At 46.9% G+C, this 57,671-nt stretch carries 54 protein-coding genes, 1 tRNA gene, 1 rRNA gene, 2 pseudogenes and 1 other annotated feature (1 of these 59 running past the window's edge); of the genes and pseudogenes, 8 read left to right on the top strand and 50 right to left on the bottom strand.

Annotation, left to right across the window (positions count from 1 at the left end; all coding sequences use genetic code 11):
* The 8 genes from Selli1_RS01540 to Selli1_RS01505 all read right to left on the bottom strand — a co-directional run.
* A protein-coding gene (locus Selli1_RS01540) for a tetratricopeptide repeat protein (RefSeq protein ID WP_281872146.1) crosses the window boundary here: on the bottom strand, positions 1 to 32 show its beginning. It extends 1,312 nt beyond the left edge of the window; only the first 32 of its 1,344 coding nucleotides appear in the window; its start codon is at positions 30 to 32; the stop codon falls past the left edge of the window.
* Positions 33 to 50: 18 nt separating this feature from the next.
* Positions 51 to 185, bottom strand: a complete 135-nt coding sequence (locus Selli1_RS01535) for a hypothetical protein (RefSeq protein WP_255396431.1) — start codon at positions 183 to 185, stop codon at positions 51 to 53.
* Positions 179 to 1,486, bottom strand: a complete 1,308-nt coding sequence (locus Selli1_RS01530; RefSeq protein WP_330677421.1) for a bifunctional folylpolyglutamate synthase/dihydrofolate synthase — start codon at positions 1,484 to 1,486, stop codon at positions 179 to 181. Before Selli1_RS01530 ends, Selli1_RS01535 begins: the two co-directional genes overlap by 7 nt.
* Position 1,487: 1 nt before the next feature.
* Positions 1,488 to 3,710 (bottom strand): LTA synthase family protein, encoded by a 2,223-nt coding sequence (locus tag Selli1_RS01525; RefSeq protein WP_281872145.1) that lies wholly within the window; start codon positions 3,708 to 3,710, stop codon positions 1,488 to 1,490.
* Positions 3,711 to 3,726: 16 nt separating this feature from the next.
* Complete coding sequence (locus Selli1_RS01520; protein ID WP_281872144.1) at positions 3,727 to 6,378, bottom strand: valine--tRNA ligase; 2,652 nt, start codon at positions 6,376 to 6,378, stop codon at positions 3,727 to 3,729.
* Positions 6,379 to 6,432: 54 nt separating this feature from the next.
* Positions 6,433 to 6,678 (bottom strand) — a binding site (T-box leader).
* Between the two features lie 79 nt (positions 6,679 to 6,757).
* The gene (locus tag Selli1_RS01515) at positions 6,758 to 7,423 is read right to left on the bottom strand and encodes an HAD hydrolase-like protein (RefSeq protein WP_138373322.1); all 666 of its coding nucleotides are present in this window, start codon (positions 7,421 to 7,423) and stop codon (positions 6,758 to 6,760) included.
* Complete coding sequence (locus Selli1_RS01510; protein WP_087253443.1) at positions 7,404 to 8,141, bottom strand: DNA alkylation repair protein; 738 nt, start codon at positions 8,139 to 8,141, stop codon at positions 7,404 to 7,406. Before Selli1_RS01510 ends, Selli1_RS01515 begins: the two co-directional genes overlap by 20 nt.
* A 6-nt stretch (positions 8,142 to 8,147) precedes the next feature.
* Positions 8,148 to 9,167, bottom strand: a complete 1,020-nt coding sequence (locus Selli1_RS01505; RefSeq protein ID WP_087167719.1) for an asparaginase — start codon at positions 9,165 to 9,167, stop codon at positions 8,148 to 8,150.
* 207 nt (positions 9,168 to 9,374) lie between these two features.
* Here Selli1_RS01505 and Selli1_RS01500 point away from each other — a divergent pair, with 207 nt between their 5' ends.
* Positions 9,375 to 10,721 (top strand): MATE family efflux transporter, encoded by a 1,347-nt coding sequence (locus Selli1_RS01500; protein ID WP_191433725.1) that lies wholly within the window; start codon positions 9,375 to 9,377, stop codon positions 10,719 to 10,721.
* 104 nt (positions 10,722 to 10,825) lie between these two features.
* Here Selli1_RS01500 and Selli1_RS01495 read toward each other — a convergent pair whose 3' ends face one another.
* Positions 10,826 to 11,368: an HD domain-containing protein gene (locus Selli1_RS01495; protein ID WP_191433774.1), complete on the bottom strand. Its 543-nt coding sequence runs from the start codon at positions 11,366 to 11,368 to the stop codon at positions 10,826 to 10,828.
* Positions 11,369 to 11,541: 173 nt separating this feature from the next.
* On the opposite strand from Selli1_RS01495, the gene Selli1_RS01490 reads away from it, so the two are divergent.
* Positions 11,542 to 12,288: an SDR family NAD(P)-dependent oxidoreductase gene (locus tag Selli1_RS01490; RefSeq protein ID WP_191433723.1), complete on the top strand. Its 747-nt coding sequence runs from the start codon at positions 11,542 to 11,544 to the stop codon at positions 12,286 to 12,288.
* A gap of 157 nt (positions 12,289 to 12,445) precedes the next feature.
* Here Selli1_RS01490 and Selli1_RS01485 read toward each other — a convergent pair whose 3' ends face one another.
* The 5 genes from Selli1_RS01485 to Selli1_RS01465 are packed head-to-tail and all read right to left on the bottom strand — an operon-like array spanning position 12,446 to position 19,541.
* Entirely contained in the window at positions 12,446 to 14,248 is a 1,803-nt protein-coding gene (locus Selli1_RS01485) for an alpha-amylase family protein (protein WP_281872170.1), read from the bottom strand.
* A gap of 47 nt (positions 14,249 to 14,295) precedes the next feature.
* On the bottom strand, positions 14,296 to 16,491 hold the full coding sequence (locus Selli1_RS01480; protein WP_281845717.1) for an alpha-galactosidase: 2,196 nt from the start codon (positions 16,489 to 16,491) through the stop codon (positions 14,296 to 14,298).
* A 25-nt stretch (positions 16,492 to 16,516) separates the two neighbouring features.
* The gene (locus Selli1_RS01475; RefSeq protein ID WP_048620434.1) at positions 16,517 to 17,359 is read right to left on the bottom strand and encodes a carbohydrate ABC transporter permease; all 843 of its coding nucleotides are present in this window, start codon (positions 17,357 to 17,359) and stop codon (positions 16,517 to 16,519) included.
* Entirely contained in the window at positions 17,359 to 18,231 is an 873-nt protein-coding gene (locus Selli1_RS01470; protein WP_281845716.1) for a carbohydrate ABC transporter permease, read from the bottom strand. The genes Selli1_RS01475 and Selli1_RS01470 overlap by 1 nt, the downstream gene beginning before the upstream one ends.
* Before the next feature lie 23 nt (positions 18,232 to 18,254).
* Positions 18,255 to 19,541 carry an ABC transporter substrate-binding protein gene (locus tag Selli1_RS01465; protein WP_281845715.1) on the bottom strand — a complete coding sequence of 429 codons (1,287 nt, stop codon included), beginning with the start codon at positions 19,539 to 19,541 and terminating at the stop codon, positions 18,255 to 18,257.
* Positions 19,542 to 19,716: 175 nt separating this feature from the next.
* On the opposite strand from Selli1_RS01465, the gene Selli1_RS01460 reads away from it, so the two are divergent.
* Positions 19,717 to 20,571 carry an AraC family transcriptional regulator gene (locus Selli1_RS01460; protein ID WP_087253457.1) on the top strand — a complete coding sequence of 285 codons (855 nt, stop codon included), beginning with the start codon at positions 19,717 to 19,719 and terminating at the stop codon, positions 20,569 to 20,571.
* A gap of 104 nt (positions 20,572 to 20,675) precedes the next feature.
* Here Selli1_RS01460 and glmM read toward each other — a convergent pair whose 3' ends face one another.
* Positions 20,676 to 22,022, bottom strand: coding sequence for a phosphoglucosamine mutase (glmM, locus tag Selli1_RS01455; RefSeq protein WP_281872143.1), 1,347 nt, complete (start codon positions 22,020 to 22,022; stop codon positions 20,676 to 20,678).
* A gap of 401 nt (positions 22,023 to 22,423) precedes the next feature.
* Between glmM and Selli1_RS01450 the strand changes: the two genes are divergently transcribed.
* Both Selli1_RS01450 and Selli1_RS01445 read left to right on the top strand, forming a co-directional pair.
* Positions 22,424 to 22,984, top strand: a complete 561-nt coding sequence (locus Selli1_RS01450; protein WP_087167728.1) for a DUF3793 family protein — start codon at positions 22,424 to 22,426, stop codon at positions 22,982 to 22,984.
* Between the two features lie 53 nt (positions 22,985 to 23,037).
* On the top strand, positions 23,038 to 23,460 hold the full coding sequence (locus Selli1_RS01445) for a flavodoxin (protein WP_048620440.1): 423 nt from the start codon (positions 23,038 to 23,040) through the stop codon (positions 23,458 to 23,460).
* Positions 23,461 to 23,584: 124 nt separating this feature from the next.
* On the opposite strand, the gene Selli1_RS01440 is transcribed toward Selli1_RS01445, so the two are convergent.
* From Selli1_RS01440 to Selli1_RS01405, 7 genes are all read right to left on the bottom strand, one after another.
* On the bottom strand, positions 23,585 to 25,273 hold the full coding sequence (locus tag Selli1_RS01440; protein ID WP_087167729.1) for a M3 family oligoendopeptidase: 1,689 nt from the start codon (positions 25,271 to 25,273) through the stop codon (positions 23,585 to 23,587).
* Positions 25,274 to 25,287: 14 nt separating this feature from the next.
* Positions 25,288 to 25,497: a hypothetical protein gene (locus Selli1_RS01435; protein ID WP_024733399.1), complete on the bottom strand. Its 210-nt coding sequence runs from the start codon at positions 25,495 to 25,497 to the stop codon at positions 25,288 to 25,290.
* A 24-nt stretch (positions 25,498 to 25,521) separates the two neighbouring features.
* Positions 25,522 to 26,994: an ABC transporter ATP-binding protein gene (locus Selli1_RS18230; RefSeq protein WP_024733400.1), complete on the bottom strand. Its 1,473-nt coding sequence runs from the start codon at positions 26,992 to 26,994 to the stop codon at positions 25,522 to 25,524.
* On the bottom strand, positions 26,981 to 27,979 hold the full coding sequence (locus Selli1_RS01420) for an ABC transporter ATP-binding protein (protein ID WP_024733401.1): 999 nt from the start codon (positions 27,977 to 27,979) through the stop codon (positions 26,981 to 26,983). Before Selli1_RS01420 ends, Selli1_RS18230 begins: the two co-directional genes overlap by 14 nt.
* An 8-nt stretch (positions 27,980 to 27,987) precedes the next feature.
* Entirely contained in the window at positions 27,988 to 29,745 is a 1,758-nt protein-coding gene (locus tag Selli1_RS01415; RefSeq protein ID WP_048620442.1) for an ABC transporter permease subunit, read from the bottom strand.
* Between the two features lie 12 nt (positions 29,746 to 29,757).
* On the bottom strand, positions 29,758 to 30,741 hold the full coding sequence (locus Selli1_RS01410) for an ABC transporter permease (protein ID WP_024733403.1): 984 nt from the start codon (positions 30,739 to 30,741) through the stop codon (positions 29,758 to 29,760).
* Between the two features lie 79 nt (positions 30,742 to 30,820).
* Entirely contained in the window at positions 30,821 to 32,743 is a 1,923-nt protein-coding gene (locus Selli1_RS01405; protein ID WP_087167730.1) for an ABC transporter substrate-binding protein, read from the bottom strand.
* Positions 32,744 to 33,206: 463 nt separating this feature from the next.
* Between Selli1_RS01405 and Selli1_RS01400 the strand changes: the two genes are divergently transcribed.
* Positions 33,207 to 33,674, top strand: a complete 468-nt coding sequence (locus tag Selli1_RS01400) for an HAD family hydrolase (protein ID WP_048620444.1) — start codon at positions 33,207 to 33,209, stop codon at positions 33,672 to 33,674.
* Positions 33,675 to 33,737: 63 nt separating this feature from the next.
* Here the strand turns inward: Selli1_RS01400 and Selli1_RS01395 are convergent, their stop codons facing one another.
* From Selli1_RS01395 to Selli1_RS01315, 17 genes are all read right to left on the bottom strand, one after another.
* Entirely contained in the window at positions 33,738 to 34,916 is a 1,179-nt protein-coding gene (locus Selli1_RS01395) for a phosphoribosylaminoimidazolecarboxamide formyltransferase (RefSeq protein WP_281872141.1), read from the bottom strand.
* A gap of 13 nt (positions 34,917 to 34,929) precedes the next feature.
* Positions 34,930 to 35,643: an IMP cyclohydrolase gene (locus tag Selli1_RS01390; RefSeq protein WP_087169611.1), complete on the bottom strand. Its 714-nt coding sequence runs from the start codon at positions 35,641 to 35,643 to the stop codon at positions 34,930 to 34,932.
* A gap of 197 nt (positions 35,644 to 35,840) precedes the next feature.
* Positions 35,841 to 36,269, bottom strand: coding sequence for a hypothetical protein (locus Selli1_RS01385; protein ID WP_087253522.1), 429 nt, complete (start codon positions 36,267 to 36,269; stop codon positions 35,841 to 35,843).
* 253 nt (positions 36,270 to 36,522) lie between these two features.
* Positions 36,523 to 37,026, bottom strand: coding sequence for a transcription elongation factor GreA (gene greA / locus Selli1_RS01380; protein ID WP_087253459.1), 504 nt, complete (start codon positions 37,024 to 37,026; stop codon positions 36,523 to 36,525).
* 17 nt (positions 37,027 to 37,043) lie between these two features.
* On the bottom strand, positions 37,044 to 37,394 hold the full coding sequence (locus Selli1_RS01375; protein ID WP_138373313.1) for an arsenate reductase family protein: 351 nt from the start codon (positions 37,392 to 37,394) through the stop codon (positions 37,044 to 37,046).
* 15 nt (positions 37,395 to 37,409) lie between these two features.
* Complete coding sequence (locus Selli1_RS01370) at positions 37,410 to 38,426, bottom strand: alpha-hydroxy-acid oxidizing protein (protein WP_138373312.1); 1,017 nt, start codon at positions 38,424 to 38,426, stop codon at positions 37,410 to 37,412.
* Positions 38,427 to 38,555: 129 nt separating this feature from the next.
* Entirely contained in the window at positions 38,556 to 40,418 is a 1,863-nt protein-coding gene (locus Selli1_RS01365) for a PTS mannitol transporter subunit IICBA (RefSeq protein ID WP_087169613.1), read from the bottom strand.
* A gap of 66 nt (positions 40,419 to 40,484) precedes the next feature.
* Positions 40,485 to 41,246 (bottom strand): DeoR/GlpR family DNA-binding transcription regulator, encoded by a 762-nt coding sequence (locus Selli1_RS01360; RefSeq protein ID WP_118636838.1) that lies wholly within the window; start codon positions 41,244 to 41,246, stop codon positions 40,485 to 40,487.
* Positions 41,247 to 41,297: 51 nt separating this feature from the next.
* On the bottom strand, positions 41,298 to 42,566 hold the full coding sequence (locus Selli1_RS01355; protein ID WP_087169606.1) for a zinc-binding dehydrogenase: 1,269 nt from the start codon (positions 42,564 to 42,566) through the stop codon (positions 41,298 to 41,300).
* Between the two features lie 73 nt (positions 42,567 to 42,639).
* Positions 42,640 to 43,572: a 1-phosphofructokinase gene (gene pfkB, locus Selli1_RS01350; RefSeq protein ID WP_087253467.1), complete on the bottom strand. Its 933-nt coding sequence runs from the start codon at positions 43,570 to 43,572 to the stop codon at positions 42,640 to 42,642.
* A gap of 413 nt (positions 43,573 to 43,985) precedes the next feature.
* Positions 43,986 to 44,336: a winged helix-turn-helix domain-containing protein gene (locus Selli1_RS01345; RefSeq protein WP_087253470.1), complete on the bottom strand. Its 351-nt coding sequence runs from the start codon at positions 44,334 to 44,336 to the stop codon at positions 43,986 to 43,988.
* A gap of 38 nt (positions 44,337 to 44,374) precedes the next feature.
* A complete protein-coding gene (gene modB / locus Selli1_RS01340; protein ID WP_118636839.1) occupies positions 44,375 to 45,046 on the bottom strand; it encodes a molybdate ABC transporter permease subunit in 672 nt (223 codons plus the stop codon).
* Between the two features lie 15 nt (positions 45,047 to 45,061).
* Entirely contained in the window at positions 45,062 to 45,916 is an 855-nt protein-coding gene (gene modA / locus Selli1_RS01335) for a molybdate ABC transporter substrate-binding protein (protein WP_281872140.1), read from the bottom strand.
* A gap of 28 nt (positions 45,917 to 45,944) precedes the next feature.
* Positions 45,945 to 46,895 (bottom strand): MOSC domain-containing protein, encoded by a 951-nt coding sequence (locus Selli1_RS01330; protein WP_118636841.1) that lies wholly within the window; start codon positions 46,893 to 46,895, stop codon positions 45,945 to 45,947.
* Between the two features lie 3 nt (positions 46,896 to 46,898).
* Complete coding sequence (gene moaA / locus Selli1_RS01325) at positions 46,899 to 47,876, bottom strand: GTP 3',8-cyclase MoaA (RefSeq protein WP_191436924.1); 978 nt, start codon at positions 47,874 to 47,876, stop codon at positions 46,899 to 46,901.
* The gene (moaC, locus tag Selli1_RS01320; RefSeq protein WP_087253479.1) at positions 47,857 to 48,357 is read right to left on the bottom strand and encodes a cyclic pyranopterin monophosphate synthase MoaC; all 501 of its coding nucleotides are present in this window, start codon (positions 48,355 to 48,357) and stop codon (positions 47,857 to 47,859) included. The genes moaA and moaC overlap by 20 nt, the downstream gene beginning before the upstream one ends.
* An 11-nt stretch (positions 48,358 to 48,368) precedes the next feature.
* Positions 48,369 to 49,445 (bottom strand): molybdopterin-binding protein, encoded by a 1,077-nt coding sequence (locus Selli1_RS01315; protein WP_191436928.1) that lies wholly within the window; start codon positions 49,443 to 49,445, stop codon positions 48,369 to 48,371.
* A 174-nt stretch (positions 49,446 to 49,619) separates the two neighbouring features.
* Here Selli1_RS01315 and Selli1_RS01310 point away from each other — a divergent pair, with 174 nt between their 5' ends.
* Complete coding sequence (locus Selli1_RS01310; RefSeq protein WP_087253485.1) at positions 49,620 to 49,928, top strand: rhodanese-like domain-containing protein; 309 nt, start codon at positions 49,620 to 49,622, stop codon at positions 49,926 to 49,928.
* 283 nt (positions 49,929 to 50,211) lie between these two features.
* Here Selli1_RS01310 and Selli1_RS18440 read toward each other — a convergent pair.
* Positions 50,212 to 50,443, bottom strand: a pseudogene (locus tag Selli1_RS18440) (transposase); the annotation flags it as partial.
* A 189-nt stretch (positions 50,444 to 50,632) separates the two neighbouring features.
* Between Selli1_RS18440 and Selli1_RS01300 the strand changes: the two are divergent.
* Positions 50,633 to 51,019, top strand: coding sequence for a hypothetical protein (locus Selli1_RS01300; RefSeq protein ID WP_087253488.1), 387 nt, complete (start codon positions 50,633 to 50,635; stop codon positions 51,017 to 51,019).
* A 40-nt stretch (positions 51,020 to 51,059) separates the two neighbouring features.
* Here Selli1_RS01300 and Selli1_RS01295 read toward each other — a convergent pair whose 3' ends face one another.
* From Selli1_RS01295 to Selli1_RS01240, 10 genes and pseudogenes are all read right to left on the bottom strand, one after another.
* A complete protein-coding gene (locus Selli1_RS01295) occupies positions 51,060 to 51,539 on the bottom strand; it encodes a type II toxin-antitoxin system death-on-curing family toxin (protein ID WP_281872139.1) in 480 nt (159 codons plus the stop codon).
* A gap of 35 nt (positions 51,540 to 51,574) precedes the next feature.
* Positions 51,575 to 51,904: a RhuM family protein gene (gene rhuM, locus Selli1_RS01290; protein WP_138373307.1), complete on the bottom strand. Its 330-nt coding sequence runs from the start codon at positions 51,902 to 51,904 to the stop codon at positions 51,575 to 51,577.
* 21 nt (positions 51,905 to 51,925) lie between these two features.
* A complete protein-coding gene (locus Selli1_RS01285; RefSeq protein WP_140398896.1) occupies positions 51,926 to 52,303 on the bottom strand; it encodes a helix-turn-helix domain-containing protein in 378 nt (125 codons plus the stop codon).
* Positions 52,304 to 52,398: 95 nt separating this feature from the next.
* Positions 52,399 to 52,749: a hypothetical protein gene (locus Selli1_RS01280; protein ID WP_281872138.1), complete on the bottom strand. Its 351-nt coding sequence runs from the start codon at positions 52,747 to 52,749 to the stop codon at positions 52,399 to 52,401.
* 19 nt (positions 52,750 to 52,768) lie between these two features.
* A complete protein-coding gene (locus Selli1_RS01275) occupies positions 52,769 to 53,677 on the bottom strand; it encodes a nucleotidyl transferase AbiEii/AbiGii toxin family protein (RefSeq protein ID WP_281872137.1) in 909 nt (302 codons plus the stop codon).
* A complete protein-coding gene (locus Selli1_RS01270) occupies positions 53,664 to 54,287 on the bottom strand; it encodes a DUF6088 family protein (protein WP_191427973.1) in 624 nt (207 codons plus the stop codon). The genes Selli1_RS01275 and Selli1_RS01270 overlap by 14 nt, the downstream gene beginning before the upstream one ends.
* A gap of 249 nt (positions 54,288 to 54,536) precedes the next feature.
* Positions 54,537 to 56,206 (bottom strand): annotated as a pseudogene (tnpC, locus tag Selli1_RS01265) (IS66 family transposase).
* A gap of 103 nt (positions 56,207 to 56,309) precedes the next feature.
* Positions 56,310 to 56,705 (bottom strand): IS66 family insertion sequence element accessory protein TnpB, encoded by a 396-nt coding sequence (gene tnpB / locus Selli1_RS01250; RefSeq protein ID WP_281872131.1) that lies wholly within the window; start codon positions 56,703 to 56,705, stop codon positions 56,310 to 56,312.
* 603 nt (positions 56,706 to 57,308) lie between these two features.
* Positions 57,309 to 57,379 (bottom strand) — tRNA-Trp (locus Selli1_RS01245).
* 116 nt (positions 57,380 to 57,495) lie between these two features.
* Positions 57,496 to 57,671: ribosomal RNA gene (locus Selli1_RS01240) — 23S ribosomal RNA — on the bottom strand; the annotation flags it as partial.

Below are 57,671 nucleotides of genomic sequence, written 5' to 3'. Positions count from 1 at the left end.
GACCGGTACCTCAGTTCTCCTCTGATATCCATTTATATCTCCCCGTTCTGTTATCTCGTTGTTTCCAAGATATCTTTTAAAAGATCCGACAGATCCGTCAGATCCTCACTCAAGGCCTCTTCTTCGATCTCATCTACTTCCAGGCTTGGCTGAAATTTCTTCAGTTCTTCTTCAAAATTTAACATCTGGCTGCCTCCCTTAGTAATGTTTCCATTTCTCCTACAAGGTACAGGGAACCAAAACAGTATACTTGATCCTGTTCCCGTTTGCAGGCAGTGACATAGCTGCACGCCTCTTTTACCGTATCTTTGACTACCACGCGGCTGTCCGTCCATTGAGCAAAATCCTTCTGAAGCTCTCCGGGATTTACTCCCCGCTCATCCGGAATCTTTGTTACAACAATCAAATCTGCCGGAATTTCACGGCAGACAAAACGGATCATTTCATGATAGTCCTTTTCCTTCACCGCGGAAAACAATACGATCAGCTTTCCATCCGGACTGCGAAATTTCTCCTGCATCCGGATACTTTTCGCAAGCGCTCTGACAGCCGGCATATTGTGTGCACCGTCCAGTACGATCCCCGGAAGCGCTTCCTCCATCCTTCCCTTCCAGGACGTCGTCTCCAGAATCTTCCTCCACGATGCCGTCGGCTCTTTGACCAGACGCTTCATTGCCTCCAGCGCGAGCACTGCATTCATCGGCTGATACGATGCTGTCGTCGGCAGTTTCCACATTGCAGTATCATCATACCGATTTGACGTTGAAAATTCAAGATCCTTTCCCGTAATTTTCATGATTTTGAACGCATTTTCCGAGATTTCTCTACATTCCGCGCCGGCATTTTCCGCCGTTTTTTTCAGGACACCAAGTGCCTTTTCATCTGTCGCGTCGCAGATCAGCGGCACACCCGGTTTGATGATTCCCGCTTTTTCCGCAGCAATCTTTTCGATCGTATCTCCCAGAATCTCCGTATGATCCATTCCGATGGACGTGATCACGGTCAGGTCCGGATGTTCAATGCTGTTTGTCGCATCCAGTCTTCCTCCGAGACCTGTCTCCAGAATGATATATTCCGCCTCTTCTTCGTCAAAGAATTTCATCGCCATTCCGAATAAAAACTCAAAATAAGTCGGGTGGCCAAGTCCTTCTTTTTCCATCTCTCCGGCGGCTTTTCGAACTTCCTCAAATATCCGGACAAATTGTTCTTCGGATATCATTTCTTCGCCGATACGGATCCGCTCCCGGATCGTAACAAGATGAGGGGAAGTAAACAGTCCCGTCTTCTTCCCCTCTCCGGTCAGAAGCGCCTGCAGATATCTGCACACGCTTCCTTTCCCGTTGGTCCCTGCCACATGGATGATCTTTTTCTCGCGCTGGGGCATACCCAGATACGATAAAAATACTCTCGTATGGTCCAGGGAATGTTTTTTTGCAAACATCTGAAGCCTGTCAATATAGTTTACCGCTTCTTCATAATTCATCATATTATTCCTCATCGCTTGTGCCTTCAAACGCTTCCACCCAGTTCTTTGCCGGCTCATCCTGCTCCTCTTCCGGAGCCAGGGTGAGCGTTCCGTTCTGGTAGACATATTTCTGAGAGGTGGCAAATACCGTACTGCTGGATCCCATCTGGATCACAGTGATGATATCTCCGTCCTCCAAAGCACAGTCATTTAACACCACATGAGTGTTATTGAGGAACTTGCTTTCCTGCTGTTCCCCATTGACAAAGATCTTACTGTTCCGCGTCATATTTTCTCCGTACAGACTGTAGGAATTTTCCTCTCCAGGCTGCGGCACAATATTATTCAGCGTCACATCCTTGACGCCCATTCTCATATGTCCTTCCGTGATCGGCGGGTTGCCGTCGTACACGTACTGCTCTCCGTAGAGAATGTCATACTGCAGAAGTTCCAGATCTTTCAGATAATCTTCTGTCTGCCTTCTCTGCTGATGATAGTTGAACACCGTTCCCGAATGGATTCCCAGACGTTCAAACACATCTGCCATAATCTGGTAGGACGGTATGTTTCTGTCCTCTTTCTCAAGTCCGATGTTGTCCCAGATCACGTAATTGGTATTGTAGAGATACCGGCTCTTCAGATCTTTCGCCTCCAGTCCCATGGTCGGAAGGTGGTCTCCGTAAAACACGATGACGCTTGGCTCATCTCTTTTTTCCACCTCTTCCACAAGGTGCCGGGCGAACTGATCCATTTCATAGATCTGGTTTACATAATATTCCCATGCATTCTGCTTTCCTTCATCTTCCATTCCGGAAACGGTAATCTCCGGATTCTCAATGACTTTCTCTGTCGGATAATCACCATGCCCCTGCACACTGATAGTAAAGACAAAATCCTGCTGTTCATCATAATCCAGTGCGTCCATGATGTGTTCCACAAGAATATCATCCTTTGACCAGTTATTCGGTGTAGTCTGAAGGATATTCATAAATTCCTTGCTCGTAAACGTATCAAATCCGGTATTATTGTACACCCGCGCACGGCTGTAGAAATTTCCGCCGTTATTGTGTATTCCGTGAGTTCCGTATCCGAGGGCAGAAAGCGCTGTTGCCGCACTTTCGCAGACTTCCGTCTTTAATTTTGTCTTAAATGGATACTCGCCCGGTCCGAAATACCGCATGTTCATTCCGGTCAATACCTCAAACTCTGTATTTGCAGTTCCCGCACCGACAGACGGTACCTTGAAGTATCCGGTCGAATACTCATTAAACAATGACCTCAGGAACGGAATCGGGTCCTTGGAGAGCTGGTAGAATTCCACCTCCGTCGGATCAAAGAAGGATTCCAGCTGCACAAAAATAATATTTGGCATCTCGCCTTCTTTCAGACTTGTTTCACTCTTTGTCAAAGTTCCGTCCTTGTTAATCTCATCGATCGTCTCTTCACTGTATCCGTTCGGTTTATCAATTCCCGTGTTGAACAGACTGGCAGAAAAGCAGTACGGAAGTCCATAATCTTCATATGCAAAAGCAATATTTCCAAAATAAGTCGATACCACACGATGGTCAACCGCAAGATTTGTCAAAACCACATATGCTCCGCAGCAGATCCCGACACCGGCCAGCGCGAGCCACCTGTGCATCTTCCCCTGATACTGTCCGCCCCGGCGCCACATGGCAATCACCCATATGATCACCGCAACAACACCGACTGCCATAATGATCAGCTCATAGACAGCAAAATAATTGGTAAACAGGGACAGTCCTTCGGTCAGTGCCTTCAGGTCCTGTGCATTAAACGGCGTGACCCTCTTTAAAAGCATCGCTCCGTTTACAACTCCAAGCATCAGCCAGAATACACTGATCAAAATCCGAACAAACACCCTCCGCCGGAACAGATAGACAATTGAAAATGTTACAAAAATCATAAACGCATTGTAAAGAAATACAAGCGGCGTTTCTACCATATAATTCCATGCCGCGAAAACAGAATGGCGTGAAATACTTTCAATGATCAGGTTGATGACCATTGCCCAAACCGCGTGAAGCGGAAGGGAAAAAATATTCATCCACTTGTACACCGGCGCCATCTTTCTGGAAAAAGCGCTGTTTTTGCGTTCTTCCAGAATCCGCTGCCGGCGTTCTTTTCTTTTTTTCAAATTGTTCTTAATATCCTCTCTGCTCAGGTGACGCAGTCTCTCTATTTTTCCTTTGATATCCGGTTTCTTAAAATGGATTTTCTTCATGATTTCCCCTTGTCTGCTATTTCATGATCGATGCAAGACGTTCCTGAACCTGTTCCATCATCTGTGTATATTTTTCCAGCTTGGCCCGCTCTTCATTGACCTTTGCCTCCGGCGCCTTACTCATGAATTTCTCATTGTTCAGCATGCCGTTTACACGGGCAAGTTCTTTTTTCAGCTTTTCTTCTTCTTTTAAGAGACGTTCCTTCTCCTGTTCAAAATCAATCAGATCCTCAAGCGGCATATACACTGCTCCATCCGGAACTACAATAGAAACCGCATCCTCAGAGATTCCCTCTTTCGTTCCCTGAATGATGAGATCGCTTGCATTCATCAATGGTTTCACTGATTCTTTTAATGTTTCAAACCCCTCACAAAGTGTCTCATTCTCACAAACAATAAATACTTTTGCCTTCCGGCTGTTTGGCACGTTCATCTCAGCACGTGCATTTCTTACACCCCTTACAATATCCTTGACATGATCAACGATATTTTCTTCCTCCGGGAAGTTCAGTGCTTCATCGTATTCCGGCCAGTCAGACATCATCAGAGATTCTTCTGACGGAACAAGGGCACTGTAGATTTCTTCTGTCACAAACGGCATGTACGGATGCAGAAGTTTAAGTGCGTCCGCAAGAACCGTTTTCAAGGTCCAAAGCGCTGCATTGGCTGCCTTATAATTTTCATCGGAATGGTAAATACGGTATTTTGCCATCTCGATGTACCAGTCACAGAATTCATCCCAGATAAAGTCGTATACTTTCTGTACTGCAATTCCCAGTTCAAATTTATCCATGTTTTCCGTCACATCTTTGATCAGACGGTTTGCTCTGGAAAGGATCCACCTGTCAGCTGCTGTCAGATCCTGGGCATCCGGACGGCTGATCACTTTATCTTCCATATTCATCAGGATAAACCTGGAAGCGTTCCATACTTTGTTTGCAAAGTTACGGTTTGCTTCTACTTTTTCTTTATAGAAACGCATATCGTTTCCAGGTGCGTTTCCTGTAACCACCGTAAGACGGAGTGCATCGGCGCCGTACTCGTCGATAATCTCCAGCGGGTCGATTCCGTTTCCAAGAGACTTACTCATCTTTCTTCCCTGGTCATCCCGGATCAGGCCGTGGAAGAATACCGTGTGGAACGGACATTTTCCGGTCTGCTCAAATCCTGAGAATACCATACGGATTACCCAGAAGAAGATGATGTCATATCCGGTTACAAGGACGTCGGTCGGATAGAAGTAATCCAGTTCCTCTGTCTGATCCGGCCATCCAAGTGTAGAGAACGGCCACAGCGCGGAGGAGAACCAGGTATCCAGTGTATCCTCATCCTGTGTAAAGTGCGTGCATCCGCATTTCGGACATACGGACGGAGCTCCGCCTCTTTGTACAATCATTTCGCCGCATTCGTCGCAGTAGTATGCCGGAATCCGGTGTCCCCACCAGATCTGTCTGGAAATACACCAGTCACGGATATTGTTCAGCCACTGCAGGTATATTTTGTTCATACGCTCCGGAATCAGCTTTAATTCTCCTGTTTCCAGCGCTTTGATGGCAGGCTTTGCAAGCTCTTCCATCTTGACAAACCACTGCTGCTTGATTAACGGCTCGACCGTCTGCTTACATCTCTCGTGTACACCTACATTATGTGCATAATCTTCCACTTTTACCAGATATCCCTGATCTTGCAGATCCTGCACGATGGCTTCTCTTGCTTCGTAGCGTCCCATACCTGCGTACTTGCCGCCGTTTTCATTGATCGTCGCATCATCATTCATGATGTTGATCTCTTCCAGACCGTGTCTCTTTCCGATCTCAAAGTCGTTCGGGTCATGTGCCGGAGTCACTTTCATGGCACCGGTTCCGAATTCCTTGTCTACATAGGCATCCGCAATGATCGGGATTTCCTTATTTACAAGCGGCAGAAGCGCTTTCTTTCCAATAATATCGGTATAACGTTCATCTTCCGGATTTACTACAATCGCAGTATCTCCAAGCATCGTCTCCGGACGTGTCGTCGCGATCACAAGGCTTCTGTCCGTGCCTACGATCGGATAACGGATGTGCCAGAAATGTCCTGCCTGTTCCTCATGCTCTACTTCCGCATCGGAAAGGGATGTCTGGCATACCGGACACCAGTTGATGATCCGGGAACCTTTGTAGATATATCCTTTTTCATAAAGGCGTACGAACACTTCCTCTACAGCCCTGCTGCATCCTTCGTCCATCGTGAACCGCTCTCTGTCCCAGTCACAGGATACGCCAAGTTTCTTTAACTGGGATTCAATCGTCCCTGCATACTCCTCTTTCCACTCCCAGACACGATCCAGAAAGCCTTCTCTTCCAAGCTCCCTCTTGTCGATGCCCTCTTCTTTTAACTGATTCGTCACCTTAACTTCGGTGGAGATCGCCGCATGGTCCGTACCCGGAATCCAGAGGGCATTGTATCCCTGCATTCTCTTATAACGGATCAGGATATCCTGAAGCGTATTGTCCAGGGCATGTCCCATGTGCAGCTTTCCTGTGATATTCGGCGGCGGCATCACCGTCGTAAACGGCTTTCTGCTCCTGTCTACTTCTGCGTGAAAATACTTATTCTCACACCATTTTTCATAAAGCTTCGGTTCAATCTCCTTCGGATTGTACGTTTTGTCCAACTGTCTGCTCATCATTACCTCCTCATTTCAAGCGTTCCTGTGAATAACAAAACGCCCTTTACATATGTAAAGGGCGTCAAAACGCGGTACCACCTTTTTTATACACCTGTCCTCTCTGACAGATGTATATCTCTTCGTTCTATAACGGGAACTACTCCGGGATCTCCTACTGTCCTTTCTCTCAATCGGACACATTCAGACATCCGGCTCCAAAGCTACCTTCCACAACTCCTTCTTGTAATCACCTTCCAGCCAGCGGGTAATTCTCTCTGTCAAGGGCAGGTGTGTACTCCTCTTTATCAACACCTTTAAATATGAAACTATGATAATCATAGTCATCAGCCCCCGATTTGTCAAGGAGTTCATGGAATTTTCATGGAATCTTAAGGTTCTAGGCCTCTCCCTTCAGAAACTCTTTCAATTCTTCGACCGAGTCAAAAATCATATCCGCTCCGGCCGCCTCCAGCTCCTTCCGGCTTCCGAATCCGTAGAGGACTCCGGCTGAGGCAAGTCCGAATGTCCTGGCGCCAAGGATGTCATGTTCCCTGTCTCCCACCATGATAACCGATGGATCTCCCGGTTTTTTTCCGCACGTTTCCAGCGCATAGGCAATGACATCTTCTTTTGTCAGCCTGCTCTCATCCATGGTCGCCCCGCAGATGTAAGTGAAGTATGACTCAATCCCGGCATCTCCGGCAATGATTCCGGCATAATGTTCCGGCTTGGAGGTGGCCATGACAATGCGGAGGCCTGCTTCTTTGAGCTCCCGCAGCATGGTTTCCACCCCGTCGTACAGACGGTACTCATACACACCTTTTGTTCCGAAATTTTCCCTGTAATATTCCACCGCTTTTCTTGCCTCTGTTTCACTCAGCCCGGTGTATTTCTGGAACGAAGTGAGAAGCGGAGGCCCGATAAACGGAAGCAGTTCCTTTCGTTCCTTTTCAATTCCAAATTTTTTCAGAGCGTAGACTACTGAATTGATTATTCCCGGCTCCGAATCGATGAGCGTTCCGTCCAGATCCAGAAAGACGGTGTCAAATCCTGGTATTCCCATGTTCTTCCTCCTGTTTTCGTTTCAGTGCATTAAGCATTTCCTTGTCCTGAGCGCTGACCCGTCTCGACTCTCTGCATTTCTGGATCGCCTTGTTGTGGGTCCAGATATCCAGCTTCTTTTCTTTCAGAAGTCCAAGTACTTTTTCCGGGTACTTCACATATGCGGTTGCCACGCCCCAGGCGATCCCCATCCGGACATAATAGTCTTCTGACCTGATATCCGCATACCGGCGCAGTACTTCATCTATATACCGGTCATTCAGGAAATGGTCCATCAGTGCGATTACACCAAACCGGAGCTCAAATTCCCGGCTGCTGTTCAGCCATTTTTCCAGATAGGAAAACCAGAATTCCGGATCCTTTTCCATCCATTTATACGTGGAAGTGCTGCAGTCACAGTCCGCCCAGGACAGAACTCCCGGTACCCAGATATCGAGCATGGCCGCATGTTCTTCTCTGGATGCTTTTCTGTATCCGGAAGCCATCCCAAAGAGCATGTGCTCTTCCTGATAGACGCAGCTCCCATGATCCCGGAGCATTTCATCAAGCCATCCGCCCTCCGGCTCTTTTGCCGCTTCTTTTGCAAGTTCCCGAAGCTTCGGTATCCGGATGCCAAGCGTCGGCATGGACGGTGCATTTAAAATCCGGTCGTTGAATTCCTTATAGGCTTCATCGGACAGCGTCTTCAATCTGTCCCGCATTAGTTCCCGTTTTCCCATACTCTTTTACTTATCCTCTCTGAATCCCGCGAACAGGATATCGTGATTAATCATTCTGTAGAATCGTTTTTTGATTTCCTCATAATCTTTTGCCGGCTGCGCCATCAGCCACATGAGTTTTGTAATCGTAGCCTCCAGTGTCATGTCATAGGCTTCCAGAAGATCAAAATCCTGCTTTACCTTTTTTCCGACCTCGTAGACTGTCATATTGCTTCCTTCACTTACAACCTGTGTCGTCATGACAATCAGTTTTCCTTCTTTTTTCCACTTCTTCATTCCCTCATAGACTTCCGCAGTAATGCTGTCCGGAAGTCCGCCTACGCCAAAGCTCTCGATCACGACACAGTCATACTGTTCCAGAATCTGAGTCAGCACGCCGCTTCGCATGCCCGGAACCAGTTTCAGCACATAAACACTATCTTTCATGTCATGGTAAAACCGTACTTCTCCCTTATGCCGTACCGGCGGGATGTACCGGATCACCTGACCGTCCTGAATCACAGCCGGGTACGGGAAATTAATGCTGGAAAATGCATTGTAGCTTTTCGCCCGCTCCTTTTTCGCCCTTGTTCCGATAATGACTTTGCCGTCAAACACGATGCTGACATCTTCGGAATCGTCATCCGCCGCGTAGATAAAGCTGTCCAGCAGATTGGTCTTTGCATCCGTCACGTCCATATTGATCGGCTTCTGTGCTCCGGTCACGACAATCGGCTTTGGGGAATTCTGAATCATATAGGAAAGCGCCGCCGCTGTGTAGGCAAGGGTGTCGGTTCCATGGCAGATCACAAACCCGTCATAGGCATCGTAGTGCTTCTCCACCGCTTCCACCATCAGCTTCCAGTGCTCCGGTGTTACATTGGTACTGTCGATATTGCACACCTGCAGCGTCTCCACCCCACATACATGTTTCACCTGAGGAATGCAGGCCAGAATGTCATTCGGCGTCAGGCCCGGGGCCAGTCCGTTTTCCGTCTGCTTTGAGGCAATCGTCCCTCCGGTTCCAATCATCAATATTTTCTTCATTTGGTTTTCCTCTCTTTACATAGTTCGTTCCATCAGTGAAAAGCCCCACCGGATGTCCGGATGGGGATTATTCTATGATTTTAGTATAAGGAAATTCCGGCCGGAAATCAACCGGCTTATAGGATTTTGCATCCTTTTATGATAAAATGTAGATATTCGGCCACAAGGCCTGATTGCAATAAAGCTTTTACAAATGGGGGATTACAAATGAGACAAAAGATTGATTTACTGAACGGACCGGTTTTCCCGTCACTGACCAGACTTGCTCTCCCGATTATGGCGACATCTCTTGTCCAGATGGCATACAATCTCACCGATATGATCTGGATCGGAAGAATCAGCAGTGACGCGGTCGCATCTGTCGGGGCTGCCGGCATGTACATGTGGTTTGCGAATGGAATCACTGTACTTGCAAAAATGGGCGGACAGGTCAAGGTCGGACATTCTCTTGGCGCCGGCGAACGGACCGAGGCATGCGGCTATGCCCGGAATGCGATCCAGCTTTCCCTGATTCTCGGACTTGCCTACGGCATCATCTGCCTTCTTTTTCAAAAGCCGCTGATCGGATTTTTCCGGCTGAATTCTCCGGCAGTCATTCAGAATGCAGAAATTTATCTTGCCATCACCTGCGGGCTTGTCGTTTTTTCCTTTTTAAATCAGGTTTTTACAGGAATTCTGACTGCCATGGGCAACAGCCGTACTTCCTTTCTCGCAACCGCTGCCGGTCTTATCATCAACATCGTTCTGGATCCGGTTCTGATCTTCGGCATCGGTCCGTTTCCGAAACTTGATGTGGCAGGTGCTGCAATTGCCACAGTATTTGCCCAGGCTGTGGTCACCGTCGTTTTCCTGCTTTCAGTCCGTAAAGAGCCGGATATTTTTATGAATCTTCACTTTTTTACAAAGCCTCAGCTTTCTGTGCTAAAAGAGCTGATCCGTATCGGACTGCCTTCTTCTGTCCAGAGCATGATTTTCACCGGCATTTCCATGGTAATCGCCCGGATTGTTGCCGGATTCGGAGATTCAGCCGTGGCTGTCCAGAAAGTCGGCTCTCAGATCGAGTCTATTTCCTGGATGACGTCGGATGGATTCGCCGCTGCGGTCAATTCTTTTATCGCCCAGAATTTCGGCGCAGGCAATGCTGCAAGGGCAAAGAAAGGCTACCGTTGCTCCATGGTGGTCGTCCTGCTGTGGGGTGTCTTCTGTACGATCGTCCTGATCGTCTTTCCGGCGCCGATTTTCCGGATTTTCATTCCGGAGGCGAACGTCCTCCCGATGGGAGTGGCTTACCTGCAGATCCTCGGGGTCTCACAGCTGTTCATGTGTATGGAAATCACGACCGCCGGAGCATTTTCCGGGCTTGGGCGGACACTTCCTCCGTCTGTCGTCAGCATCACGCTTACGACAGCAAGAATTCCTCTTGCCCTGCTTTTGATCTCTACGCCGCTCGGACTGAACGGAATCTGGTGGAGTATTACGATTTCCAGTATTTTCAAAGGGCTTGTCCTTACGGCAGCCTTTAAAAAGATGGCATTTCGGCCTGCAGCGCAGTAACATAACATATTCAGGGAAGAAAACAGCAGGTGCGGAAGTGAATGTCCTGCCTGGGCATCATACCACTTCTTCACCTGCTGTTTTTTGATCTATCACATTTTCTGTCAGTTCCCGCCAAAATGGCGGTCCACCAGATGGCAGTACTCTTCATACGCCGGCACTCTGGCAAATCTCTCCCGCAGTGCCTCCTGAATTCCCCTGTAATACCAGCCAATTGTTTTTTTATCCTTCATACGGAAACGGTTCCACAAGTCTTCGCCGACCACCGGATAGTCACGGTCAATATCCCGCATATTGGAAAGCTTGTCCGCAAGCCCGATCATCTGCACCTCAAAAGACGCCGTCCGGATCCGCTCGATGGTCGAACCTTTCCTCTCCATCCATGATTTGGATTTGTCCTCGCTCTCCTGGGCAACCAGCGATGCAACACGCTCCGAAAAATTCTCCGCAAGGACCTCCCGCGTCACCCCCTTGCAGTCCTCGATCGTATCGTGCAGAATCGCCGCGCTGATCACCTCTTCATCGGTTGTCATCGTCGAGACGATATCTCCCACTTCAATCGGATGAATGATATAAGGACGCCTGGTCCCTTTTCGAAACTGTCCTTCGTGTGCCTTTGTCGCAAATTCGATTGCCCGGTCTATCATCATATTTGATTTCCTTTCCAACTGTTTGCATTTACACTTTAAGGTTACCACTTTGAAAAATAAAATCAAGTTTTTTCTTTCATACATGTCACTTCTGACGTATACTGGATGATGTCAACATATATGTAATGTCAACATATATGCAAAAAATGTTCAAAAAGGGGATATCTAAGATGAATCAAAAATCAGGTGTACTGATTACCGGAGCTTCCAGAGGCATCGGACGGGCATGCGCCCTTCTCCTTGCCGGACACGGTTTTCATATTTTCTTAAACAGCGCACATCATATAGAAGCACTGGAGGAAGTCCGCCGGGAAATTCTCTCGATTCCAGGCGGCTCCTGCGAACTCTGCCCGGGGGATGTCGGCAACCCTGACCAGGTCCGTAAAATCTTCGCAACGATTGCCAGTTCCGAACATACAGACGGAGGACTCGACATCCTGATCAACAATGCAGGCATTTCCCACATCGGCCTTCTGAGCGACATGACCGATGAGGAGTGGAGCCGCCTGATCGCCACCAACCTCTCCTCCGCCTTTTACTGCTGCCGGGAAGCCATCCCTCATATGGTGTCCAAAAAATCCGGAAAAATACTCAACGTCTCCTCCATGTGGGGACGAAGCGGCGCATCCTGCGAAGCAGCCTACTCCGCATCCAAAGCCGGCATCCAGGGACTGACCCAGGCCCTCGCCAAAGAACTCGCTCCAAGCAATATCCAGGTCAACGCCATCGCTTTCGGCGTCATTGACACCGACATGAACCGGATGCTCGATGCCGAAGAACGACGCGCCCTCGCAGAGGAGATCCCGGCCGGCTACTTCGCCTCACCCGAAGAAGCAGCCCGGATGATCTGGAACACCCTCAACGCACCCGCCTACATGACCGGACAGATCATCGGGTTCGACGGCGGATTCCTGTAACCCGGACAACGGTGTGTAACACACAAACACTAAAAAAATTCCATTACGCCCAGACGTAACAGAATCTCAACATTTGCAATATTCACCTCATATTTGTCACACTTTTTCCATTGGGGACGTGTTCCGATGCATCGGAACACGTCCCCAAAAATAAAATCTATTGTTTTATGCACCATGTGAATCCGTATTCGGGCAGTGTAATTGTGCCGTTTTCCAGGATTTCGCCTGTGAAGAGTTCGTGGTAGATCCCTTCTTCCGGAAGTGTTAACTGTTTTTTACAATTGTTAAAGTTGAAAAGGCCTGTGAGACTTTTTCCGTTGTGTTTCCGGATGATTCCGAGGACTTCCTGGTCTCCGGTGTCCCAGGTGGTGACTGCTGCTTCCGGTCCGAGGATATCTTCCTGTGCTCTTATTTTTTCCATGTAGGAGAGGGTCTGGAAGATTTGTCCTTCTACGGTGTTCTGGTCATCCCTGTTTTTTGCGAGGTCCCATTTGAAGGTGCCTCTGTGGATGTACCGGGAGTCCGTTTTTTTCTCTTCGTCTTCTTTATAGGTGTAGTCGTTGACCTGCCCGATTTCGTCTCCGCTGTAGATCATCGGGATGCCGGCCTGCATGAACATGTAGGCGTGGAGCATGAGATCTTTGCGGACGGCTTTTTCCATTTTTTCTTTATCCTGTTCAAAACCGGCGCTTTCGATGCCGCACATTGATGCGGTTGTTCCGCAGAATCTGGCGTCTTTTGTCACGGGGTCATCGTTGTAGAGTTCTCCTCTGCTTTCGCTTCCCGGATACTTTCCGGTGAAGTAATCGTTCAGGTACTGTTTGTGTGGAATTTCCTCCATCTGCCATTGTTTCAGTGTGTCGTAGTCCAGGCCCCATCCGATGTCGTCGTGGCACCGGAGATAATTCAGGAAGGTATATTCCTTTGGAAGGCGGTTTACAATGTCAAGCTGCTTTTTCAGCAGTCTGATGTCGTGTACAGCCACGGTGTGCCAGGTGGTTGCCATGGTCGTCACGTTGTAAAGCATATGGCATTCCGGTTTGTCCACGGTTCCGAAGTATGGTACGACTTTTTCCGGTTCCATGACCACTTCTCCAAGCAGTGCCACCGCCGGGCAGACGATTTCTCCGATCATGCGCATCATCCGGACAATGGTATGTACCTGTTTTAAATTCCGGCAGGATGTGCCCATCTCTTTCCAGATATATGGAACCGCGTCAATCCGGATGATGTCCATTCCCTGGTTGGCAAAGAAGAGGAAATTATACATCATTTCGTTAAATACCCTTGGATTTCCGTAATTTAAATCCCACTGATATGGATAGAAGGTCGTCATCACATAGTGTCCGATCTCCGGAATCCAGGTAAAATTCCCCGGCGCCGTCGTCGGGAATACCTGCGGCACGGTCTTTTCAAACTGTTCCGGAATCCAGGCATTGTCGTAGAAGAAATACCGGCTCATATACTCGCCTTCGCCGTTTCTTGCGCGGACAGCCCATTCATGTTCCTCGGATGTATGGTTCATGACGAAATCCATGCACACATCGATTCCCATGTTATGGCATTTGGCGGCAAGTCTTGCCAGATCATCCATGGTTCCCAGATCCGGGCGGACCTTCCGGAAGTCTGCCACCGCATATCCGCCGTCTGATTTTCCTTTTACGGTATCGAGAAACGGCATCAGGTGAATAAAGGAGACATTGCTCTCTTTAATATAATCGAGCTTTTTCTGCACTCCCTTCAGATTACCGGCAAAATTATCGATGTAGAGCATCATGCCAAGCATACCCTTCCTGCGGTACCAGTCCGGATGTGCTTCTCTCTCACGATCCCGCTTTTTCAACGCGGCTTTTCTTTCTGTATAGTATTGATACATCTGGCTGCACAGTTCCGCATACATGTCTTCATTCTGATACAGCTCCATATAAAGCCATTTCAGCTCGTCCTGATGCTTCTCCATGCGTGCCTGAAATTCTTTATCACTTTTCTTTGCTCTTCCCAATGTTCTTAAGCCCCTTTATGTTCTACACGTCTTAAATATCTCTGGTAGGCAAGGTACTCTCCGCTCTCAATCGGCACCGGAAGCCCTGCCTGCATCAATGCAGCCCCGCTGTAGATCCGGTCATGTCCTTCAATCTGATAGAATGCATCCGGAATCAGGCCGCGCATTTTTACATAGTTTACGGTCATATTGCCATGCTGTTTTAACATTACGATACTGATGAGCGCCTCACTTTGATCCTCCGATACGAAAGCCCAGGCGCCAAACTCATCCTTCTGCGGACTGGACAGGCGGTAGTAATCTCCTCTCTGGATAAGCGGAGCATATTGTTTGAATTTCTTCACCTGTTCTTTGACTTCTTTCTTTTCTTCCTCGGTTAACAGTCCCAGATTCAGCTCATATCCAAAAGTTCCTGCCATGGCAACGACACCTCTTGTATTGAGAGAAGTGATCCGTCCGGTCTGATGATTTGGAACCGCGGATACATGAGAACCGACGCAGGATGCCGGATAGATAAAGGATGTTCCGTACTGGATTTCCAGCCGGTCGATCGCATCGGTATTATCACTGCACCAGATCTGCGGCGTGTAATAAAGCATTCCGGCGTCAAACCGTCCGCCACCGCCACTGCACCCCTCAATCAACATATCCGGGTACCGCTCGATCAGACGTTCCAGGAAGTCGTATACCCCGAGCATATAATCATAAAGCACCTTTCCCTGTTCCTTCGTCTCAGAGGAATAAATATCAGAAAGGCTTCGGTTCATATCCCATTTGATATATTCTACATTTCCCTGGTCCAGAACCGCGCAGATCTGGTCAAAGACATGATCCCGGATCTCTTTTCTGGAGAAGTCCAGCACCAGCTGATTTCTTCCCCGCACCGGATTTCTTTTTGGAATCTGAAGTGCCCAGTCCGGATGTGTCCGGTACAGATCGCTGTCTTCGGAAACCATCTCCGGCTCGATCCAGAGTCCGAACTTCAGTCCCAGATCATGAATCCGGTCGATCAGTTCTCCCATGGTACATCCCAGCTTCTTTTCATTGACCACCCAGTCTCCAAGGCTGGTATTATCATCATTTCTCTCGCCAAACCATCCGTCATCCAGAACAAGCATTTCGATTCCAAGTTCTGCCGCGTGTTTTCCAAGTCTCAGGAGGCTTTCCCCGGTAAAATTAAAGTAATCCGCTTCCCAGCTGTTTACAAGAACCGGGCGGACCTGATCTTTCCATCTGCCCCTGCACAGGTTGTTTCTAAAACAACGGTGCAGATTGTGTGACAGGACGGACAGTCCTTCTGCCGAATACGTCATTACCGTCTCCGGAATCACGAAACTATCTCCCGTTCCAAGCGGATAGGAAAACATCTCGGAAGCAAGTCCCATCAGCGCTCTCGTCTGGTTGAACTGGTCTTTCTCTGCCTCCGCCTTGAAGCAGCCGCTGTATACAAAAACCATGGCATAGCAGTCTCCTGCTTCCTCTGTCGTATCTTTTCCCGCCAGAATCATGGCCGGATTGTACTGATGGCTGGATGTTCCTCTCCGGCTTCGTAAAATCTGTTTTCCGTGGCTTACCGGTACTCTCTGGAAATTACGCTCCATGGCATGGCGTCCATAGAAGCTGATCAGATCATAGTCTCCTGAAACGAAATCCAGACAAGCGGAAGCCGCCTTACTGATATGAATCGTATCTTCCCCCTGATTGATGATTCTGACACTTCTCGTAATGATGTCGTATTTCGGAAACACTCCGTACAAAAGCACTGCCTGTACCTTTGTGACAGCATCCTCCATCAGAATTTCCAGCGTCTCCGCCTCGTTCTCAGCCGCATAGACCGCCGGGAGCCCCGGAAGTCCATATTTGCCTTTTGTGATCCGATGGCTTTGATAGCGCAGATCGCAGCTGTAAGTACCATCGCTGTTTTTGATCGTAAGAGCCGGACTCCGGAAATCCCCCGTCCCGCTTGTCGGGAACTCCTGCGGCAGAGCGTCCATGGAGTAGGTTCGATCCTGGTCGGCGTCATACGGATTGGCGGAAAATCCTCTGTCGTAGTAGGTCAGAAGATAGTCCATTCCGCCGTAAATCGTCTTTCCGTAATACAGGTGAAGCAGAAATCCGTATGCGTCTACCTGAAACTGATATGTTGTATGGTCTGTCTGTAATGTAAAAATTCTGTTCTCTTTCTCAAATCCAATACCCATTTTGCTCTCCTTGTACAGTTTATATTTATTTTACTGCACCGTTCACAACACCATTTAAGATCTGTTTCTGGCAGATCACATAGAAAATCACGATCGGGATCAATGCCAGAAGATAGGATGCAAATGCCAGGTTGTAGTTGGTTCCGAACTGAGTCTGGAAGTTCAGCTGTGCCAGCGGCAGTGTATTCTGCCCTGTACCTGCCATGATAACAAGCGGCGTCATCACGTCATTCCATACAGAAAGTGCTGTAATAACAGCTACCGTCGCATGCATCGGCTTCATAATCGGGAAAATGACTTTCCAGTACGTTCTCCATGTACTTGCGCCGTCCACCCGCGCCGCCTCTTCCAACGCAATCGGAATATTAGTGAGATATCCGGAATACAGTAAAACATTCATCGGCATATAGAATACCACATAAAGAATAATAACGCCAACCCAGTTTCCAAGTCCCATCTCAGCCGTCTGCTTTGCAAGCGGCATCATCAGGATCGCAAACGGCACAAACATACCGCTTACAATAAACAGATAAACAAAATTGTAAAACTTACTGTGTGCTTTATTTCTTCCCACCGCGTATCCCATCAGGGAATGGATCACAATGGAAAGTACCACAGTCAGCACGGAAATCAGCAAACTGTTTCTCAGGGAATTCCAGAAGTCCGTTACCTTCATTGCTTCTTTGAAATTGCTGAGACTGAAGCTTTCCGGTAAAGATAAGATACCGGAAATGCTGTTGGTCATCTCGCTTGGCTGTTTGAACGCAATCACGATCGTCATATAAAGAGGGAACGCAATCGTAATCAGTCCAAGGATCAAAAGGATCATTACGGTCCAATTTGTTTTGTGTTCTGCTTTTACTTTCATTATAACTGCTCCTCCTTCCGTGATGAAAAGCTCATCTGCGCTACGGAAATCGCCACGATCACAATAAAGAAGATCACCGCGTTCGCACTCTGGAATCCGAACTGTCCTCCAGCCATACCATTATTGTAGATCAGGTAGGAGATGGACTCGGTACTCTGTGCAGGTCCTCCTTTTGTCAGTGCCATGATCTGGTCGAATACCATGAGGAAGTTTTTTACACAGAGAACCATATTGATTGTAAAAAATGGTATAATCAGAGGGAAAGTCAGGAGTTTAAATTTCTTCCATCCTGTCGCCCCGTCGAGAGATCCCGCCTCATAAACATCTTCCGGCACGGTCTGAAGACCGGAGATATAAATAATCGTATTCATTGCAATAGACTGCCATGCACAGACAACCACTACCCCAATCCATGCTGTCTTTTCATTGGAAAGCATACTTCCACTCAATGCTCCGCTTCCTATCGTCTTTCCGAATTCCGGAAGGATGTATGTAAAGAAATAGTTGAAAATGTAGCCGACTACCAGTGCTCCCAGTACGTTTGGAAGGAAGTAGGCAGCTCTGAAAAAGCTTTTCCCCCGGATTTTACTGTTCAGTCCCAGGGCCAGAATCAGGCTGATCACATTTGTGATGATAGTTGCGCAGACTGCAAGCCGGAAGGTAAACCAGTAAGATCTTCCCACACGGGAATCGGTAAACAGATCCATGTAGTTTCGAAGTCCTACCATATCGTAGTCTCCAAATCCTTTAAAGTTCGTAAAACTGTAGTACACACCTCTGATCAGCGGAACCGTATTAAAGCAGATAAACAGTGCCAGAATCGGTATCGTGATCAGCAGAAAGGTACGGTTTCTATCGTTCATTTTTCTCATTTCTTTGCTCTCCTTTCCCCAGTCTAGTCATTCCCGTTTTCTTCCTCATACTCCTGTACTTCCCGGATGATATCCCGGTTGTATCTCATCCAGTCGCTGTCGAATTTCTTCAGGAACGCATCCACATCTTTATTGATCAGAAAAGTCTGGATCTGGGCATCTACTGCCATCTCGGAAGGATAATAATGATCCTGATAGTCTGTCATATTGCCGGATTCGATGTACTCTGTCATGCCGTCCAGCTGGGAAGCAAGCTCAAAGTCTCCCTCCTTGCACGGAATGGCATTCTGGTCGTCGATATATGCCTGAATATTTTCATCTTCATATAGGAATTCCAGCACTTCATAGGCTGCTTCCTTGTTTTCACAGGCCTCGGTCACCGCAAACATCAAATCGACACCGGAGTTCAGTGTGTTGCCCTCTTTTGTGTCGCTTGCCGGAGTCACAAAGGAATCAATATTCATATCCGGATTCACCTGCTGAATCTGCGGTACCGCATAGCTTCCAATCGGGTACATTGCGGATTCCCCGTTTGCAAACGCCGTACATGCGTCATTGTATCCATACGCGAACGGATCTTCCGGTCCGTACTCCAGAAGTTCCAGATATTTCTCTGCCACTTCTCTGTATTCGTCAGTGAAGTTCGCCTCGCCTCTGTTGACCTGTTTACACAGATCCGCCGGTGCCAGCGCAACTGCCATGGAATTCCACGGTGCCAGACAGGTCCATGTGTCTTTAAATCCAAAATAAAACGGAAGAATGCCTTCAGACTGAATATCATTACAGAGTGTCATCAGTTCATTCCATGTTGTCGGAATCTCCCATCCATGTTCCTCAAACATATCCCGGTTGTAGAGGATTCCTGCCGCGTTTGCCACATACGGGATGCCGTAGGTGCCGTCGGTCGGAACAATCTCAAGCGCCTCCAGAATATCCTTGTAGGACTGTTTGATATTGCTCATGACATCACTGTCGGAAACATCCGCAAGAATACCCGCATCCACATAATAGGAATAATTGATATCCCCTCCGATACCGATAATATCCGGATAGTCCTCCCGGATAAACCGTGTCCTCATGATAGTCGAAGCATCGTTCGGTGAATCAATGGTCAGATGAATGTCATCATGTGTGGCATTGAATTCTTCTTCCACCTGATCAAAGTAGGTTGCCGCTTCCGGTTTGTACTGCAGGATCTCGATTTCTGTTTTCCCACTGTTTTCATTTCCATCTCCGCACGCAGTGAGAAACATGGACGCTGTCATACATCCTGCCAGGGCAGCACCAATCACTTTTTTCCCCTTTCTCATAATTTTGTCTCCTTTCTTGTCTTTGTCTCTAAGATATTTTTATTATAACATAGCAATATGCTTGCAAAAATACCTTGATAATCCTGGTTTTATACCCAAATGCTTGATTTTCTAAATATAATTGAAGTCATCTTGCATTTTGGTATATAATACAAAAAAGAGAGGTATTGCTTTTATGGATAACTACTTATTTTCCGTCTTTCCGCTTGAAAATTTTATCGATCTTGCGCTATATCAATCCGGGTGGGAGCAATGCTTTCCGGCACATACTTTTGGTCCTGTAGCGAAAGATCATTATCTATTTCATTATGTCATTTCAGGTACCGGAGTATTCTCTGCCCAAAACGCAAAAGGCAGCTCCACCGAGTATCATATTAAAAGCGGAGAAGGCTTTATGATGTTTCCCCAGCAAGTCTGCTCCTACTGGGCTGACATGGAACTCCCTTGGGAATATGTCTGGATTGAATTTGACGGACTAAGAGTCAAAGAGTCCGTCGAGCTTGCAGGCCTTTCCCCCGAGCATCCGGTCTACCACTCTCGCTCTAAAGAATTAAGAGAAAAGATGATGGAAGAAATGCTCTACATCGTCCACCATCCCAAGGAATCCCCTCTGCATATTTTAGGGCACGGATTTCTCTTCCTTGATTATCTCACCCGCTCCATGGCACCGTTTCGGGTCGGAAAGAACGGGAAAATTCAGGATTTCTATATGCGAGAGGCGCTGGCGTTCATCGAGCAAAACTTTCAGAACGATATCTCTGTAGAGGACATTGCCGCACAGTGCGGCCTTAACCGTAGTTACTTCGGCACTATTTTCCGTCAGGCATTGGGTCAGACACCCCAGGAATTCCTCATCCACTACCGGATGATCAAGGCGGCAGAGCTTTTGAAGATGACCCAATTTTCCATCCAGGATATCGCAAATGCCGTTGGCTACAGCAATCCGCTGCACTTTTCCCGGGCATTTAAGAAGGTATACGGACTTTCACCCCGTACCTGGCGCAACGAAAACCAGATTGCCAGAAATTAAACGCGAAAAATCGCCTGAAAAAAGACGTAGGAGCTCCTCCCACGTCTTTTTATCTTTCCAATCTTCCATTACTTTTCTTTTATTTCATCCTGCTTCCCTCGTGTTTATTCGATGACAAGCCCTTCCCGACTCATCACATCCACGACTTCTTTCACGTATTTCACACATAGCTCGTCGTCAGACGCCTCTACCATCACGCGGATCACTGGCTCAGTACCGCTCTCCCGTACGAGAATCCGTCCGTCCTCGCCAAGCTCTTCCGCAACATGTTCGATGGCTTTCACGACTCCCGGATTTTCTCTGGCTGTCTTTTTATCCGCCACACGCACGTTCTGAAGAAGCTGCGGATAAATCTTGACTTCCTCCGCAAGTTTTCCAAGGCTCATCTTCTTCTCCAGAATGACTTCCATCAGCATCAAGGAGGTCAGGATACCGTCCCCGGTTTTTGCGTACTTGCTGAAAATGATGTGGCCGGACTGCTCTCCCCCGAGCACATAACCATTGTTCATCATATTTTCAAAGACGTATTTATCTCCGACTTTCGTCTTCTCATAGTTCATTCCGATCTTATCACACGCCTTATACAGCCCCAGATTGGACATGATCGTCGTCACGATGGTATTTCCATTTAATCTGCCCTGTTCCATCAGGTACTTACCGCAGATGTACAAAATCAAGTCGCCGTCAATGAGATTGCCGTTCTCGTCTACTGCCAGACACCGATCCGCATCTCCGTCAAAAGCAAATCCCACATCCAAGTGTTTCTCCTTGACGTGAGCCATCAGTCCTTCCATATGGGTGGAACCGCAGGCCGTATTGATATTCGTCCCGTCCGGATTGTTATTGATTACATAGGTCTTCGCACCAAGTGCGTCAAAGACACTCTTTGCAATGGCAAATGCGCTTCCGTTGGCACAGTCCAGGCCGATCTTCATATCTTTAAAAGAACGGGTAGCTACCGAAATCAGGTGTCCGATGTAACGGTTTCTTCCGGCCGCATAGTCGATCGTACGTCCGATCCCGTCTCTTGTTGCCAGCGGAATCTCTTTTGTCTCACCATCGATATAGGCTTCGATCTGGTTTTCCACTTCTGCTTCCATCTTATATCCCTTGCCGTTGATCAGCTTGATACCGTTGTCATAGAACGGGTTGTGGCTGGCTGAAATCATAATTCCGCAGTCAAAATCTTCTGTACTCGTCACATAGGAAACACTCGGCGTCGTCGTCACATGAAGCAGATAGGCATCCGCACCGGAAGCTGTTAGTCCTGCTGCCAGCGCATACTCAAACATATAACTGCTTCTTCTCGTATCTTTTCCGATGACAATCCGTGCCTTGTGCTCCTGCCCGAAATACCATCCGAGATATCTTCCCACTTTAAAAGCATGTTCTACTGTCAGCCCGATGTTGGCTTCTCCCCTAAATCCGTCCGTTCCAAAATATTTACCCATATTTTTCATACTCCTTTATTAAATTTGTTTTATCTGCCGATTTTTTTGCACAATCGTTTCGTCTGTTCTATTATATCCGTCCTGATCTGGTTTTGCAACTATTTTATGTGTTCCTTCCAAACTCATATTCTCATTCTTGGGATTTTACGTTACTTATCAAATTTGTAGCTATTCAGCTATAAAGCTCAGATTCAAGACTTACGACAGGGATTCGCGATTTCAGGACGAATGGCTGAATAGTAAAAAAATTTTTAAATAAGTATTGACAAACTCTCTATAGCATGATATTCTGTCATCAGTTAGTTAATACTAACCAAAACAAACGGGTAGTTATACCTAATCCGTTTCTTTTTTTCTTCCTTAGTTAGCTTTTACTAACTTCCGTTGAAAGGAGGCCTTATATGTTTGATCAAAAATTAGTCGAACATTGTTCCGCTGTCCTGGCTGGTTTAAAGACAGCGAACCTGTTTTCCTATACGGTTGATCCGGGCGACGACGTCCGGCAGTTGGTCACTGACCGGAACCGGACTTTAAACCCGAAAGGAATTACTCTTTTCATTCTCAAAGAAACGAATCAAAACGCGCTTATTTATGTCTGCCGTCCCGGCAGACTACAGGCCGATTTTCAGCGGGAGTGTGTAAAAGGCTTTTTAAAGAACTATGGTTACAGAGAATTTACTGCCGAAAAGGCAATCGATACATTAAAGAAAAGGCTTGCAAATTCTGACAGATTTCCACATGAAATTGGACTTTTCCTCGGATATCCGTACTGCGATGTGAAAGGTTTCATTGATAATAATGGAAAGAACTGCCGCGCCTGCGGATTCTGGAAAGTCTACGAAAACGAAACTGAGACGCTGAAGCTGTTTCAGAAATTCATCAAATGTCGTGAAGTCTATACAAGGCTGTTTCACTACCGACAACGGTCTATCCAGCAGCTCACGGTTGCTGCTTGTGAATAGAACATTCATTTAAACGTATTAAGAAACTGACTGATGACAGGAGGTAAACGCACATGAGTCATATTGCTGTAGTATACTGGAGCGGTACCGGGCATACCGAAGCCATGGCGCAGAAAGTCGCTGAGGGCATCATTTCTGCCGGCGGAGAAGCCACGGTACTGACTGCCTCTGAATTTAACGTTTCCATGATGGATTCCTACGACGCTGTCGCTTTTGGATGTCCGTCCATGGGTGCCGAGCAGCTTGAGGAATCGGAATTTGAACCGATGTTCCAGGAGTGTACATCCAAACTGAACGGCAAAAAAATCGCCCTCTTCGGCTCCTACGGATGGGGAGACGGTGAATGGATGCGTACTTGGGAAGAGGACTGTAAAGGCTATGGAGCCATTCTCTCTTCTGATCCCGTGATCTGTAATGAAGATCCGGATGCAGACGCCCAAAACGCCTGCATAGAACTTGGAAAAACTCTTGTATAAGATTTTATATAAAAGTTTTTTAATTAATGTGTATCTCTCAAAATGTTTCCTAAACAGAACGAAGGAACCGGCAGACAACCGGTTCCTTTTTCTGTGCGCTTTGCATCAGTTCACTTTGTGTTATTTAAGCTTCTTTCTCTTTCAACCATGCTGAGGCATACTCCGCAATCTGACGAATACACCCGTCTTCCATCGGGGAAGTCAGCCCCGCTCCTTCCACCAGCCCGAGGAAGGTATCTGTGCCGCCCCGCTTTACAAAGTGTTTGTATTTCTCCCACGCCTTCTTCCAGTCTTTCTCGAGTTCCAGCCAGAACTGAAGTGCCACTGTCTGTGCGAGACAGTAGTCAATATAATAAAATGGGGTGGCGAAGATATGGTTCTGTCTCTGCCATCCTGCTCCTCTTTCATAGAATGGGATGCCTTCCAGGTGCAGATAAGGACGGTACATCTTCTCAAGCTTCAGCCATGCTTCATTTCTCTCCTGCGGAGTCATTTCCGGGTGCTCATATACAACCTGCTGGAAATGATCGACCAAACAGCCATATGGGATAAAATTCAGTGTTCCTTCAAGATGGGACACTTCATACTTCTTCGTCTGGTGTTTGAAAAACAGCCCATACCACGGCGTCGCGAAAAACTCCATAGACATGGAATGAGTCTCTGCCGCTTCCATAGACGGGAGATGTGTAGCAATCAGGTCGATATTCTTCTCCGCCATATACGCCGCGAATGCATGTCCTGCTTCATGGGTTAATACGTCCACATCTCCTGCCGTTCCGTTGAAATTGGAGAATATAAACGGACATCCGTAGCCTGGGATATCGCAACAGTATCCTCCTGTCGCCTTTCCCGGCTTTGCCACCACATCAAAGAGCTCCCGGTCAAACATCATCTTAATGAAATCCGCTGTCTCCGGAGACATTTCCGTATACATCTTTCGTCCGGCTTCCATGATTTCTTCGTATGATCCCTGCGGTACCGCATTCCCGTCCGGATACCGGAAGGAATCATCATAGATATGCAGTTTCTCCACACCAATACACTCTGCCTGGTGCTTCTTAATTTCACATACGACCGGCACCAGATCTCTTACCACCTGTTCCCGGAATCCGGCGATTGCTTCCGGTGCGTAACAGTTTCTCTGGCGGCGCACATAGCCAAGCTCCACAAAGCTCTTCATACCAAGGCGGTGTGCCTGCTCGGTACGGTTTTTGACAAGCTTATCGAAGATCTCGTCAAGTTCTCCCTGATTGTCATCGAAAAATTTGCCGGACGCCTCATAGGCCGCTCTTCTTACTTCCTGGTTCGTACTCTGCATATATGGTCCGAGCTGGGAAAGATTGTACGTCTTTCCCTGAAATTCGATCTGCGCCCCGGCAAGCAGAGTCTGATACTGGGTCTGTAACCGGCTCTCTTCCTGGAGAAGTTCTGTGATCTCCGGGGAAAACCCTTTCATGGCAAGCTCCAGATTGAGAAAGAGTACCTTGCCAAATTTCTCCTCCAGTTCCCTGCGGAACCTCGACTGCAAAAGCACTTCATTGTATTTCTGGAACTCCTCTTCCAGCATCGGGGAGATCCGGTCATTGTACTCCCGTTCTTTTGCATAGAATTCGTTTTTTGTGTTGATCGTATAGCGGATGTAGACAAGGGAGTCCGCTGTGGAAATCTCCTTTTCCACCTCGTTCATCTTATATACCGCCTGAATCTGCTCCTCCAGTGAAGACGCGTGTTTTAGCTCCTCGGTGATCTCCCGGATCCGGTTTCTCACCTCGTCCACATCCGTCCTTTTGTACACAAACTCACTAAACTTCATATTCCTCTCCTTCCTTACCTGAAAAAGAAGAGTACAACGCACAGTACCACACCGGCGACGATGGCAAGTACTGGCCACAGCGCCCAGAACGCACCGAGAACCATCGCCAGATAGTCATTTCTCTCAAGCGGGACTTCCTGGATCTCTTCTTTGAAGCGTCTGAGCTTTTCCTCCTGTTCCCTGCGCCTTTTCGCTCTTTTGCTGTTCTTACCAAATCCAAACATTGTACTCGTTTCCTTTCCTGCTGATTATACTTCTTCCTGCTTTTTCTCCAGTGGGAAATGACATGCCACATAATGTCCTTCCTCAAGCTCTCTTAATTCCGGCGTCACATGTTTGCAGATTTCCTGACAGTATTTGCATCTCGTATGGAATTTACATCCTTCCGGCGGGTGTACCGGGCTTGGAATATCTCCTTCCAGCGGCACGATTTCCTTCTTGTGATCCGGGTCTGTGGTCGGGATTGCGGAGAGCAGCGCTTCTGTGTACGGATGCATCGGATGATCGAACATTCCTTTGGACGTCGCAAGCTCCACAATATTTCCAAGATACATGACACCGATCCGGTCACTAATATATTTTACCACACTCAGACCGTGAGAGATAAACAGATATGCCAGATTTTCCTTTCCCCCCAGATCTTTTAAAAGGTTGACAATCTGTGATTGGATGGAAACGTCCAGGGCGGATACAGCCTCGTCGCACACAACGAACTTCGGTTTCAGCGCCAGTGACCGGGCGATCCCGATACGCTGTCTTTGACCACCTGAGAACTGATGCGGATAACGGTGGATCATATACGGCGCAAGACCACATTCTTCCATGATCTTCATGACATAATCCTGCATCTTGTCGTCATTCTTCTCAAAGAATCCATGAGCCAGCAGTCCTTCCCCAATGATCTGTCCGACCGTCATACGTGGATTCAGCGAGGAATACGGATCCTGGAAAATCATCTGCATGTCTTTTCTGAGGACGCGCATCTCGTTGGCTTTGAGTCTTGCCAGATCCACGCCGTCATCACGGTATTCTTCATACTTCTGGAACGCATCATCCTTGCTGTATGCTTTTCTGAGCGTATCCATTTTTTCCATGGCGTCCCTTAGTTGTCTCTCCTTTTCCCCAATCTCTTTCTCCCTGCCCTTTTTCTCGTGATCCTCTTTTAATTCCCGGAGCTCTTTTGCAATTTTGAATTGATTCAGGATCATGTGCTCCGCTTCCTGAGTAGACTCAATCGCGTAGAATCCACCGATGATCTGTACCAAATCCAGGAATTCCCGGTTACACTCTTTGCGTACTTTCTCGCAGGTTTCCTGCTTCTTGAACTTCTCTGCTCCATCCGCCATCTTCTCGTATTCTGCTCTCATCTCCCTGGTCTTCTGCTCCAGTTCCCGGATCTTTTTCTTTCTGGAGACAATATTTTTCACCGTGTGTTCCACATAGTCCGGGGCCATCTCCCAAAGAGTCCGGCCATAATACATCGTTTTTCCTTCCGTCTGTGGATAAAGCTGAAGCAGTGTCCTTCCAAATGTCGATTTTCCGCATCCGGATTCTCCTACCAGGCCCACCGTCTCCCCCTCATAGATATCAAGGGTAATACCGTCGTTAGCCCGCACATAGAGCTGTTCTTTCTGGAACAGTTTCGTTTTCTTAATCGGAAACCACTGTTTCAGATCGGTAATTTTAAGCAGTACTTTTTTGCTTTGATTATTTTGTTGCATGGCGCCCCTCCTTCTCCGGATAAAAGCATCTTACAGAATGATTTCCCTCTACCTCTTCCAGCTTTGGCTCTTCTTCCATACATTTTGCCGTCGCATATTTGCAGCGCGGCGCAAACTTGCATCCCTTCGGAAGATCCAAAGGATGGGGAACGGAACCTGGAATCGCATCCAGCCTTGTTCCCACCGGCGTATCCAAACGCGGAATGGATGTCATCAGTCCTTCCGTGTACGGATGGGAGTACTCATTATCCCTTGCAAAGATCGTATGGGCGTCGCACATCTCCACAACCTGTCCGCAGTACATGACCGCCACACTGTCTGCCATCTCGTTGATAACTCCCAGATCATGGGTGATAAAAAGGATGGATGTTCCTTTTTCCCGTTTCAGCTCATTCATCAAATGCAGGATCTGTGCCTGGATCGTTACATCCAGCGCCGTCGTCGGCTCATCCGCAATCAAAAGGCTTGGCTCACAGGCAAGCGCCATGGCGATCATAACCCTCTGCCTCATTCCTCCGGAAAGCTGGTGAGGATACTGCTTCATAATGGACTTTGCATTCGGAATCTTCACCGCGTTCAGCATCTCCAGTGATTTCTTACTTGCCTCTTCCTTGGAGATCTTCTGATGAGTCAGGTATACTTCGTTAAGCTGCTTTTCAATGGTGTACACCGGGTTTAAGCTCGTCATCGGCTCCTGAAAGATGACGGAGATTTCATTTCCACGAATCTGGTACATATCATTCTGGGAACACTCTACCAGATTTCTTCCTTTGAATTTGATTTCACCGCTGTCAATATAGCCGTTGCCATCCAGAAGCTTTAAGATACTCATAGCTGACACGCTCTTCCCACTTCCGGATTCTCCGACAATTCCGAGTGTCTTTCCGGCTTCCACTCGGTAGGAAACGCCGTTTACCGCCTTTACAGTTCCTTTTTTCGTTTTAAAATATGTATGTAGATCGTCTATTTCTAATAAGTAATCCATGACACACCCTACCTTTCACTGGATTTTGGATCGACTGCTTTACGCAGGCCGTCACCAAAAAGGTTGATACTGATGGTACACAGAGCAAGTGCAATGGACGGGAATATCCATCTCCACCAGAACTGGGAGATGACTTCCGAGGATCGGCAGTCATTCAGCATATTTCCCCAGGACGGAATCGGTTCGCTGACGCCAAATCCCAGGAAAGAAAGTCCGGACTCTGTGAGCATACAGGTTGCAAAAGAAAGGGTCGCGTTTACAATGATAATTGTCATAACATTCGGCACAATATGACGGAAAATAATATTCCGCTCACGTACGCCGAGCGCTTTCGCCGCAGTGACGAATTCCTTCTGGCGTTCCGCAAGTACCTGGGCACGTACCATGTAAGCCACACCAGGCCAGCTTAAAATACCGAGGATCACCATAATCATAATAATTCGCCCGACCTCCGAGACCTTGTTCCCTATGAGAGCCGATAAAATCAGTGCCAGAGGAATGAACGGCAGAGATCCTACAACTTCTGCCACACGCATAAGAAGAATATCTACCTTGCCTGCATAATATCCGGCTATACCTCCGACAATGATACCAATAATTAGGGAAATGATAACGGAAACAAAGCCGACAGTCATCGTCATCTGTCCTCCCTTGAGCATACGAAGAGCAACGCTTCTTCCCATGTTATCTGTACCAAAGAGGTACCCTTTCAGTCCCCACGTTGTCACATTTCCGTCTTCGTCAATGGCATAGTTCTGATAGTATCTGCTGGATACCCTCTGGATATTTTTCACTCCGGAAGGAACCTTGCACTGCTTATTATTGTTTCCGCCCCAGGATGCCACTGTTCCGTCGTCCAGAAGAGCCGTCACATGATTTCTTCCTGCGGAAATACTCACTACGTGGCCGTCCACACCTTCCGGAATCTTCTGGATATTGTAATCATTGCCGCCCCAGGATGCCAATGTACCATCATCCAGAAGAGCAAACACAGTCTTATCTGTCATAGCAAAATCCTGTATTCTTCCCTGAATTTCGTCTGGTACCGCGTCAAACGCTGTCTCTCTCTTTGCAAGAGGGATCAGTCTTCCATCTTCTGTCAATGCAAGTCCGGTAGAGATGTTTGTTCGTACCAGTTTGACATTCTCATCTTTTGCCTTGGACGCCACGATATCTACCGCATTTTCATTTCCCCAGGTCACAAGGCTTCCATCCTCCAGTACGACGATGGACACCTGATATCCTGCCGCGATGGATTTCACTTTCTTACCCTGGACTTCCGAAGGAATCCGGTTCAGGTTCATCCGGTTGTAACCCCATGTAAAGAGTTCCCCTTCTTCGTTCATGGCCAGTACATGGTCCTGTCCGACCGCAATATCTACTACTTTTCCCATGTCAGCAGGAATTTGTTTCAACCGGTCTGTAAGAGTTCCCCACTCGTACACAACCCCATCGTTGTCAATCCCAATGCCGAATGTCGGACCCGCTTCAATCTCCTTTGCGTTATTTTTCAGTTCCTTCGGAACACTCAGGAAAGAAAATCCCGGTGCGATATTCTTCTGCGTCGGATCCTGGAAGTTCAGGTCCTGCTTCATCCAGATTGGCAGAATAAAGCACATCAGAAAGATTACAATGAAGATAATGGCGGATCCCATGGCAACTTTATTTTCACAAAGATGCTGGATAATTGTCCGGAAAGGACTTTGCATCTGTTCTTCTTCAAGAATAGACTTTGGTTTTGTGTCTTTTTTGCCTTTTCTTAACATGTTTTTCCTCCATTACTCTAATTTGATTCTCGGATCTACGAGGCAGTAACACAAATCGGTAATCAGATTTGCCGCCAGCGCCAGAAGAATATAGAACATCTGCATAGCCAGCGCAACCGTGTAATCCTGTTGGTTCAAAGAATCAATCAAAAGCTTTCCTACTCCTTTCCAGGAGAACAGTGTTTCAATAATAATGGAACCGCCGAAAATCGCCACGATGGATCCAACCACATATCCGGTGATCGGGATCAGCGCATTCCGAAAGGCATGTTTGTAGATCACCGTCTTCTCTCTAAGTCCCTTAGCTCTTGCCGTACGCACATAGTCCATAGAGAGCGCATCCAGAAGAGCACCCCGCACATATCTTGTCAGACCTCCAAGTCCCGCAAAGACCATAACGATCACCGGCAGGCACAGATGATAAAGATAATCGATGACCGCCCTCAGTCCTGTGTACCCGGCTCCGGTCGTCACCATACCACTGATCGGAAAGATCGGGAGAGTAATGGCGAAAAGGAAGATGAATATCAGGGCCGTGATAAAGGACGGGATACTGATTCCGATAATCGTTGTCACCTGAACAGTTGTGTCAAACGGTGAGTTCTGCTTCACGGCCGCCTTAATTCCAAGCGGAATCGTGATGAGGAAAAGGATCACATAATATACCAGGTTCAGGCAGACGGTATTACGCATTGGCGGCCCTACCAAATCCAGTACCGGAATCCGGTACACCGAGGAGTAGCCAAAGTCGCCTCTGAGCATGTTGCCAAACCAGCTAAAATACTGGATCACCAGAGGCTTATCAAGTCCCAGACGGGCTCTCGCCTCCTGGTAGAGCATCTCATATTTCTCAGGTGATACACTCATTTTCTGTCCTTCTACCATCATACGTGCCGGATCACCCGGAACCATCTTAAACAGGCAGAACAGTAAGACGGACAAAATCAGGAAGACAATCACCATGTAGGCAAGTCTTTTTAAAATGTATTTTACCATACCTAATTAACCCCACTTTTTCTACAAAAAGGAGACAGAAGAAGCCTGTCTCCTTTTTGCTTGTATTACATTCCGATACTTACTCTTCGATATATGCATCCAGAATGAAGAACCACCAGTTGTCGTAGGAACGTGGAACGAAATTCTTTAACTTCGGATTGTAAAACCAGTACTGGGTACCCGTGGAAAGAACCACCCCCGGCATCTTCTTGTTGATTTCTTTTTCAAATTCTACAAAAAGCTCACGGTATTTTTCTGTGTCGCCCGGTTCTACTTTCTGCATGGAAGCTGTGATGCTCTTCAGTTCCGGATCGCTGATACGGTAGTAGTTCCAAAGTCCCATTCTCTCCGGTGCGTCGTCGAAGAAATACCACCAGGAGCTGAACTCCGGCAAAACAACGCCGCAGGAAAATACGTTGTATGTGGCGTCAACGCCTTCTCTGTTCAGATGATTGACCATCTGTGCGAAGTCCATCTTTGTTCCCTCAAATTTCATACCGATCTTCTCAGCTTCCGGCGGAATGATCGTGTTGCAAAGATCTGTAAGGTCATCTTCAGAATAAGCCCATTTCAGTTCCAGAGGCATCAGTTTCCCGTCCACTTCTTTGTAACGTACTTTATCAGTACCTTCTTTAAATTCTTCACCCTTTTCATTGAGTGTCCAGCCGCCATCAATGAGTTCCTGTTTTGCCTTATCGATGTCGTATGTATAATGTGTCAGTTCCCCTTCCAGCTCGTCCTTTGTTTCCTGGTAGTCTTCCATCGCTTCTGTAGCAAGGCAGTCTACAACGCTTGCGTATCCGCCGGAAATCTGCTTGTTCACTTCATCACGGTCAATAATGTAAGCAAAAGCACGGCGTACTTCCGGGAACTGGCTTGCTCCGAAATCACATGCGAAACGGAACTCGCTTACACTGTCCTGCGGTACAATACCGTAGTTAGCTTTGATCTCTCCGTCTTCTACTTTTGTCAAAGTGGAGTCGATGGTCTCACCCTTGGAAGAATAGAAGTAATCTACCGTTCCTTTTTCAAACTCATCTCTCCATGTTTCGGTAGCGATCGGTTTCGAAATGATCGTCTCAACATGAGGTTTGGTTCCATCATATCTACCCAGATACTCTTTGTTGATCTCAAGTTCCACCGTCTCGGATCCGATATCCACATTCTTTAACTGATAAGGTCCGCAGACAACCGGTCTCTTATAACGGAATCCTGTGTTCGGATCCAGAAGCGTCTCTCTTAAGACTTCTGCTGTATACTGATCATTAAAGTAGCATCCGTTTCCATCGTCCAGGACATCTGTTCCAGGAGCAATAGCTGCCATCGGTTCCGGTGAAAATCCGATGTCGCCAAGTACATAGTAGTTTGGCAGGTTTTCAGCATCAACTGTAATAGAGAACTTGTAGTCTCCAAGCAGTCTTAGGCCGGTGAACTCTTTCTTCTCGCCATTACGGAACTCATTGTATCCGACCAATACACTTCCTGTCGTCGCATCGCCTTCACACTCCGCAAATTCCTGGGAAGAACGGTACATGATGCCAAAAAGATAATCCTTTGCCGTAATACCGGATCCGTCGTTCCATTTCAGGTTATCATTAATCTCCACAGTAAATGTTGTGGACCCGTCCTCATTTTCCGTTTCTTCATGGGACTTGACTACAACCGGATCCCAGTCAATGGTTCTGTCTCTGGTCGTATCCGTCAGATAGTAACCATTCATCAACCTGATAAATCCGGTGTTAGTAGCGTTTGCAGACCATCCATCCATCATATCCGGTGAGAGGGTACCCGGTGTGATCTGAACGACAAACTTTCCTCCAACCGGCGCGTCTTCCGGAGGCGCCTGGGGCTTTGCTGTCTGCTCTACGCCGACTTCGGTATCAGCGCTGCTTTTTCCGCTGTCTTTGGAAGCGTCATTGCTGCTGACCCCACCGCCGCTGCAAGCCGCAAGCGATACGGTCATAATCCCTGCAAGCAGACAGGAAATTACTTTCTTTCTCATAGTTCGTTTCTCCTTTCTCCTGTTCCGAAACAAAAAGAGCGAAAAGTTCTCCCACTCCGTCTCACCCTCCGCATAACAGACGGCACAAAAAAAGTCAGTCTGATCTTCCTTATGATATGACCTGATTGATGATAAACGACCCTACATGACTATGGTTTTCTCTCTTTCTATTTCTATGTCTTTTCTAACGCTTCTATTTTTACTCCCCCCGTAATATTTTGTCAAGTTTTATTATAAAAAACTTGTATTTTTTATATTTTTTGTATGTTTTGACTTATTCTTTATGAAATTTTTGACAGTATTTACAGTGTTGGCCAGAAAATCCCAAATCCAGGTATGACAAAAAGAGTCTGATAGCGTGACTTTCACCGAACGCTGCCGCTTCTTTTCATATCTATCGTATTGGTTTATTTGTATAATAGAAAGAGACTTGACCCAGTCAGGGACCTAAGGAGGTTTAGAAATGCAAATTGAAATACCAGGTTATCAGACCCTTACCATCAACCATCTGCTTTTGGACTATAATGGCACCATTGCTGAAGACGGCAGGATCCGAGATCGTGTAAGGGAACTTCTTATCCAACTCTCTGAATCCTTGACCATCCACGTCCTGACCGCCGACACCCATGGAACCGCTGCCGCAGAATGCCAGAGCATCCCCCTTCTTCTGGACACCTTCCCAACGTCTGATGCTGCTTCCTATAAACTTCAGAAACTCCAAGAAACCGGAGCGTCCTGCTGTGCCTGTATCGGGAACGGACGCAATGACCTTTTCATGCTGAAAGAAGCCGCCCTTTCCATCGCGGTCATAGACCGGGAGGGTATGTATCCGCCCCTCCTGCCTTACTGCGATCTGTGTGTGCACTCCTCCGAGGAAGCGCTGGAGCTCTTTCTTCATCCGAAACGGATCATCGCAGGACTACGTGGATAAGACAACCTCGGGGATAGGACCAAAAGTCCTATCCCCGTTTTCTTTTCTGTATTTAGCTGATTCTTAGTGGTGGAACAGGCGAAGTCCGGTAAAGGACATTACCATATCATATTTATTACATGTCTCAATAACATTATCATCTCTTACAGATCCACCCGGCTGCGCAATATATTTCACACCGCTCTTGTGGGCACGTTCGATATTGTCTCCAAACGGGAAGAATGCGTCGGATCCAAGGGTTACATCGGTCATCTGATCCAGCCATGCTCTCTTTTCCTCAGCTGTGAAGACTTCCGGTTTTACCTTGAATGTCTTTTCCCATACGCCGTCCGCGAGAACATCCATGTATTCATCCCCGATATAAAGGTCGATGGCATTGTCTCTGTCCGCACGTCCGATGCCGTCCACAAACTGAAGTCCGAGTACCTTCGGAGACTGACGTAAGAACCAGTTGTCTGCCTTGTTTCCTGCAAGTCTTGTACAGTGGATACGTGACTGCTGTCCTGCACCGATTCCGATGGCCTGTCCTTCTTTGACATAGCATACGGAATTGGACTGTGTATATTTCAATGTAATCATGGAGATTGCCATATCGATCTTCGCCTGATCAGTCAGCTCTTTATTTTCTGTTACCACATTGGAGAAAAAGTCGTCATCAATCTTTAACTCATTGCGTCCCTGCTCAAAAGTAATACCGAATACATCCTTGTGCTCGATCGGAGCCGGCACATATTCCGGATCAATCTCGATGATGTTGTAGTTTCCTTTCTTTTTCTGCTTCAGGATCTCAAGCGCTTCCGGTTCATATCCAGGAGCAATGATTCCATCGGATACTTCTCTTTTGATAATCTTTGCAGTAGATACGTCACACACATCGGAAAGGGAGATGAAATCACCGAAAGAAGACATTCTGTCCGCTCCTCTTGCTCTTGCGTATGCACATGCAAGCGGGGAAAGCTCTCCTAAATCATCCACCCAGTAAATCTTCTTTAATGTATCGGAAAGCGGAAGTCCTACCGCTGCTCCTGCCGGTGATACGTGCTTAAAAGAAGTTGCCGCCGGAAGTCCGGTCGCCTCTTTTAACTCCTTTACCAGCTGCCATCCGTTGAACGCATCCAGAAAGTTGATATATCCCGGTCTGCCGCTCAGTACTTTGATCGGGAGCTCTTTTTCGTCTTTCATGAAGATTTTAGCCGGTTTCTGATTCGGGTTACATCCGTATTTTAATTCTAATTCTTTCATTCTCGATCCGCTCCTATTTGTTCTTATTTACGATCTTTGTCTCATAGTTTCCTGTTTCAATATCAATATAACGTACAAAAAGAGATACTTTGTTCTCCTCGTTGAGGCTCTCCCAGAGAAGATTTGTGAAACTTTCGATGTCATCCGGAACAGCAATCCGTTTCGGCTCTCCCTCAAAACTTGGAAGCGGATTTCCGTCACATTTATATGTATGGATAAAGTGTCCCTCTCCGGCTGCCGGGTTATTGTATGCAAACGTAAATCTCTGGCAGCTCTCCGGTCTTCCGTTATCGCTCTTTAAGATTGACATCGCATAATTGTAGTTTCCGTTTTCAATGTGCATGATTCCGGAAATACGAGGGGTGTAGTTCGGAGCGTCCGGCTCAAACTCTCTGCTTCTTAAAGACTGCTCAAATGTAAGCTGCCTGTCCATTCCCTCATAAATCGTATCGGTCTGATCTCCGTTTGTCACAATAGTCTTATTTCCAAGCACACGCACCGGTGCATAGATAATCAGGCTTGGGTCTGTAAGCTTTGATTCATCAAAAGCCTGGGTGCGGATTCCCTGTCCATCTTCTACAAAGATCCGGTTGCGGCTGTTTTCGCTGCGTCCCATAATAAAATAGGCTGTCACTGCCTTTTTGCCGTCCGGTGTCTTACCAATGATAATTCCACGTCCCGGATAAGAATTTCCCTTCAGTTCCTGTTCGATTGATAACATTTCCATGAATTTTCTCCTTTGCCGTTTGTTTTTCATCGTTCCTATTCATTATAACGCAAACTGCCTTTGTTATTCCAGTGTAATCGCCCATCTTTATGTAAGTATTTCTAATGAACATTATGCGCTTTCTCTTATCAACAGCTGTTTTTCACAAAACAAAACACCCTGCCGTCCGTATAGCAGAGTGTTGTTTTCCTCTTTTTCTACAAGAATGCCTTGTAGGTTTCCACATTTTTCTCTTCAAATTTGTAAAGTTTCCGCATGAGGCGAAGAATTTCCGTGTCCGCATCTTCATACTTCCTCAGATCCTGCAAGGCATTGGTCACTCCCATGCTGCTGCCCTCAATCAGCATCTGAGCCATGTGGGAGGCGGATTTGTCATTCATCGTCTGAAGGTTGATCATCAGATACGTTTTCAGCCTGTCAAACATGCCGATGGATTTTTCGTTATGTCCCCGCTCTTCCAGAAGCCTTCTGGCCTCTTTGTTGAATTCCCTGTACTTTTCCAGTTGCTTCTCCATACATTCTTTAAACTCCTCATCATCGGAAAGTTCGATCAGCTGGCTTAATGATTCAATCCCCATCTGGGAATTCTGATACACAAAATTTAAAAGCTCAGTATTTCCACTCATTTGGCACACTCCTTTTTTTGCTTTCTAGTATCTTCTCTTCCCGTGATTTTATGCAGTTTTTTGAAAAAGTCCCAAAGAACAAAGAGTTCCGCTCGCGGAACTCTCGCGCCGAGCGCGGTCGCTTTAGCGACAAATTTCTGCTTTGCGCGAGTGCGCATCCCGCGGAGCGTTTTGTTTAACAGGGAACGAAGTTTCCTGTTAAACAAAAACGGCGGAATCTCCGGTATCTTCCGGGACTTCCGCCGCCTGCGTTTTAATAGCTTCTGATTTTGTCATCCTCGTCGTCCGTTGTCTTTTGAATGGAACGGATCTCAACCTCGTAGCTGTAGTCGTCGCTTACTTTCACTTTCACGCGGTCCCCCGCATGCTTTTTCAGGATCGCCTTTCCAAGCGGCGATTCGATGCTGATCTTACCGTCCAGAGAATTGCCGCGGATGGAGGTGACCAGCTTGAAGGTGCTTGTCTCATCATCTTCCGGAAAGTAGACTTCCACCAGATTGTTAAGCCCTACTTCATCCGACGCGGACGTATCCTTTACAATCTTCGCCGTCTTCAGCATTCTTTCCAGATAACGGATTCTGCTTTCGTTTCGGTTTTTGTCTTTCTTTGCCGCATGATACTCAAAGTTTTCGCTCAGGTCGCCGTGTGCCCTTGCCTCTTTGACCGCTTCGATCGCCTCTTTGCGGACAACCAGTTTCCGGTACTCGATCTCCTCCTGAATCTTCTTTACATCATGCTCTGTCAGCTGTTCCCGCATTGTCTTTTACGCTTCCTTTACCCGATTTTTTCTGCCCATTCTTTTTCCTTGAATCCCGGAATCACAAAATCCTCTCCTACAAGGAGCGGGCGCTTTACAAGCATCCCGTCTGTTGCCAGAAGTTCATACTGCTCGTCCTCGCTCATCTCCTTCAAACGGTCTTTTAATTCCAGTTCCCGGTATTTCATGCCGCTTGTGTTAAAAAACCGCTTGAGCGGAAGCCCGCTTTTCTGATGCCAGGCTTTCAGCTCCTCTTTGGTCGGATTGTTCTCTACAATATTTCTTCTTTCAAACTCGGCTCCCTGCGCTTCCAGCCATTTACCGGCTCTCTGACAGGTACTGCATTTTGGATATTCAATAAACAGCATGTTGCTTCCTCCTGATTAAATGCGGACCATATCTCTTGTAATCTCTTTGATGGAGGCTGCTCCGCACATTCCCATCGTATCCGCAAGCTCACTTCCGATCTTCTCAATATAAGTACGCACGCCTTCTTCTCCTGCTCCAAAGACTGCTGTCACAAACGGACGGCAGATAAAGACTCCATCTGCACCAAGCGCCAGCGCCTTGAATACATCTGTACCGGAACGGATTCCGCCGTCCACGAAAATCTTCATCTTTCCTTTGACTGCATCCACAATCTCCGGAAGTACCTCTGCTGTAGACGGACACTGATCCAGCACACGTCCTCCATGGTTGGACACAACGATTGCGTCAGCTCCTGCCGCCTCAGCCTTCAGCGCACCGCGCACCGTCATGATACCTTTTACGATAAACGGCACATCACTCATGCTGACAATCTCATGCAGCTCTTCCACGGTCTTGCTTCCTGCCGGAGGTGTCATGTTTTTCAGGAACGGAAGTCCGGCCGCATCGATATCCATGGCAACCGCAAATGCCTTTGCCTGCTTTGCGAGCTCCATCTTTTCTTTCACTGTTTCCAGATTCCACGGCTTGATTGTCGGAATTCCAAGTCCTCCTTCTTTCTGAATCGCCTCACACGCAAACTTCATCACATTTGCATCCACACCGTCTCCGGTCACTGCTGCGATCCCTGCCTTTGCACAGGCAGATACAAGAACATCATTGTAAGTCTGGTCATTGTACTTCTCACCATAATGCAGATTCACTGCTCCTACCGGGCCTGCAAAAAACGGGTACTTAAATGTCTTTCCGAACAGCTCCACTGAGGTATCCGCAGCTCCCCCTGCACAGATCGTATCCATGTTTACACGGATCTCCTGCCATTTATCATAGTTGCGGATAGCTGTATCACCCACGCCCTTGGCTCCCGGACCCGGTATCTGATTTCTGCATGCCTTACCATTGCAGACCGGACATGCTTTGCAGTACTGGCCGATACAGGTACGTGCTTCTTTTAATATCTCTTCATATGTCATATCTCTTTCCTCCGTTTCTTTTTCCACTTTCTTTATTGTAGCAAACTTCACAGGAAGCCGCAAGAGTACACACATAACATCGGGGACGTGTTCCTGTGCATCGGAACACGTCCCCGAAAATAAATGATATTATGATAACTGTTCCAGTACCCAGTCTACATCGTCTGTTGTCTTTAATGTTTCCAGAAGTGCCGGGTCTTCCAGAAGGGTACAGAGTTTTCCGAGAAGATCGAGATGTTCGTCTCCGATTCCGGCGATACCGAACACAAGCTGTGCTTTTTCCGCACCGAAATCGACGCCTTCCGGATACTGCAAAAATACAATTCCTGTTTTCTTTACTGTTCCTTTTGCCTGGGTCGTTCCATGCGGGATGGCAACGCCCATGCCCATGTAGGTAGATACCAGTCTTTCCCGTTCCTGCATTGCTTCTACATAAGATTCGTCCACGTATCCGAGTTTTACGAGAAGTTCTCCGGCTGCCTGAATGGCCTCCTCTTTTGTTACCGGTTTTTGTCCCAGACGGATTCCGTCCGCAACGATCACCTGTTTTTTGATCGGTGTGTCCGGAATAAGAATGTCCGTATTTTCTCCCGCAGGTGCTGCCGGAGCATCACCGGTTGTCAGCTGTACATACAAGGCATCCAGCGCCGGATCCGCAAGGAAATTTCCTATTGTAATCAGCTGTGCCTGCGGCGCTGCTTTTTTCGCGCGGGCAGCAAGTGTTGTCTGTACGACTGCGATATCACAGTCTGCCGGTATTGTATCGACCGATGTATTGGATACCGTAATATCCGGGCGGTCATTTTTGATCCTGTTGCGGAATTTGGTTGCTCCCATCGCGGAAGATCCCATACCTGCATCGCATGCGAAGATGATTTTTTTCACTTCTTCGGAACGTTCAATCGTTCCCGGTACTGTTGTTTCCCCTTTTGCAGCCTGCTTCATGCTTGCCATTTCGTTTTGAGCTTCCTCAAGGCTTCTTCCTCCTGCCATTTTGACAATTGGAGAGGCAACCACGAAGGAAATTCCGGCCGCAATCACGACACCGATCAGTACTTTGACAAGATCAGATCCCGGCGATACCATCAGGTAGGCAATGATGGAACCTGGTGACGCCGGTCCGACCAGGCCGCAGTCGGTAATGGTGTACCAAAGAATAGCTGCCATATTTCCAAGAATCGGCGCAACAATCACAACCGGATTCATCAGAATATACGGGAAATAAATCTCATGAATACCTCCCAGAAGGTGAATGATCACTGCACCCGGTGCAGAATCTTTTGTCACCTTGTCTTTGCAGAAGAACATATAAGCAAGCAGAACACCAAGTCCCGGTCCCGGATTGGTCTCCAGCATGTACATGATGGATTTTCCTGCTTCTGCTGCCTGTTCCGTTGCAATCGGTGTAAAAATACCGTGGTTCAGCGCATTATTGAGGAAGAGAACTTTCGCCGGTTCCACAAACACTGACACAAGTGGAAGCACACTGTGTTCCACAAGGAAATTGACGCCTGCTGATAAAATCATCAGAATCGCGCTCATGAATGGTCCGATTGCTACGTATCCAAGCATAGCCAGAACCATACCGATGATGCCGACCGAGAAGTTGTTGATCAGCATCTCGAATCCTGCCGGCATATGTCCGTCCATCGCTTCGTCAAACTTCTTGACACAGAATCCTGCCAGAGGACCCATTACCATGGCCGCCATGAGCATTGTAATTTCCGTATTGCTCATAATCGCACCAATTACTGCAATGGCGCCCGCCACACGTCCGCGGTCCCCGCCGATCATACGTCCTCCGGTTGAGGCGATCAAAATCGGGATAAGGTATGTCAGCATCGGACTGACCATGCTGTTGAATCCTTTATTCGGGATCCATCCGGTGTCGATAAAAAGCGCGGCAAGAAAGCCAAAGGCAATCAATGCACCGATATTCGGCATTACCATTGCCGATAAAAATTTACCAAAACGCTGTATGTTATTTTTCACAAATCCGTCCTCCATTCACTCTCAAATCTTCAATGGAGAATGGGTTCAGCTATATCATTTTCCTGTTTACAGGACCTGCACGCCGTATTTCCGGCATTCCTCCAAAAATTCTTCCGGCAGTTTCCCGTCAGAGACAATAATGTCAATATCGGCAAGTCCGCAAAAACTGAAACTGCATTTAACATCAATTTTGGAAGAATCCATCAGGGCGATCACCTGATCGGACTGTCGGATCGCGGTCTGCTTTAATAACGCCTCATCGCTGATGCCGCAGGAGAAACCTACCGACGGATGAAATCCTGTGACCCCTAAAAACGCCTGGTCAAAATTCACCCGCTCAAGCTCTTTGATGGCTGAAATTCCGAACACGCTCTGGCTGTAGCGGTTCAGCCTCCCTCCCGGAAGCATTACCGTTGGTTTCGTAAGTCCGGCCAGCTTCGTTGCGCAGCTCAGTCCTGTTGTATAAATCAAATAAGAGTCATCCGGAATCTGTTCCGCAAATGCCGTAGCTGTACTTCCCGAATCCAGAAACACTGTTGTGTCTGGTTTCAGCAACGCAAGTGCCTTCCTTGCAATCTCCTTTTTTTCCGAAATGTTGTGTACAGATTTACGGTTCAGAAATCCATCTGTTCCTACGATGACCTGCACGGATTTCGCCCCTCCGTGTACACGCAGGATCTTTTTTTCCTCATCCAGTGCTTTCAGATCTGTACGCAGTGTCATCTCCGACACATTTGGAAACTTCTTTTTTATCTGAGCAAAACTGACCGTCTCTTTTTCATTGATCAGCTGAACAATCGCATTTCTGCGCATTTCCATTGAATCCATATATTCCTCCTGTCCATGCCGGGACAACACAGACAGGCTGTCCTGACACAATTATTCCTGAATAAAGTTTTTAAGAAGATACTCCTCCGCTTCCGGACACCACAGTCCATTGTGAGCATCTACAATATCCGCCAGATCAACCAGACGCTGATCCTTTGTTTCCTCTCCTTTTGCACGCAGATCAGAAAGCGCGGTAAGAGGCATGGAAAGATGTGTGTAAATCAACTTCTTTCCTCCAGGGATCTTTGGCAGATTCAGAGTTGTTTCTGCTGCAGAATCCAGTCCTCCGATATGGGTAACCATGACTGCCGGATCAATTCTTCCTTCCGCTGTCAGCTCCAGAGACTCGATCATATCAGCTGTGTTTCCGCCTGTTGTTCCCATTACATGAGTAGAATTATAATGTACATCATAGAAGTTCATAGTTGCACTGAATTCTTTGTCTGTAGGACCTGCGAAGAAATTCAGACAGCCGTCTCTTCCGAGAATCGCGCTGGACTGTGTAACAACCTGTGCAACCGGAGCATAGCAGAGTACATCGTCATATCCTGTGCCTCCTGAAATTTTCAGAAGCTCTGCAACCGGATCTTCCAGTTTTCCAGTATTTACAAAATGAAGCTCAATGCCGTCCTTTTCAGCCTCTTCCGGCGGGAAGAGAGATGCTGCTCTGTCCAGACGCTCCTGATTCAGATCTGTCACGACAATCATGGACGGACGGATGTCTCTGTGAAGTGCGTAGGTCAGTGCACCAAGTCCCATCGGGCCTGCTCCTGCCATAATCGCAAGCTTTCCGCCCTCTTTGATTCCCATCTGGTGTGTATATACGCCCATCTTCGTATGATAAGCAGCATTAAATGCTCCGATACTGCAGGACATCGGCTCTGCCAGAGATGCTTCATAGTAGGCACGTCCCTTGTATTCCAGAAGGCATCCCAGCTCCATTACCTCAGACGGAATGATACAGTATGTTGCATCTCCTCCGAAGAATTCGTAAGAATATCCCGGGCTCCACATTGTTCCCTTATAGTTCAGAGCCGGCTGAAGAGTAAATTTCATTCCCGGTTTGAACTTGTCCTGATGGTTCTTTCCTACCTTTACGATATCTCCCGCGAACTCATGTCCCATGATTGCCGGATGCTCTGCTACATCCTCATGCACACGTTTGTGTTCGGTTCCAAGAATAGCACATTTGTATGTAGACATACAGATACTGTCTGAAACCACCTTTACTAAAATCTCATCATCCGTAATTTCCGGAAGTTCAAATTCCTCCAGACGTAAATCATTTGCCGCATGAAGCCGTACTCCTTTTGCTTTCATAATAAAACTCCTTTCTTTATTTTAAATAAATATTTTTCTCTTTGCAACCGCTATCATCTTTTCAAAGCAGTTCTCAGATCGTCCTGAATACCACTTTCGGGAGCAGTGTTTCCACTACTTCATATTCCGCCGCCTGTGTGCCGCTGCACATCACGTTTGCCGCTCCCACTGCCGTGGAAAGTCTTACTGTCTCCTCCAGAGTCTTTCCTTCTTCTTCCGATACTGCAAGTGCTGCAACCACACTGTCTCCAGCGCCCACGGTGCTTCCTACCGGCACCTTCAGTCCTTCCGCGTAGATCGTTTTGTCCTTTGTCACATAGACAGCTCCGTCTCCTCCCATGGAAACAACAACCTTCCCGATCCCGTACTCTTTCATCAGTTCCGCAGCCGTTTCAGCTATCTCCTCCGGTGTCTCAAGAGCCCGTCCTGTCAAAGCACCCAGTTCATGATTATTCGGCTTGATCAGGTACGGTGAGGCTTTCAGTCCTGCTTTCAGAAGATCCCCGTCCGCATCCAGAATTACTTTCGCGCCCTTTTCACGGAATGCTTTTGTCCAGGTGTAATAAGTATCTTTCGGAGATCCTTTTGGCATGCTGCCGGATATGACAACAATATCCTCTTTCGTTACTTTTGCCAGAAGTTCTTCTAAAAGCTTCTCCAGAATTTCTTCCGACACGGTCACTCCCGGTTCATTGATATCCGTATTCGTATGATTGTCCGGATCAATGATTTTCATGTTGGTACGCGTTTCACCCTCCACAAAGTGAAAGAGGGTCGTAAGTCCCATCTCCGTAAGGGCCGAAAGGATCGCTCTTCCGGTATCCCCGCCCAGAATTCCTGCGGCAACGCTCGCTCCTCCAAGCTTTTGAATCACCTTTGAGACGTTGATCCCTTTTCCGCCTGGATCAGTCCTCATAGATGTTATCCGGTTGACAGCATCAACGGTCAGAGACGGAATTTCCACCGTTTTGTCCAGTGCCGGATTCAACGTTACTGTGTAAATCATAATACCCTCCTTTTGTTTCAACAGTTCATTTTCATTGAAACAACAGTTTCTATATACAGAATAACACTTTTTCCGATAATGTCAACTGTTTTTTCAACAATTTTTATATTTTCAAAAGTCACACATTTTTATTTCAACAATTTTCATTGCCATGTCACATCCTTTTATATGATCCGTTCCTGTTTTGCTAGAACAAAGAGTTCCGCAAACGGAACTCTCGCGCCGAGCGCGGTCGCTTTAGCGACAAATTTCTGCTTTGCGCGAGTGCGCATCCCGCGGAGCGTTTTTTTTAACAGGGAACGAAGTTTCCTGTTAAAAAAACTCCGGTCTCCGTAAAGATGCCTGCTGCATCTTCACGGGAGACCGGAGTTTTCCGTCCCGATTGCTTTTTCACTTCTGTATTTTATCTGTCTCTAATCACTTTCCTGCGGGAAATACTGGCCGAACAATTCTTCCATCTTTTCCGTAAGCTCCTTTTCCATCTCCCGGTAACGCGCCAGAAACAGGCTTCCCTGTTCCGTCAGTTCGCTTTTTCCTCCTGAATTTCCGCCGTTATGGGAACTCAGCAGATGAAATCCCAGCTCTTTCTCTGCCCGTTTTATGATTTTCCAGCTTTTAGAATAGGACATTCCCATCTCGTTACAGGCCCCTTGAATAGATCCTTTCTTTTCTATCAGTTCCAGAATCCTTGCTACCCCCGGGCCAAAAAACCGTTCTTCTTTTTCCAATGTCAGCCGCAAAGCCGGCCGGATCTTTTCTTCCATTACCGCACTCCTTCGATGTTTTCTAAAAAGTTCCTGAACTACATTTTAATCTCATGCTCTGCTTTTGTCATCATATTCATTACCCAGACAGACAGAAATGCAATAACCAGAATTACCGCCACGTACACTGCCGCCCGGTCCATATTGCCGCCTGCAACTTCCGAATAAACAGCAAGGGGCAGGGTCCTTGTCTTGCCGGGAATATTTCCCGCCAGCATGGCAGTCGCCCCGTACTCTCCAAGACCTCTTGTCGTTGATAAAATCATACCGGAGAGAATGGACGGAAATGTGCAGGGGAAGAGAATCTTCCAGAGAATTCCCCATTTTCCGAGCCCCAGCATCTTTGCTTCCTCGATCATATTCTGGTCAATCTGTTCAAATCCCGCTTTTGCGGAGCGGTACATCAGAGGGAAGGAAACGACAACCGCAGACAATACTGTCGCCACCCAGGAAAAGGCAATCCGGAAACCAAAAACTTCCTCCACAAAGCTCCCGATCGGGCGTCTTGCCCCGAAAAGCCATAACAGAAAGAAACCCGCGACCGTCGGAGGGAGTACAAGCGGAATGGTAAGAATCCCGTCCACCGCGGCTTTTAGTTTCCTGCCCTTAATAAACATGACTGCCCACGCTGCCAGAATCCCAATGACAAAGGTAATAACAGACGCACATACCGTTGTCTTAAGCGAAATCCAGACCGGAGAAAAATCCATCTCCTGTTCCTCCTGCTACTCGGCGCTGCGATAATCCGCAAATCCATAGGACTCAAATACGGACACCGCATCGTCAGAGATAATAAAATCGTAAAATGCCCTGGCAGCCTCCTGGTTTGGCGCATCCTTTGTCATTGCCACCGGATACAGAACCGGAGATTCCAGTGAATCAGCCGGCGCCTCCGCCACCACTTTGACTTTGTCTGTCGTTGCCGCATCTGTCGCATAGACAATTCCACAGTCCGCAGAAGACTCCGCCACCCAGTTCAGCACTTCCGTAACATTCGTTCCAAAACTTGCCTTTGCTGAAACCGTATCCCAGAGACCAAGATTTGTCAGTGATTCCTGCGCATACTGTCCCACCGGAACGCTCTCCGGATCCCCGACCGCTATCGTACCTGCATTGGCGATATCTTCAAAAGAGGAAAACTCTGCGTCGGAGGAAGCCGGGGTAATCAGTACAATCTTGTTTTCCAGCAGGTTGACAATCGTATCGCTGTCAATCATCCCCTCCTCTTCCAGCGCATTCATCTGCGTCGGCGCTGCTGAGAAAAAGAGATCTGCCGCAAGACCGGACTCGATCTGCTGCTGCAGCTTTCCGGAAGAATCATAGACACCTTCGATGTTCACATCCGGATACTGCTCCTCAAATGCCGGAATCAGCTCCTCTTCAAAGGCATATTCCAGGGAAGCTGCAGCCGCAAGCGTCACGGTTCCCTCCAGATTACTCCCGGATGTTCCATCCTCTTCCGTCTGCGATTTATTGCTTTCGGAAGCCTTGTCGCCGTCCCCTCCGTCCGAAGACTGGCATCCCATCATTGCAAGTCCCATTATTGCTGCAAGAAGCAGCAGCATTACCCGTTTTTTCATAGATTTTTCTCACCTTCCTTTTTGGCATTTATCTTGCACACTCCGACTCGGATCCCCGAAGAATCCCTAGCCCGTGCTGTACACTCTCCAATATGATCTCCATACTTTCCCGCACTGCTTTCGGGCTTCCCGGAAGATTGACAATCAGCGTCTGGCCCCGTATGACCGACGCTCCACGGGAGAGCATGGCCCTTTTTGTATATTTCATGGATTCGGCCCGGATCGCCTCCGCAATCCCTGGTGCATTGCGGGTCATGACCTCCATTGTCGCCTCCGGCGTCGTATCCCGTTCAGAAAATCCGGTTCCGCCGCTGGTCAGAATCAGGCTGACCTGCCGCTGGTCGCAAAGCCGGATCAGTTCTTTTTTCAAAAGTGCCTTCTCATCTGGAAGAATCAATTCCTCTACCACATCAAATCCAGCCGCCGTCAGCCCTTCTTTCATGGCCGGGCCGCTTTCATCTTTGCGTTCCCCTTTACTTCCTTTATCGCTCATCGTGATCACTGCCGCCGTAAACGGCCTGTCTTTGGCCGGGAATTCGACGGTCATCATACTTCCGGTCTGAATGGTTCCGGAGGAAAGGACTTCGGCAAATACGCCCTGCACCGGCATGATGCACTCGCCCATCCGATGGTAAATCCGGCAGTGGGTGTGGCACTCCTTCCCGATCTGTGTCATCCGCAGAACCACATCCTGACACCGGAGAATTGTCCCGACCGGAAAGCTTCTAAAATCCAGATCCTCCACGACAAGATTTTCCCCGAACGCTCCGTCCTGCACATCCGCGCCTCTGGAATTGAATTCCTTTACTTTATCATAGGAGAGCAGGCTGACCTGGCGGTGCCAGTGTCCCGCATGGGCATCTCCCACAATTCCGAATCCCTTCTCAAACTTTGCTTCCGCCACGGCATGCTTTTCGGTTCCGCGCTTTTCACTGATGCAGATCGCCCGCACTCTGCCGGCGGTCTTTCTTTCTTCCATCTGTTATCCTCCTATCTCATTCATCCTTTTTTTCTCACTGATCTGATCCGGCTCTTCAAACCGGTGCCCGGCCGGCTTTCTTTGTCCCGCCGCACGAAAAATCTTCCGGATCCGTTCCTGTTTTTCCTCCGGCGTTTCCCCGCTTCTTATGACAGAGCGCAGATCTTCCGCATCGTCATAGCAAAGGCAGTATTTCAGCTTTCCGGTACTTGTAAGACGCAGGCGGTTGCAGCTTTGGCAGAACTTTCCGTGAATCGGAGAAATCAGTCCCGTCCTCCCAAGGAATCCCGGAATCTGCATATACACTGCAGGCCCAAATCCTGCACCTGCTGCCGGTGCCGCCTCCTGAAGATCCGGATACCGGTTTTTGATCATCTCAAGCACCCGACGGTTGTCCAGTCCATGGTACTCTTTTCCGTATCCGATCGGCATCATTTCGATAAACCGTACATCCACCGGCCACTTTTCCGAAAGACGTACCAGATCCAGAATTTCCGTCTCGTTGATTTCTCTGGCTGCCGCCACATTGATCTTGGTCCGGATCCCTGCGCTGACACAGGCTTCCACCGCCTTCAGTACTTCCTCCAGGCCGTCATATCCGGTAATCTCCCGGTACTTTTCTCTCTGCAGAGTATCCAGGCTGATATTAACTCCATCCAGTCCTGCCTCGAGAAGATCCGGAAGAAATTTTCTTAGCCAAATCCCGTTCGTCGTCAGCATAACCGTCTCAATTCCCGGAATCGCTTTCAGCATCCGGACACAGTCCGGACATCCTTTCCGTACAAGAGGCTCCCCGCCTGTCACACGTACATGACGGATTCCTTCCTGTGCCGCCACCCTTGTAATTTCACGGATTTCCTCGTAAGTCAGGATCTCCGACATCGGCACAGAATCAATGTCATGGGGCATACAGTACCGGCACCGGAGATTGCACCGGTCTGTAAGGGAGATCCTGAGATAATCAATCTTCCGCCCGCTCATAGTCTCCTGATGCACCACCTTTTTTTCTGCATAGAAAGATATCTGTCATTTCCATGCTTTTATCTACCGCCTTGCACATATCATAGATTGTAAGAAGCGCCGTATTCACTCCGGTCAGAGCCTCCATCTCCACGCCGGTCTTACCCTCGCAGCGCACCGTACAGACTGCCCGGATGTATCGTTTCTTCGGATTCCGGTCCTTTCGTTCCCCGATCATCTCAAAATCCACGGCCACTTTCGTCAGGCTGATCACATGGCAAAGCGGAATGATCTCACTTGTCTTTTTCGCTCCCATGATTCCCGCAATCCGGGCTACCGAAAGGACGTCTCCTTTTTTCATGCTTCCTTCCAGAATCTTCTGATAGCACTCTTCGGACACACCGATCTCGCCCTGTGCCGACGCCTCCCGTCTGGTCACCGCTTTTTCTCCGATATCGACCATCACCGCGTTTCCGCTTCCATCAAAATGTGTAAATTCCATATCTGTTCTCCCTACTTTCCAAATCCGCAGTTCGGATAGGTGCAGACCGGGCAGTTCAGACACAGTCCGCCCTCTCCGAGATGTGCAAGCTCCTCTGCGGTCACCGGATCATCCGCCAGTACTCTTGGCAGTACCAGATCGAAGATCGTCCTCTTTGCGTACATCACGCAGCCCGGAAGTCCCATGACTGCCTGACCTTCTTCCATATAAGAAAGCAGAAACATGGCTCCCGGAAGCACCGGAGCTCCATAGGATACGATCCGTGCGCCGGAATTTTTAATCGCAAGGGGCGTCCTGTCATCCGGGTCTACACTCATTCCCCCGGTACAAAGCACCAGATCCGCTCCTTCTCCGAGAAAACGCAGAATCGCCTCTGTCACCATCTCCGGTTTGTCATCGCATACGGCATGTCCGATAATCTCCACCGGATAATGCCCGAGCTTTTCTTCCAGTACCGGAGTGAAGGTATCTTTGATCCGTCCTTTATAAACTTCGCTTCCGGTCGTGATGATGGCAGCCTTTTTTGCCCTGAAAGGCAAAATCGAAAGGATCGGCGCTCCGCCGTTTTCCTCCTGCACCGCTTTTTCCGCTCTGTCCATCTTGTCTTTTCCGATGACAAGCGGGATGACACGCATCCCTGCAAGCTTGTCGCCCTTTTTCACCTCGGTATTACCGTGTCGTGTGGCAATCATCATTTCCCCCTGGGAGTTTACCCGGTAAAGGGCTCCGGAATCCACTTTCAGAAGTCCATCCGTCTCCGCTGTCAGCTCAATCTTACCTTCCTTTGCTTCCGACGCACTCATATACCGGAAGCACTTTACTGCTCCGTCAAAGGCCGCCTCCGCACTGCTTCCTCCCTGACAGATCCTGCGCAGAATCTCGGCTCCTTCATCTTCGTGAAGCATCCCTTCTTCCTGCTCCCAGACATACAGATTCTCCTTCCCCACACTTAAAAGAACCGGAATATCCTCCCTGGTGACAATGTGTCCTTTTCTGAATACCGGTCCTTTCTTTTTGTCCTTTATAATCTGCGTGATGTCATGGCATAAAATACATCCCTCTGCATCTTCTGTTCTGACTAATTTCATGTTTCTTCTCCCCGTTCTTCTCTTTAATACCGTACTGTTTTTCAAAACATAACGACTGGTACAAGTATAGCAAAAGATCAATGCCCTGTAAAGCGTTCTCTTTCTGTGACCTGGTCACAGAATTTTCCTCAAATATGGTATACTATAAGAAAAAACCGAAAGGAAGGTCTGCTTATGTCATATACAAAAATTACACAGGAAGAAGCAAAAAAACTGATGGATGAGAGGAACGACATTCTGATCGTCGATGTACGAAATCCGGAAGAATACGCACAGGGACATATCCCGGGTGCCATTAATGTTCCAAATCCTTCCATCACCAACCGTGAAATTCCGGAGCTTCCGGATAAGAATCAGGAGCTTTTAATCTATTGCCGTTCCGGACAGCGCAGTAAAATCGCAGGAAAGAAACTAGCCGTCCTCGGATATCAAAATATCAAAGATTTTGGCGGTATTATGGAATGGAAATATGAGGTGGAATAATCATAGACGAAAAGGTGGACACTACCGGTACTTCGGTACCGCAGTGTCCACCTTTTCTGTGTTTCCTTTATTGTTTTGTACAGAAGCTGGCGGACCGGAATGGTTTCCTTCTCCTCTCCTGTCTTAAAAGGCTTACAGCAGGAAAGATCCCATATTTCCTGAAAATAATTCTGAAGCTGCAGATAGGATCTGCCTTCTCCCGGCACGGACTCGTATACGAGAATATCACGATCCATGTTGTAGGACTTCTTATATTCACCGAGGAAAATGTCATCGGTATTTCTTCCGCGAATTTCTGTGATGCAACAGCTTTCGAGAGATGTCTGTGCTTCATCATGCCTGACACATTCAAATCTTCAATGGTTATATAAGATGGCTTGGTTTTCACGATCTCTGCTACCGTTTTATTGATATAGTCAGTACGGATGTTATCTATCTTACGATGAAGTCTCTGTACTTTCAGCTTTTGTTTTTTGTATATTCTTCTGAGCGGACTCTCCTTTCTTTAAATTCTCATTCATCTTCTTTTCCTCCTATAAGCTCCCCGAAGTAACTTTACCCTCTGCCGGGAGACCTGTTTCTTGACAAGCAAAGTGGTCTCAAAGTAAAATGTGAGATAATCGTATCACATTCATAAAAACGGTACAACGCACCGATGTGATACAAAAATGCTGAATTTGTTTCACATACAGGAGGACAGATGGATGGATAAGCGAAAAGAAGCAAATCTTCGGGTAAAAGAAAAGATTGCTACTGCACTTCTGTATCTGCTTGAGCAGAAAAGTATCTCACAGATCACAATCACAGAGCTCATCCAAAATGCCCGCATGGGGTTTGAGTTTTTCGGCCGCTACGGTCAGATCGTCCTCGATCTGCACCGTTTCGGATACGGCTCCATCATTCTGGACATGCTCAATCAGTTTCACGAAGAGGTCGCCGGAACAATGCCCCATACCTCTATCGAACGGTACCGCCTCTATATCTACATCGGCTCCCTCTATAATACGGCACTGATGTGGTTAAAAAACGGAAAGCGGGAAAGCCTGGAAGAGATCACGGAACTGTTCTGCTTTTCACTGCGTATGAAATAATGTCCTATAAGACGTAGCTTTCGGTAAAAAGACTCTTCATTTATTGCAGGCAGTTCATAATCACGCTGATCATCATTTCCTTTTCTTCCGGATTTGATTCTGCGATCATAATCGTCAGAGCGACCAAAGTATGATCATTGATCAGCTTTACTCCGTTTTGAAACAATATGTTATTTTTATCCAGAAAATAAAGAAATATGGTAGCTGCTATCCGTTTATTTCCATCCGTAAAACTATAATTTTTCGTGATAAAATATAATAAATTTTCCGCCTTCTCTTCCAGAGAAGGATAAAGATCCATTCCTCCAAAACTTTGATAGACTGCTCCAATGCTCCCTTTGAAAGATTCATCCTTTTCATTGCCAAACAAAGAACTGCTGTCAGCGAATTGCATACTGTCAATTACCCGTCTGCATTCCTCATAGGTTAAAATATAGGTAGCTTCATTGCCTTTAGGTCGTGTCATATTCTGATGATCATAAGCATCCAGTAGTTCCAACGCGTGACTATATCGTTCCACTACAGACAGCACCTGCTTCGAATCAAAACTGTTCTCTACTCTTTTAATGCAGAATTCGCCCAGCGTCGAAACTCTACGCCTCGTTTAGATTTTACACGATAGCCGACGGAGATAATTACGTCCGATGTATAAAATGGAACTGGTTGCTTTACTCCAACAACACGCATTTTTTGCGTGTTGTTTTCTCTTATGAGTTCTTCTGAGAAAACATTATTTATATGTTTCCGAATTGTCTTTTCATCACTTCCAAATAATACAGACATCTGATTAGCACTAAGCCATACTGTATCACTTTCTATTGACACTGGCAGCGCAATACTCTTATCTTCTGTCTCAAATAAAACAATTTCTTTTTCATACCCCATAAGTTTCTCCCTCCTTTCATTCTACTCCATATCACTTAAAGCCTGCAAATACCCATCTAAACGTTTCCGTGCACCCGGGTCAAGCCTTTCATATTTTTGAATCAACTCATATTCTCTTGAATTTTTGTCAATCACAACATAGTCCATCTGCTTATATTCCTTGGGATTTTTACTATCCGTCTCCAACAGTAGCTCATATGGAGAAATTTCCAACACCTCACATATGATCATAATCTTATCCGCAGAAGGATTCGTTCCCTTTCGCCTCCAGTCACTGACTGTACTCTGAGATATACCTGTTCTTTTCGCAAATTCAATTTGTGACATTCCCTTTTCTTCAAGATATTGATAGATTCGTTCGCTTATAAGCATAGCCTCTCCTTTCATCTTTTCTTCCAATTTTACCTTTCATCTTTTCTTTCAATTTTATCTTGACAAACCCTTTTGTTCTTATTAGTATAAGAGATGAGAAATGGGTTTTTACCAAGTATGATTTAAAATCGGAACGGGTTGCTCGTTTCTTTTTTTATATCTAAAATGTCATATAGATAATAATTCCCATTTTTTGCATGACGCACCAACATGGAGACATGATACACGTTATAACGTTCCACTACTCCCTGTTCATCATAAACGGGCAATGCAAATCTGGAATCATACCGGTACCAGCCAAATACTGCATCTCGCAAATGTTTATTTCCAGAATTCGGTCTTTCCTTTTCCTGAATACCTTTTCCATAGGGAATACCTGCTTGGGACAAAAGTAACTGAAGGCACTTAATTTCTTCATTTAATAAACGGATTTCTTCTCTCTGTTCCCGAATAATCTTATCTTTATTATCCATATTTTTACCTGTTTGATTTCTAAAAAGAAATGTCCTGTATAATTTTTCTCATATTCTTAATGGTATCCTCATAAGACACAAAGTCTTCTGTAAAATAACTGGTGATAGACTGATAATCTTCTTCATAAAAGGAATTATCACAAAACTCTGTAATAATGGCAGATACATCTACTCCTTCTTTTGCGGATGGACATACAGTCATTTGAGCCCGATGCTCCCTGACCTCTTTGACCAATGAGACAAACTTATTATCAAAATCAATGAGCGGAGTAAGTTTATAGACATCATACAAATGACGCGAATACCGCTTTGATTTCCCCTGCATATAATAATCACAAAGAGCAAAAATCTTATCAATATAAGTCCTTTCCAACGACTGTAAATTCATTGAAAATCTGTCAAGGGAAAATTGTTTTACCAGATCTATTCGATTTCGCTTTTCCAGATAATCCCCAATATAATTATGTATCTCTACCGACTGTGTCGGAAATGCATACGACCCCAATGCAGTTTCCAGTTTTATATACTGCGGCAGTCTTTCATCTTCCAGTTCAAATACAGAAGTATATGAAAAGAAATAAGCGTTATAGTCCCTGTCGCTCTGGGTTTCATTCCAGTTTGCAATCGGCATTTCCAGTTCTTCGCTTATTCCTTTTAAAACAACATTCTTAAGTTTTTTCCTTCTACTCTCTCCTATATGCTCTTTGAAAGTAATATCAATATCTTCTGAAAAACGATTGATTAAATGATATCCTTTGGATAAAGACGTCCCTCCTTTGAAAACACACAGATCAAGCTGCTCTGACAATAATTTCAGGATCAGTGTAACATAGTAATCTTTTTCTACTACTATAGGTGTTCTTCCACTTTGCTCAGCAGTCTGTTCCACCATATCCTTAAACATTTCTCTATCCTTATGAAGATACATACTCTACCTCCGTTTCATATATTGCTTTATATATCTTGAGTGGATAGTTTGTGATATATCTGTCGATCTTTTTCTTTGTAATACCATTTTTCCTGGCATATTCCGTTAAAATTTTTCCACACTTTTCCGGTTCTATCTCTGTGCATTTTTCAATATCCTTTAAACAATCAAGAAACTGGAGAACCGGCGCATTTTCTTCAGTGATTTCCACCACTGGCCTTCTGATAATATACTGCCTGTTTTTAATTGTCGTTTTCCTTACCAACGCCGGAGCAAAATTGCTGTTTATCTCCTGCGTAAATGGAATCTGTGTGGATAATCCCATGCGGTTTGCCAATGTATAGCCGGAATAGTAGCCCACCCGCTTTCCCCTGCGCATGATATACTTATGAACAGCTACTGTATCCGGAGTCATAGACATCCGCTCACCGAAAATATCCGTTTTAGGGAAATAGTATACTCCCGGCTCAAATCGGCATATGGATCCACTATCAGCAAGTTTTTTTAAATGATATCTAAGATTTTCTTCTGTCATCCCTGGGATATCAATATCTCCGGTAAAAATAGGTTCTCCTAGAATATAATTTTCTTTCAAATATTCATATAACATAATTGCTTTCCTTTCATTAAGTAAATATTTTATTTACTTATCGTTAGTATACTTAAAATTTTTTTCTTTGTCAATCGCATCTGATTTATTCATATTGTTTCCATCTACATCACTGTTTAACAGGACATATTGTCCTATTAAACACAGTTTTAAGAAATTCAAAGTGCCATTTAAAAGTAAGTAGGTAATCATCCGTACCTTGACAAAATAAGAAATCCCCCCGGCACTTTCGAGGGGAATATTTGTCTCTTATTTTTTCAGTTTGCTGTGGCATTCAGCCGGCAGGCTGGCGGACCATGGAAGCAGTTCCAACATCGCTTCCTTTTCCGGGAACGGACCAAGATCTTTCATCTGCTCCATCACATAGGTGAGATAATTGTAGGGTTTCAGACCGTTCAACATCGCTGTTTCCGTAATGCTGTATACGGTTGCGCTGGCCTGTGCTCCCCGGATACTCTTGGCAAACAGCCAGTTTCGACGCCCTGTCGCAAAGTTTTTCAGCGGCCGTTCTGCCGCCAGATTATCAATGCTTAAGTGTCCGTCTTCCAGATATCTCCTCAGATAAACTTTCTGGTTCAGGGTATGCAGGACAGCTTCGCCGATCAATGAAGACCGGTCTACGGAATCCTCCAGTGTATGAAGCCACGCAAAGAAAGCCTCTAAAAGCGGCTTCGCCTGCTTTTGACGCTCTTCATACCGTTCTTCCGGCGTCTTGTCACGGATCATCTCTTCAATCTTATAGAGCATCCCGATCCGTGCCAGTGCCTGATATGCGGTTGTCTCCTTCAACTGTTCTTTGGTGAAATCCTTTTTCAAGGCCGTCAGGGCTTCATCGAATCTGCGTCTCGCATGGGCCATGTATCCCGTCACAGTGATCCTTTCCGGGAGATTGTGGTATGCCTGATAACCATCGCAGGTGAAAGATCCCTCAAACTGATCTCCAAGGAATTCCGCCGGATGATATCCGGCACGGGTTCTTTCGTATTGGAAGAGGACCATCCGCGGAGAGCCGCTGTATTCATCCGTGAGATAGACCCACATCCAGTTCTGGGTGGAACCCTTCTGATCCGGCTCATCGATCACCTGCATTCTGGTTTCGTCTCCGTGCAAATAGTTACTCCGGAGCAGCTCTTCTTTCATCAGATCATAGAGCGGCTGCAGATACCGGTCTGCACATTGGATGATCCAGTTCGCCATGGTCTTTGTGGAAAGATTCAGGTCGTACCGGGCGAATTCCCGTTCCTGACGCGCAAGCGGCATCCCGTTTACATACTTGGCATTCATGATGCCTGCAACAAGGGACGGGGTTGCAGCACTTTCTTTCAGGAGTGACGGCGCTTTTTCCGGCCGTTTCATAGCCCCGCATTTCGGACAGCTGTACACAAAAATCACTTCCTCCACAACTTCAAACCTCGCGGGAATGAATTTCAGTCTTTTGACTCTTTCCTTTGTGACAACCTTATATTTCGTATTGCAGTCCGGGCAGTAACGGTCGTCTCCCGTCAGCTTGTACTCGATCACTTCGGTTGTCTCAAAGGAGGAAAGGTCTTCTTCCTTTTTTCCGGAACGTTTTTTCTTTTGTAAGAAGACGGATGGATCTCTGCCAGGTCCGGTTCCGGGGCATTCAGGTCTGCTTCCCGCTCTGCCTCGTTAAAAAGATTCAGCTGGATATACCCGTCCGCATATTTTTCACTGGATGTGCCAAAGCGTTTCCTCTGAGCAAGAGTAAGGCGGTCAGAGAGCATTGCGTTCAGGAATTCCAGTTCCTTTGTTTTCTATTCCAGGATCTGGATCCTTGATTCCTGCTTCTGCAGCGTTTCTTCCTGCTTTTGACGATGCTCCTGCATAATCTTCAGCAAAGAGAGCATGTCCTCCCTGTCCATCCTGTTCAGTTGTTCTTCTGTAAAAACCGGATCCATCGCACAGCCTCATCTTTCTAAAATCTCTATTGACAGTTTACCATAAAAGGATCTGCTTTCTATTGGAAACCGCCTTCAGGAGTAGAGGAAAATCTGCGTAAAATCAAGAAATTTTCGGCTTTTTGCGAATTGACAGGAATCGGGAGCAGACTACGATCTTTGGGTGGCGTTCTTCAAAAGCGCCGCTGGGATTCAGGGATAATCCATCGCACAGCCAGTGGATCTCTTTGAGAGTCACTTTCCGCAGTTCATCCGGTGTGTCCGGCCAATGGAAGGCATTCCGCTCCAGACGTTTCATCAGGATCCAGAATCCGGAGCCGTCCCACTGGAGAATCTTGATCAATGTGCGTCTGCGATTGCAGAACGCGAACATACAGCGGGAGTACGGATCGAGATGGAATTTCAGTTTGATAATTGCGGCCAAACCGGTATAGCTTTTACGGAGATCGGTCACTCCACACGCCAGATAGACGGTTGTGCTTCCAGAGAAATCAAGCATAGTTCTTCAACGCCTGCAAGAGCGTAGTCAGTATCCTGGCTGAGCAGTCAGCGCCAATTTCAATCCGGATATTTTCCGGAAGAAGGATCGTAACAGAATGATTTCCTGTCCTAGAGTTCAACTGCAGCTCTTGTTCCGAAGGCAGCTTTGTGAACACCAGATCAGATGCAGGTTCTTTTCCTGGTGCTTCTGACTGAATCTTTCGGATCCAATAGCCCAAAGTAGACTGGGGGATCTTATTCTGCTGACCACACTCTCCTTTCTTGTCTATTATTATAGGCTGAATATAGAAAGGATTGAAGAAACAATAAGTTCTCAAGTATACACCCGGAGGTTTGTCCTGATGCTTTCGTCCAAACACAGTCGAGACAAGCTGGATGCTCGGCTATGCGATCTTAGGTAATATTCCGCTTTTTTCAGGGAATATTTCTACACTTGTAATTCATCTTCTTGCCTTTGTAATTGCCTTTTTGCTGGGATGTATAGTGGTGAAGTTAAAACAATTATAGTTCTAACATAAAGACATGTTTATATTGTGTTCTACCTTGTGTTCTATTTTAAAATCAGACATGAAAAAACCGCCGAATTTCGGCGGTTTTACAGCAGGGGATGAGAGAATCGAACTCCCGCTAAGAGTTTTGGAGACTCCTGTCATACCATTTGACCAATCCCCTATATTCTATCTCAGATACAAAGAAACACACCTTTTCAGGTGTTTCCTTTTGTGTACCTTCAAAACCACATATAAGTCCACGTTTCTGTCATCCTGCTTTTTCCTATCCACCATTCCTTGGTTATGCCCTCGACCTATTAGTAACAGTCAGCTCCATGTGTTACCACACTTCCACCTCTGCCCTATCTACCTCGTCGTCTTCAAGGGGTCTTACTACTTCCGTATGGGATATCTCATCTTGAGGGGGGCTTCACGCTTAGATGCCTTCAGCGTTTATCCCTTCCCGGCTTGGC

Source organism: Sellimonas catena (assembly GCF_027924685.1).
GTDB lineage: Bacteria > Bacillota > Clostridia > Lachnospirales > Lachnospiraceae > Sellimonas > Sellimonas catena.
This window is presented reverse-complemented; position numbering and strand designations above follow the sequence as displayed.

What these genes read in the sequence shown, in the direction of transcription:
- Selli1_RS01535 (WP_255396431.1), bottom strand. Translation starts at nt 185, where the DNA reads ATGTTAAATTTTGAAGAAGAACTGAAGAAATTTCAGCCAAGCCTGGAA.
- Selli1_RS01530 (WP_330677421.1), bottom strand. Translation starts at nt 1,486, where the DNA reads ATGATGAATTATGAAGAAGCGGTAAACTATATTGACAGGCTTCAGATG.
- Selli1_RS01525 (WP_281872145.1), bottom strand. Translation starts at nt 3,710, where the DNA reads ATGAAGAAAATCCATTTTAAGAAACCGGATATCAAAGGAAAAATAGAG.
- Selli1_RS01520 (WP_281872144.1), bottom strand. Translation starts at nt 6,378, where the DNA reads ATGAGCAGACAGTTGGACAAAACGTACAATCCGAAGGAGATTGAACCG.
- Selli1_RS01515 (WP_138373322.1), bottom strand. Translation starts at nt 7,423, where the DNA reads ATGGGAATACCAGGATTTGACACCGTCTTTCTGGATCTGGACGGAACG.
- Selli1_RS01510 (WP_087253443.1), bottom strand. Translation starts at nt 8,141, where the DNA reads ATGGGAAAACGGGAACTAATGCGGGACAGATTGAAGACGCTGTCCGAT.
- Selli1_RS01505 (WP_087167719.1), bottom strand. Translation starts at nt 9,167, where the DNA reads ATGAAGAAAATATTGATGATTGGAACCGGAGGGACGATTGCCTCAAAG.
- Selli1_RS01500 (WP_191433725.1), top strand. Translation starts at nt 9,375, where the DNA reads ATGAGACAAAAGATTGATTTACTGAACGGACCGGTTTTCCCGTCACTG.
- Selli1_RS01495 (WP_191433774.1), bottom strand. Translation starts at nt 11,368, where the DNA reads ATGATAGACCGGGCAATCGAATTTGCGACAAAGGCACACGAAGGACAG.
- Selli1_RS01490 (WP_191433723.1), top strand. Translation starts at nt 11,542, where the DNA reads ATGAATCAAAAATCAGGTGTACTGATTACCGGAGCTTCCAGAGGCATC.
- Selli1_RS01485 (WP_281872170.1), bottom strand. Translation starts at nt 14,248, where the DNA reads ATGGAGAAGCATCAGGACGAGCTGAAATGGCTTTATATGGAGCTGTAT.
- Selli1_RS01480 (WP_281845717.1), bottom strand. Translation starts at nt 16,491, where the DNA reads ATGGGTATTGGATTTGAGAAAGAGAACAGAATTTTTACATTACAGACA.
- Selli1_RS01475 (WP_048620434.1), bottom strand. Translation starts at nt 17,359, where the DNA reads ATGAAAGTAAAAGCAGAACACAAAACAAATTGGACCGTAATGATCCTT.
- Selli1_RS01470 (WP_281845716.1), bottom strand. Translation starts at nt 18,231, where the DNA reads ATGAGAAAAATGAACGATAGAAACCGTACCTTTCTGCTGATCACGATA.
- Selli1_RS01465 (WP_281845715.1), bottom strand. Translation starts at nt 19,541, where the DNA reads ATGAGAAAGGGGAAAAAAGTGATTGGTGCTGCCCTGGCAGGATGTATG.
- Selli1_RS01460 (WP_087253457.1), top strand. Translation starts at nt 19,717, where the DNA reads ATGGATAACTACTTATTTTCCGTCTTTCCGCTTGAAAATTTTATCGAT.
- glmM (WP_281872143.1), bottom strand. Translation starts at nt 22,022, where the DNA reads ATGGGTAAATATTTTGGAACGGACGGATTTAGGGGAGAAGCCAACATC.
- Selli1_RS01450 (WP_087167728.1), top strand. Translation starts at nt 22,424, where the DNA reads ATGTTTGATCAAAAATTAGTCGAACATTGTTCCGCTGTCCTGGCTGGT.
- Selli1_RS01445 (WP_048620440.1), top strand. Translation starts at nt 23,038, where the DNA reads ATGAGTCATATTGCTGTAGTATACTGGAGCGGTACCGGGCATACCGAA.
- Selli1_RS01440 (WP_087167729.1), bottom strand. Translation starts at nt 25,273, where the DNA reads ATGAAGTTTAGTGAGTTTGTGTACAAAAGGACGGATGTGGACGAGGTG.
- Selli1_RS01435 (WP_024733399.1), bottom strand. Translation starts at nt 25,497, where the DNA reads ATGTTTGGATTTGGTAAGAACAGCAAAAGAGCGAAAAGGCGCAGGGAA.
- Selli1_RS18230 (WP_024733400.1), bottom strand. Translation starts at nt 26,994, where the DNA reads ATGCAACAAAATAATCAAAGCAAAAAAGTACTGCTTAAAATTACCGAT.
- Selli1_RS01420 (WP_024733401.1), bottom strand. Translation starts at nt 27,979, where the DNA reads ATGGATTACTTATTAGAAATAGACGATCTACATACATATTTTAAAACG.
- Selli1_RS01415 (WP_048620442.1), bottom strand. Translation starts at nt 29,745, where the DNA reads ATGTTAAGAAAAGGCAAAAAAGACACAAAACCAAAGTCTATTCTTGAA.
- Selli1_RS01410 (WP_024733403.1), bottom strand. Translation starts at nt 30,741, where the DNA reads ATGGTAAAATACATTTTAAAAAGACTTGCCTACATGGTGATTGTCTTC.
- Selli1_RS01405 (WP_087167730.1), bottom strand. Translation starts at nt 32,743, where the DNA reads ATGAGAAAGAAAGTAATTTCCTGTCTGCTTGCAGGGATTATGACCGTA.
- Selli1_RS01400 (WP_048620444.1), top strand. Translation starts at nt 33,207, where the DNA reads ATGCAAATTGAAATACCAGGTTATCAGACCCTTACCATCAACCATCTG.
- Selli1_RS01395 (WP_281872141.1), bottom strand. Translation starts at nt 34,916, where the DNA reads ATGAAAGAATTAGAATTAAAATACGGATGTAACCCGAATCAGAAACCG.
- Selli1_RS01390 (WP_087169611.1), bottom strand. Translation starts at nt 35,643, where the DNA reads ATGGAAATGTTATCAATCGAACAGGAACTGAAGGGAAATTCTTATCCG.
- Selli1_RS01385 (WP_087253522.1), bottom strand. Translation starts at nt 36,269, where the DNA reads ATGAGTGGAAATACTGAGCTTTTAAATTTTGTGTATCAGAATTCCCAG.
- greA (WP_087253459.1), bottom strand. Translation starts at nt 37,026, where the DNA reads ATGCGGGAACAGCTGACAGAGCATGATGTAAAGAAGATTCAGGAGGAG.
- Selli1_RS01375 (WP_138373313.1), bottom strand. Translation starts at nt 37,394, where the DNA reads ATGCTGTTTATTGAATATCCAAAATGCAGTACCTGTCAGAGAGCCGGT.
- Selli1_RS01370 (WP_138373312.1), bottom strand. Translation starts at nt 38,426, where the DNA reads ATGACATATGAAGAGATATTAAAAGAAGCACGTACCTGTATCGGCCAG.
- Selli1_RS01360 (WP_118636838.1), bottom strand. Translation starts at nt 41,246, where the DNA reads ATGGATTCAATGGAAATGCGCAGAAATGCGATTGTTCAGCTGATCAAT.
- Selli1_RS01355 (WP_087169606.1), bottom strand. Translation starts at nt 42,566, where the DNA reads ATGAAAGCAAAAGGAGTACGGCTTCATGCGGCAAATGATTTACGTCTG.
- pfkB (WP_087253467.1), bottom strand. Translation starts at nt 43,572, where the DNA reads ATGATTTACACAGTAACGTTGAATCCGGCACTGGACAAAACGGTGGAA.
- Selli1_RS01345 (WP_087253470.1), bottom strand. Translation starts at nt 44,336, where the DNA reads ATGGAAGAAAAGATCCGGCCGGCTTTGCGGCTGACATTGGAAAAAGAA.
- modB (WP_118636839.1), bottom strand. Translation starts at nt 45,046, where the DNA reads ATGGATTTTTCTCCGGTCTGGATTTCGCTTAAGACAACGGTATGTGCG.
- modA (WP_281872140.1), bottom strand. Translation starts at nt 45,916, where the DNA reads ATGAAAAAACGGGTAATGCTGCTGCTTCTTGCAGCAATAATGGGACTT.
- Selli1_RS01330 (WP_118636841.1), bottom strand. Translation starts at nt 46,895, where the DNA reads ATGGAAGAAAGAAAGACCGCCGGCAGAGTGCGGGCGATCTGCATCAGT.
- moaA (WP_191436924.1), bottom strand. Translation starts at nt 47,876, where the DNA reads ATGAGCGGGCGGAAGATTGATTATCTCAGGATCTCCCTTACAGACCGG.
- moaC (WP_087253479.1), bottom strand. Translation starts at nt 48,357, where the DNA reads ATGGAATTTACACATTTTGATGGAAGCGGAAACGCGGTGATGGTCGAT.
- Selli1_RS01315 (WP_191436928.1), bottom strand. Translation starts at nt 49,445, where the DNA reads ATGAAATTAGTCAGAACAGAAGATGCAGAGGGATGTATTTTATGCCAT.
- Selli1_RS01310 (WP_087253485.1), top strand. Translation starts at nt 49,620, where the DNA reads ATGTCATATACAAAAATTACACAGGAAGAAGCAAAAAAACTGATGGAT.
- Selli1_RS01300 (WP_087253488.1), top strand. Translation starts at nt 50,633, where the DNA reads ATGGATAAGCGAAAAGAAGCAAATCTTCGGGTAAAAGAAAAGATTGCT.
- rhuM (WP_138373307.1), bottom strand. Translation starts at nt 51,904, where the DNA reads ATGGGGTATGAAAAAGAAATTGTTTTATTTGAGACAGAAGATAAGAGT.
- Selli1_RS01280 (WP_281872138.1), bottom strand. Translation starts at nt 52,749, where the DNA reads ATGGATAATAAAGATAAGATTATTCGGGAACAGAGAGAAGAAATCCGT.
- Selli1_RS01275 (WP_281872137.1), bottom strand. Translation starts at nt 53,677, where the DNA reads ATGTATCTTCATAAGGATAGAGAAATGTTTAAGGATATGGTGGAACAG.
- Selli1_RS01270 (WP_191427973.1), bottom strand. Translation starts at nt 54,287, where the DNA reads ATGTTATATGAATATTTGAAAGAAAATTATATTCTAGGAGAACCTATT.
- tnpB (WP_281872131.1), bottom strand. Translation starts at nt 56,705, where the DNA reads ATGCTTGATTTCTCTGGAAGCACAACCGTCTATCTGGCGTGTGGAGTG.